The sequence below is a fragment of the Jeotgalibaca dankookensis genome, assembly GCF_002005405.1.
Lineage (GTDB): Bacteria > Bacillota > Bacilli > Lactobacillales > Aerococcaceae > Jeotgalibaca > Jeotgalibaca dankookensis.
In genome coordinates, this window is sequence record NZ_CP019728.1 from 1,614,798 (window position 1) to 1,672,468 (window position 57,671).

Below are 57,671 nucleotides of genomic sequence, written 5' to 3' on the forward strand. Positions count from 1 at the left end.
CGCGCTGTTCATTGCTGCTACTATTTATTTTTTCACATATATGTATTCCAATACGATCATCCAAATCTTTAATAGCGAGAATAACCTTGCTGTTAGCGCTATTGCATCTATCGGACTTGAAATTTATTTTCTAGGCTTCTTTTTTTCAGGCCTTAATATTATCGCTACAATGGTTTTAAGTGCAACAGCAAGTATTAAACACGCATTGTTACTTTCTATTTCACGAGGATTTCTAATTACGATTCCTACGATTTTTATTTTCAGTTATTTTTGGGATATGAAGGGTGTCTGGTGGGCATTTGTTATAACGGAACTTCTCACAACACTATTAGCCATCCAATTAGAAAAGACCAAAATTATAAAAGAGCAGTAATCGCAGGATTTCCTGTAATTACTGCTCTTTATTTTATAACTTAATTTCTGTACCTACCCCAAGTGCTTTTGCTTTAGAGAGGATTTTTTCAGCTGTTACGACATCTAAAACAGCTGTTCCAACCGTTTTAAAAACAGTAATTTCTTCTTCAGTTTCCCGACCTTTAACTTTACCTAAAAGAACCTCCCCAAGATCCCCTTGATAATGACTTCTTTCAACTAAGCCTTCTTCTAGTGGGGTGATAATATCCCCCGCTTCGGCAAGAACCCCTTCAGTTGTGTCAAAAATAACTTTACTTGCTCGAATAATAACTTCGCTAGGAAGTTCATGCATTTCAGGTGTATAGGCACCCACACCATTAATATGTGCACCTGCCTTAACAGATTCTCCGGGGAAAGTTGGACGTTTAGACGTCGTAACAGAAGTAATGATATCAGCGTCTTTAATAGCCTCTTCTGCCGTTTCGACTGCAATTAATTTTGTATCAAACTGTTTAAACTTTTCAGTCATTTCTGCTACAAATTGTTCACAACGTGTTTTATCAATATCCATGACTCTCACTTCGTCTAACGAACGGACAGTAAGCATAGCCTCTAACTGGGAAACTGCTTGTCCACCGGTTCCGAATAGTGCTGCAATTTTAGCGTCTTGACGCGCTAAGACATCTGTCCCCGCTCCTTGAACTGCACCGGTACGAAGTTGTGTTAAATAAGTACCATCTAAAATTGCCTCTACAATACCCGTTTCAGCATTCAACATAACCATGGTTGCCGGAATACTTGGTAGTCCCTTTTCAATATTTCCCGGATAACTCGATACAATTTTAACACCTAAAGCGGATGTTTCCCCTGCAACATAAGCTGGCATATACAAACTCTGCCCATTGTATTCTGGAACGGGAATATTTGTGCGTAGTGGTACAGTTGATTTTCCCTGTGAAAACAAACGTAGCGCTTCTTTATCTGCTTCAATTGCTTCTTTCATTGAAAAAACAGCTTCCATATCTTCTTTTGTTAATACAATCATCTCTTTATCTCTCCTCAACTTAATTAGTAGCTCCTAGACATTTTCGACTGCTTGTTTTGATTTACGTAACTCCATAAACATACTAATTGCGGTATAGAATAGTACAACAATAACAAGCCATTGTAGCATTCCTGTATTTAATGATTTAACGAAGTAGACAGCGGTCAATACTCCTAAAACACCAAATGTAGCAGCAGATAAAGTTATTTTACGGCTGTATTCACCGAATTTAACAAATTGCATACTTCCAATAGGAACAGAGAATGTACAAGCTCCCATCATAATTGGAAAAGCTGCTGCCGGGTTCATACCGAGTGCATAAACTGTTGCCATCGTTAATGCGTATGATCCAATACCAATGTTGTTTAAAGCACCATAAGCAAAGAGTAAAACAGCGGCTGTTACTAATTTAATACCATAAAGTTCTGTTGCAGTTCCATTTGAGGGAATCAAGTCAAATTTACCTGCTAAGATTAATAGTGCCGCGATTGTTAAACCAATCGAAACAAATTGTTTAATTGTTTTTTCTGGTAATTTAACAACAAAGCGTGGCCCTATGTAAGCTCCGATAACTTGACTGACAATACATACTGCTAACGTCTTTACACCTACTTCTATAGAAGTGATATAAGAAAGTGCCATAACGGCTACAGGAATAACACATTGGGCATTCAAGGTTCCTGGTAATTTCTTTAAGGATACCCAATTTAGTTTGCGGTATAAAACAGTTCCAATAGCAAAATCAGAAATACCGAAAGTTGATAGTAAAAATGTAAAGAATGAAGCAAAGGGTAAGGCTATGTTATTGGCGGGTTCATTCATTACTTCACCTTTATGGTTAATTAAATCTTTCACAAACGCAAATACAAAAAATAGGTTTACAATTACAATTAGTACTAATAATATCGATGTCATTCTTTTTTCCTCCACTAAATCTTTTAGTTTTTATAAATATTTCGTACATCCATTAAATCTTTACCAAAAATCTTTTTAGCTGGGTCTTCCAATTGTTTAATCATTCTTAAGTTATAAGCATCATGGATAATATATTCCTTGGCTAACTTAACCATAGAATGATTTCGTGTCCAAATAACATCCACTTCCTGACTTGGTAAAGTTCCATATACCATCTCTTGTGAGTCAACGACTAAATTAATCCAGCGACTTCCATAATCTTCTAGTTTATTTTCTTCAAATCCATGCTTGTAAAAGCGATCAAATGGTAGCTCATAGCGGTGCTTATTACTAAAGAGAATAACAATAAATTTTTCTAAGCGTTTTTCCGCTTTTGTTAACAAGTGAATGAGCTCTTCTGTTAAATCGTCTTCCCATATTTGTAAGTAAAGGTCTTCTTGACATGATGCAATGAGTGCTTGGACTTTATCAGTTACAAGCGTATACTCCGAAAAACGCCACAAGGTTTCTGTTTCTTCTGATGTTTCAACGCTGCTTAAACTTGTTTCAATTTCGTTAAAATCAACTTCTGTTTTTTCTTTTAATAGCTCCAGTAATTTTTCTACTGGTTGAGCCATATATAAAACAGGATCTGTACTACTAGAAATTATTAATTCCTTTTTTAATAACGTATTTAACGTCGTGTACACTTTTGATCGTGGCACACCTGAATTTTTACTCACCTCATAACCTGTCTGGTTAGCTTTCTTTAGTAATTCTATATAAACCAGTGTCTCATATTCTGAAAATTGATAATCCTTCATAATCGAAATGACTTGGTTCACTAAACCCCTCCTGTTTCGTGATTAGAATCGCTAGGTAATTCGTAGTAGCTACCTTCAGTAACTACTATAAACACCTCACAAATAAATGTCAACACTTTTGTGAAAAAATTATCATATTTTTTTATTGCTTATAAAACAAATAATTACGTAAACGTTACCATCATATGCTATAGTTAATTCAGGTTGCTTTTTGCTTATTAGCAAAAAAATAACTATCCTGTTTTAAAAGGATAAAATCTATTTCGGGAGGTTTTTTTATGAATCGTTTATCAGAAAAAGTTGCCATTATTACAGGTGCTGCTCAAGGGATGGGTGAAACGCATGCACGTCTATTTCTTGAAGAAGGTGCAAAGGTTGTCTTGACAGACTTAAATGAAGAAAAAGGCCAAGCACTTGTAGATGAACTAGGTGAAAATGCTATCTTCGTCAAACAAAATGTTGCTTCTGAAGAAGATTGGTCTAATGTTATTGAAAAAGCTGAAGAAGCCTTTGGCCCAGTTAATGTATTAGTTAATAATGCCGGTATCACTATGGCTAAAAATATGATGGATATCACACTTGAAGACTACCGTCGTATCGTTGATATCAATCAAGTCTCTGTGTTTCTAGGTATGAAAGCAGTTGTTCCTTCTATGAAGAAAGCAGGCGGCGGTTCTATCGTCAACATTTCATCAATGAATGGTTTAGTCGCTGGTGCTGTTGCTTATACCGACACTAAGTTTGCTGTTCGAGGGATGACGAAAGCAGCTGCTATTAACTTAGCGCCAATGGGCATTCGTGTGAATTCTGTTCATCCAGGGGTAATTGCAACCCCAATGGTCGTCCAAGAAGATACTAAAGCAGCAGTAGAAGCATTTTCGAAGCAAATTCCTTTAAAACGTGTTGCAGAACCAAAAGAAGTATCCAATATGGTGCTATTTTTAGCTTCTGACGAATCTAGTTATTCAACTGGTTCAGAATTTGTTATTGATGGTGGTATAACAGCGCAATAGTATAAACTCAAAAAAGATAAGCCGGAAAAATCTGGCTTCTCTTTTTTAGGCGCAATTATTATCGCATTACTTTTTTTATCCATTTAAGCTTATTTTTGAATGGTGGGTACCTTAAATTAATATCCACTAGATTTGATTTGTGAACAACACTTTTTTTATGTGAAAAAGTATCAAAGCTTGCTTTCCCATGGTAACTTCCCATACCACTTTCACCGACCCCACCAAAAGGCATGTAGGAGCTTCCAACTTGCATAATGGTATCGTTGACACAACCACCCCCGAAAGAAATTTCTTCAATAATTTTATTTTGGCGTTTTTTATTGGTTGAAAAATAATACAGTGCTAAGGGTTTTGGGCGATTATTGACGCTCCTGATAACCTCATCGATTGTATCAAACGTTATAATTGGTAAAATGGGTCCAAATATCTCTTCTTGCATAACGGGACTATCCCAACTGACAGCTCCCAATAGAGTTGGCTCTATTTGCTGGGAATTTAGGTCATAATTTCCACCAGCTATAATTTTTTGATCCTTTAGCAAATTTAACAACCTCTGAAAATGATTCATGCTTATAATTTTAGGGTAATCGTCATTTCGATGTGGTTCTTTGCCGTAAAACTGTTCAATGTAGGTTTCAATTTTACTAACAAGCGCTTTTTCTATAGTCGACTGTACTAACAAGTAGTCAGGGGCAATGCAGGTTTGCCCAGCATTTAAAAATTTCCCCCAAACAATCCTCTTGGCCGCTAAATCCAAATCTGCCGTTTCATCTATAATACAAGGGCTTTTACCACCTAGTTCCAACGTTACGGGTGTCAAGTGCTTAGAAGCAGCTTTCATGATTATCTTTCCAACCTCTACGCTACCAGTAAAAAAGATGTAATCAAATTTTTCTTCTAAGAGTTGCTGGCTCACATCCTTATCACCTTTTACCACTGAAATAAAGCCAGGTTCAAAATAGCGTGCTATTAAATCTTCTAAAAGCTCACTCGTATATACGGAATACTCAGAGGGCTTAATAAGCGTACAGTTACCTGCGGCTATAGAACCAATTAAAGGTGAGATTGTTAATTGAAAAGGATAATTCCAAGGCGATATAACAAGGGCAACACCATAGGGTTCTGAATAGACATGACTACTTGACAAAAAATTTATCAAAGGTGTGCAAACTTTTTTTCTTTTATCCCATCTTGGAAGGTTTTTTATGACGTAGTTAATTTCCTCGAGTAAAATACCGATTTCTGTTTCATAGGATTCAAAAGGAGCTTTATTTAAATCTTTTTTTAGAGCTGCCATGATAGCTTCATCATTTTCGGCAATCATCTTCTTAAGTACCGTTAATTTATTTAAACGAAACGTTAAGTCTTTGGTTTGCCCTTTTTCAAAATAATTATTTTGGTTATTTATTATTTCTTTAATATTAAACAATATCCTACCTCCATTCTAATGCTCTTTTATCCATACCGTCTAAATGTTTCTTGTTCTTTTATCCACTATTGACATATCAAAACAATTGAAAACGCTTTATACTTTATAAGTATAACAATATATGAAAGGAGTTAAGTTTTATTATACAGCTATTATATTTGTTTAAGGAGTGTCATTATGAAAAGTTTAAAGAAAATAAGTATGACCAATCAAATTATGATTGCGATGGTTTTAGGGATTGTAGCCGGATTGGTTTTTGGTCCTGCCATTGCACCTATTAATGTTATTGGACAAATTTTCCTGCGATTAATTCAGATGTCTGTTGTCGTTATGATTATGGGAGCAGTTATTGAGGCAGTTGGAACTTTAGATCCACAAATGCTCGGTAAATTAGGTGGGAAAATGGCTGCTTGGTTCCTAGGCGGGACTGCTTTGGCTGCTACATTAGGTCTGATTTTAGGTTACCTTATTCAACTAGGTGCGGGTGTAGATATGCAAATCGACACAACTACCCCAGTTGCTACTGCTACCGGTAGTGTAACAGATGTCCTTTTAGAATTCTTCCCGTCAAATGTTATCCAGTCGATGAGTACAGGAAATATGATTCAAGTTATCATTTTCTCTTTATTATTTGGTTTATCCATTAGTTTATTAAGCTCACGACGGGATTTAGGCGCTCTCAAGGCAGGTCTTGAACAATTCAACGCCGTTATCTTACAACTTGTAACGACCGTTATGAAGCTTGCACCCTTGGGTATTTTGCACTACTAGCAAATGTTACAGGCGTCATAGGCCTAGCAGTTATCCTCCCTCTTGCAAAGTTCTTACTAGCAATGGCAATTGGGACAGTTATTTTCCTAGTATTATGGATTATTCTAACCGGTGCCATTGTTAAAGTAAACCCGATGCACATTGTTAAAGGTTTATCACGTATGACCGTTATGGCTCTAACAACAACTTCATCGGCAATTACCCTTCCTGTTAAAATGGAAGACCAAGAAGATAAATTGGGAGTGAGTCGTCGCATCTCACAACTAGTTGGTCCACTCGGTATGGCTATGAACAGTAACGGATTATCACTCTTTCTAGCGATCGCAGCGATTACGCTTGCACAATTTTATGGGTTAGAGTTCACCCTAACAAATGCCATTCAGACGGTTACCTTATCGACACTTGCTACCCTTGATACCGTAGCGGTTCCAGGTGGCGGGTTAGTTGCATTAACGATTGTAATTCCAGCACTTGGACTTCCACCTGAAAGTATTGCACTTTTAACTGGTATTGATTGGTTCTCAGGTATGTTCCGTACAGTCCAAAACGTTGATGCAGATGCAACTATTGCCATGATCTTAGCATATGGTGAAGGCGAATTAAACCATGAACGTATTAAAGAATTAAATGCTTAATTAAAAGGAAGGTCCTGAAAAAATCAGGACCTTCCTTTTATTAGTCACTAAAACGCTAGCCGCTACGTGCATAATAAATAAATAAGAAAATGCTTTTAAACCAATCTTTTGAGCGTTACAACTGCGTTTTAAGGTCCAGTTATCTGCCACAAGTTCCATGGGTAACTTTGAGGTGGAAGCGAATATACTTCGACGGGTTCTTTTTTAACAGGATGCTCAAATGATAAGGGATAAGCCCATAAGGCGATTTGCTGACCCACTTTTGAGGTTTTTTGCGCATACTTCTGGTCACCAAATAGTGGATGACCTATTTCAGCTAGTTGTACACGAATTTGGTGCGGTCTTCCAGTTTGTAATGTAACAGATAAAAGACTAAGATCATTGCTTGTTGCAACGACTTCATAATTTAAGATTGCTTTTTTCGCTTCTGGGTGCTTGGCATCTACTACAAAAACTTGATTTTCAGCTCTATCCTTATATTGATAATGCTCTAATTTCCCTCTATTTTTAAAAGGCTTACCTTGAACAACAGCTAAGTAGTTCCTGTCAATGACTTGCCGGCGCATCATATCAGATAAACGTGAAGCAGACTTAGAAGTTTTAGCAAAAACCATAGCGCCACCAACTGGTCTATCTAAACGATGAACTAAACCTAGATAGACGTTACCTGGTTTTTGATAACGAATTTTTAAGTCTTCTTTTAACAAATTAAGTAGGTCTGGATCTTTACTGTTATCTTCTTGAACGGGTATATTAACTGGCTTTTCTACTAATAAAAGATGATTATCCTCATAAAGGATAGTAATTTTTACCAATGATATTCTCCTTTAATTATCTTTGTAATCTTTAGCAAAGTATTCCATCTACTATACCATAATAAACTTATTATAAATAAAAAAGCGGTAAATTGAGAGAAAAGCTCAATTTACTCGCTTTATTTTTACCCTTTTGCTGATGCGCCGGAAACGGCATGAACTTCTTCGCCTTTATCTTTGACAGAAGCACTTGATACCGCGTTAACATCACCTTCTAATTTCATTCCGGTTTGGGCTAAGTACCAATCAATAATTGGTTTAAAGTCTAAAATATATTCATTGATACCTGCATAATTACCTTCTGAATCATGGATTGCTTGATAGTTATGGACAACGAATTTATCTGGACCATGGGTTGGCACATTCACACGTACGGCATCAGTAGCGCCAGAACGTAATTCTTGAATGACCCATTCGACTCCCTTCAATGCTTTTTCAGGGTGACAAGCTGCTAATGGGTTACCCACTTGTTCTGGTTGACGTCCTGCCAACATTTCTTCCATTGGTTTCGTGTGGTTGTAGTACAGGAACTGATTATTAGCATCTGCGTAAGTCAATTCCATTGGCATGGATGCAAAGAAATAGTTCAATTGGTCAACGGTCAAAAGACCGCGATCTAGCTTAACGTACGTATTACCTTCAACTGCTCCAACAGCTTCAGCTGCTTGTTCCAACCAATCATCGGCTAACATATCAATACCTTCTACGGTCGTTGAAACTGTGCCGGTTGCGTGCAAGTCCTCTGGTTGTGGTGCTGGTTTTTCTGTTTCTTCTAAAGCAGCAACCATCTTAACAAACTTCGTAAATTTCTCTAGACATGTTGCTAGGAACGCAATAGTCGTTTTATCTTTTAAATTATGATTTTCATCAAACGCTTTTTTTACTTCGCCTAATAAAAATTCATTACCAGGCATGACCACCGCGTTTACACCTGGGGCATTTAGAATTTGGCGCAAATGAATTTGTGCACGAGAAGAACCTTGGTCATAATAAGAAGCTCCTACAATCATAACGGGTTTTCCTTCGAGTGGATGAATTTTAAATGATAACCATTCCAAAGCACTCTTTAATCCAGCTGGGACCGAGTGGTTGTGTTCTGGTGTAGCAATTATAACGCCATCTGCTGCAATAATTTTTTGATTGATACTTTGAATTGCTTCACTGTCTGTTTGGTCTTTGCTTTGATTAAATAGAGGCAAATCTTTAATTTCAATCAATTCTAAATCAAAGAGTGATCCAAATTGTTTTTTTATGTACTCTAGCAACAAACGGTTATATGACAAGTCAGCATTAGATCCTACAATTCCTACTATTTTCATTATATACAGCTCCTATTCTATATTTCTTCCCAAGAGAAATTCTCAGCTTCTCTTTTATTAAGGTTATGCGAATGGTTGAGTTGCTTGCTAATATCAATAAAGGTTAAGAAATCTTCAAGTAATTCTTCAAGTCTTTCGACTTGCTCTGGATCCTTTAAATTCAGATCTTCATCAAAGGCTTGAAGGGAATGGCTTAATAAAAATTCAGAACTTGGCATAATACGTGCTTGTAATTCTGGTGCATCTAGGACTTGACGTAAATGCATTTGAGCGCGTGAAGATCCCAACGTTCCATAAGAAGCGCCTGTTATCATAACTGGTTTATCCACAAATGGATAAATACCATACGACAACCAACTTAAAGCGCTGCTTAATGCAGCTGTAATAGATTGATCATACTCAGGTGTACTAATAATCACACCATCTGCGTCTACGATTTTATCAGCAATTTCTTGTGCTTCTTCAGGGATTTTTCTGTCTGCTGGTTTATTAAAGAGTGGTAAATTATTAATTTCAACTAGTTCCATATCTATTTTATCTTGGAAATGTTTCTCCATAAATTGTAATAGTTGACGATTGGTAGAAAAATCAGAGTTTGTTCCTACGAGACCAATAATTTTTTTCATCGTTGTTACTTCCTTTCAATTCTTTCATTTATCTTTTTTTAATCCATGAGAATATGTAATATGACCATCTTTTGTAATAACGAGACCTTCTATACCAGCTTCTTGGTCTATACATGACACTATATCATCTGATTGCTTACCATACAGACGTGTCGTCCATATTTCACCATCGACCGAATTGTTTGACTGAATGGTTAAACTCGCCACATCCGTGGTAATTGGATAGCCAGTTTCTGGGTCAAGAATATGGTGATAGCTTTTCCCATCTTTTTCTAGGTGACGTTCATAGATTCCTGATGTAACAACCGATTGGTTGCTTATTTTTAAAACCGTCACATAATGGTCACGGGGAAGGACCGGATTTTGGATTCCAATTTTCCAGTAATCTTCTTTAAAATGAGCGGTATTTAGACCGATAATATTCCCACCCAGATTAACCAAAGCACGCTTAACGCCTTTACTTTTTAAATACTTAATGATTAAATCTGCTATATATCCTTTAGCAAGTGATCCTAAATCGATTAACATTCCTTTTTGTTTTAAAAAGACAGTTTGGTTTTCTTCATCCAAAATAATGTCTTGCGGATCTGTTAAACGAAGCAACTGTTTAATTTCATCGTCCGAAGGTACCCTCGCATCACTGAAGCCAATACGCCAGGTTTGAACGAGTGGTCCGATAGCGATATTTAAATGACTACCAGAAGCGCAGCTGTGTGCTTTGCCCATACGAATGAGTTCAAATAATTCAGGGTGAACACGAACAGCCTTTATACCAGCTTGTTTATTGATTGCCATCAGCTCGGAATTAGCACTATTAGCACTGAAACGATGCTCATAAATTTTTAGCTGCTTGACTACTTCGTCCATCCGCTCTTCCGCACCGTCATCTTCAATTAGTAAATCAATAACAGTTCCCATTAAACGGACTGTTATTTTCTCTTGCTTCACTTATTCATCACTTCTTTTTCTAAAATAGCTAATTCTTTGAGTGCGATTTGATTTCGATTCAATTTTGAATAGGCTCTAGCGTCGTAAATTAGTTCTAAAACAACATTTTTAGGTTGTTTTTGTAATATTGCATTCTTCGCTAATTGGATAGCAGCACGAGCTACATAGTAGGTAACGTGATTGTCTGAGCATATAGAGATAGCATAACGAGCCAAAGCATTGCTTATTTCTATCTCATGAATGTTGGAATAAAAAACACTGGATTGAAAAACAATATTTAAAACACGCCACGTATCTTCCATCACTTTCGTTGGGTAATTATAAATTTTTTCTAGTACTTTATGAAAGTAAAATTCGGCTTTTTCTTGATCGTCTTCACGCGAGTAAATCATCCCGATACCTGTATACGCCAGCAAATAAAAAATTTCTGATTCACTCGTTTGATCTGCTAATAAAATTTGGTCAAACATAAACAAAGTATCAATGACAGAAGCCCGTTGAAAAATCATAATGTAACCTTTCAAGTAGTGGTAACGCATCGCTAAAAGTGGACTCTCAATATCATTCATAGTGATAGCTTCCAACAATTCGGCTGCTTGTTCATATTCACTTGTGATTAAGAAAAATTCAGCTCGATTCATTTTTTCGATGGTATCGGTATGTCGAACACCAACTTTTGGAAAAAGTTCCCCCAACGGAAGGTTTAAACGATTGCATAACTTAATAAGGAGCTTTAGATTGGGTACTTGTCCATTATTCTCAAACCGACTTAGAGTCGCTTGCGTACAAATACCTTCAGCTAGTTCAATTTGGGAAAACCCCATTGCTTTACGCTCTTGAATAAATCGTTCAATATTAATGACTACTCCCCCTAACAAACACGTTTCCTAATCTTTGTGTATCCATTCACATTGTTAAGACGCTTATGAGTATACTCTTTAGGAATATATCCGTCAACACATTATATAGTTTTTTATATAAAAAATATTTATTATTAATATAAAAAATCACTTATATTAATTAACCAAAATAGCTACTGACATTAAAATAATTAGAGTATTATCTACATCACTTCTTAAGAGCAAAAAAGCCCACCAGCTTAGACGCTAGTGGACTTTAATGATTTTACTTTCATTAACGTTTAGAAATAATTTTTAAGTAACGGTAGACACTTGATTCTGATACGTTCAAGACAGAAGCTACTTGGGAAATCGAGCCTTTAATCTGGAAAACGCCTTTCTTATCTAACAACTCTACCAGTTCAATCTTTCGTTCTTGGCTAATAGTATATCCTTCGTCAAATAAGGTTGGATCAACCACTTCCTCGATGATATCAGAAACATTATCGGATAAAACTTCTACTACTTCTTCTGGAACATAGTTATCTAATGCAACTACCTTATTAGAAGTTACATGGGCAGGACTTACATTCCTATTATCAAGCGAATCCGAATTGATGTTAGCTAATTCTAAAATACTATGAGCAAGCTCGATGTGTTTAGAGAAGTCCGTATTAATACAGAGCATGCCTTCTAAATTCCCAAGCGAATCTTTTAAAAAGAAGGTTGATCCTTGAACAGTGGCACCAGTTTTAATTTTTGCTTTGTAATTAGAAACAAAATCTCGTTTTTTATACTCTTCACTCTTTATTAAACCTAAGGCAAAACTAGTTAACGGTGAATCTGTCGTCCGTCCACTCACTTGGTTATTTACAATAGAAGCAATATAAGAATTTTTATCTTCTAATATGTGTAGAACAATTTCATAACGCGGGCCCAAAGCCGCTCCTAAAAAATGCGTCATAGATATATAAAAATCTAATTTCCCAGCTTCCATACACACCATCCTATTACTATTTCTTTATATTTTTCCAATTATAGCAAGTTCGCGATAATTTATCAATTATAAATAGTAAATTTTTACTACGATAAAACGAAATCATTAGATTTCAGTTGCATTTAGATATGAATTCACTCATTTAAAATTCTCATTATTATTTCAGATTTCTTTTTTAACTATGTTAGGTTACACGCAATATATAGTATAATAAACTATTTACAGATGAGAAATAAGAGAAAAAAACTTTTCTTTAAGGCTCTTATGTAATAATTAATTATTATGATAATAAATTCTTATTGACATTGTAAACGTTTTATTTTAAAGTTACCTTAGCTAAAGAAAGAGGAGGAAATAATTTGAAAAATGAAATGAAGAGTGTGGGTCCCTATTCTATATCACGTTGGGCTGGTGATTTATTATTTATCTCTGGTCAATTACCTATAAATCAAGAAACAGGTGAGCTAGAAAAAGATTTTGTTGCACAATGCGAACGTTCACTTGCTAATATTGAATTGGTTTTAGAAAATGAAGGCTTAACATTAGATGATGTGGTTAAATTAACTGTTTTAATGAATGACTTAGAAGATTTCGATGAAATAAACAAATTATTTGAAAAACGTTTTAACCAACCATACCCAAGTCGTTCTACATTTGAAGTTTCCAGACTACCTAAAGACGCGCTAGTAGAAATAGAAGCTATTGCTTTTAAAAAATAAAAACAAACGAGGAGAAATTATATGGACATTATACTCGGAACGATCTTATTAATTTTGGTCTTATCACTTTTTACTTTGTTTAACTACAAAGCACCTCATGGCGCAAAAGCCATGGGAGCTTTAGCTGGAGCTGCGTGTGCTAGTTTTCTAGTTGAAGCATTCCACTTAGCCTTTTTTGGAAACGTTTTAGGTTTAGAATTCCTTGCTGGTGTCGGTGGTGCAAATGGGAGTCTCGGTGGTGTAGCTGCTGCTATCCTCGTTCCACTAGCGCTCGGAGTTTCACCCGTATATGCTGTTTTAGTTGGTCTTTCTGTTTCCGGTATGGGAATTTTACCTGGATTTATTGCTGGCTATCTCATTTCATTTGTTGTTAAATGGTTAGAAGAAAAAGTTCCCGGTGGTCTTGACCTAATCGTTATTATTATCGTTGCTGCACCACTATCTCGCTTAATCGCTGTTGCTAGTTCACCCCTAGTGGATGCAACACTCCTTCAAATTGGTGAAATCCTTATCTCCACTGCTGATTCTAGTCCAATTATTATGGGAATTGTTTTAGGTGGTATTCTAACTGTTGTTGCGACTGCACCACTAAGTTCAATGGCGCTAACCGCTATGTTAGGTTTAACTGGTATTCCCATGGCAATTGGCGCGCTAGCCGTTTTCGGTTCTTCCTTTATGAACTACGTATTATTTAGTAAAATGAAGTTTGGAGATAAAAAAGATACCATTGCAGTTGCGATTGAACCTTTAACACAAGCAGACATTATTTCTGCCAACCCAATCCCTGTCTATGCAACGAATTTTATTGGTGGCGCAGCAAGTGGTGTGATTGTCTCCTTAATGGGACTTATTAATAATACTCCTGGTACAGCTACACCAATTGCAGGTTTTGCGGTTATGTTCGCTTATAATCCTGCAAATAAAGTTCTCATTGCAGCAGCTGGATGCATTATCGTCAGTGTTCTAGCTGGATTCTTAGGCGCTCACCTTTTCAAAAATTTCAAAATTATTACCGCTGCCGAACTACGTCAAGATACCTTAGGAACAACCAGCCCAGTAATAGCTGAACCATTGGAGGGATAACACTTGTTAGATATTAAAAAAATTAGAAATAATGAGGAACACTATATTGAACGCTTAAAAGCGCGCGGTGTAGAAAAAGAAACACTCAACAAGCTAATTGAATATGATCAAATAAGAAGAACCTCTTTAAAAGAATTAGAAGATTTAAGAAATAAAAGAAATTCACAGAGTGCTTCGGTTCAAGATTTAAAAAAACAAGCGGCACATGAAGAAGCAGAGAAAATGATTGCAGAAACAAAAAAAAGTAAAGATCGGATTTCACAATTAGAAAAAGAAATTCGCGAAGTTGAAGCAGATTTTTTCAACATCGCTGCTAATATTCCAAACGTTGCTCATGAGAGTGTTCCTATTGGGGAAAGTGAAGAAGATAATACTGTTTTACATCAAAAAGGGACACCAACTGAATTTAAATTTACGCCTCTCCCCCATTATGAAGTGGGTATTAATCTTGATATTTTAGATTTTGAAAGAGGAACAAAAGTCTCTGGTCCACGTTTCGTTTATAGTAAAGGACTTGGTGCTCGTTTAGAACGAGCTGTCTATAATTTTATGTTAGATATTAATACGAAGGAACATGGCTATACAGAAATCATACCGCCTTTTTTAGTTAATAAAAAAAGTATGTTTGGTACCGGACAGTTTCCGAAATTTAAAGAAGATGTCTTCGCAATTGAAGATGAAGACCTGGTGTTAATCCCGACTTCGGAAGTACCCTTGACTAATTATTATGCTGATGAGATTATTCCTTTAGAAAAAATCCCTACCTACTTCACCGCTCTCAGCCCTTGTTTCAGATCTGAAGCTGGGAGTGCAGGAAGAGATACACGAGGACTCATCCGGATGCATCAGTTCCATAAAGTAGAAATGGTAAAATATGCCTTACCAGAAAATTCTTTTGATGAATTAGAAAAAATGCGAGAAAATGCCGAGCATCTGCTAGAATTACTAGAACTTCCTTTCCAAACTATCACCTTGAGTACTGGAGACATGGGGTTTTCAGCTAGCAAAACCTATGATTTAGAAGTATGGTTCCCTTCACAAAATACTTATCGCGAAATTTCATCTTGTTCAAACTGTTTAGACTTTCAAGCAAGAAGAGCAAATATCCGTTACCGTAACGACGCTGGCGAAGTTAATTACATCCACACCTTAAATGGTTCTGGACTAGCAATTGGTCGTACTGTAGCTGCAATTTTAGAAAACTACCAACAAGAAGACGGTAGCGTCAAAGTTCCAACCGTTTTAGTACCTTATATGGACAACTTAGAATTTATTAACTAACATTCAGGAGGAGATTTAATATGGCAATGACGATTACACAAACAAAACTTGAGGAAATTAAAGCTAAAAACCCAGTTATAAAAGATATTATGAATTTCAAAAATGTATTTTGGATAAATAAATCAAAACCTAAATTTGAAGATGCTAAAATAGATGCAAAATTCTCATACGCTGACATCAAAGATGCAGAAGATCGATTAGAACGATTCGCACCATTCATTGAAAAGAAATTCCCAGAAACAGCTAACACAAGAGGAATCATCGAATCAGGGATTTCGGAAATTTCAAAATTCAAAAAAGAACTAGAAGCAACCTATGATGTAACCATCGACGGTTCTCTCATGTTGAAACGTGATGATACACTCCCAATTGCTGGAACTATTAAGGCGAGAGGCGCAATTTATGAAGTGCTTAAGCATGCCGAAACATTGGCCCTAGAAGAAGGTTTACTAGAAAGCAAAGACGTCAACTACGAAATCTTTGCAAGTGAAGCATTCACTAAATTTTTCTCAGACTATAACATTACCGTTGGAACAACTGGAAACTTAGGAATTAGTGTAGGAATTATGGGAGCTGCTCTTGGCTTTGAAGTCATTGTACACATGTCTATTGAAGCAAAACAATGGAAAAAAGACCTATTAAGATCTCACGGTGTAAACGTCATTGAGCACAACACGAACTTTACAAAAGCAGTTGAAAATGGACGTAAGCAATCCAACGAAAACCCTAAATCCTATTTTGTTGATGACGAACATTCCGTTGATTTATTCCTAGGCTACACAGTTGCTGGAAATCGTCTAAAACAACAACTAGATGAAAAAGGTATTCTTGTAGATGCTGATCACCCTCTATTCGTCTACTTACCATGTGGAATTGGTGGTAGTCCAGGTGGTATTACATTTGGATTGAAACATGTTTATGGCGACAATGTTCACTGCTTCTTTGCTGAACCAGCCCATATGCCATCTATGCTATTAGGTCTTGAAACCAATGAGTTTGACCAAGTTTCTATTTACGACTTTGATATTGATGGTAAAACAGGCATGGACGGTTTAGCTGTTCCGCGTACATCTGGATTTGTTTCTCAATTGATGAGTCATTTCTTTGATGGTGGTTATACTCTTCAAGAAAAAGAAGCAAAAAGTCTTTTAACAAAATTAATCGATATTGAAAACATTCCACTAGAACCTGCTGCGCTTGCAGGTGTACCGGGAGCTGCACATTTATTTGGTACAACAGAAGGAAAATCTTATTTAGAAGAAAATGATTTAACAGATAAAATGAAAAATGCTACTCATATTGCCTGGGCAACTGGTGGTAGTATGGTTCCTAAAGATGATATGGAAGAATTTTATAATCAAGGGAAAAACCTTTAAAACAAAAAAAGAAGCAGCTGTGGCTGCTTCTTTTTTTGCTTTAGACAAGTCCCATAAAGTAAATAACGATAAATGCCACTATTACCACTAAACTTGAGATAATGAACCCATGTATCATAGGGTTAAAACCAGATTGCTTCATTTCACTAAAGTTAGTTTTCATCCCTATCGCTGCTAATGCAGCTACCATTAAAAACTTACTGATGTCCTTCAAGGTACTTGAAAGAGCTGCTGGGAAAAATCCAAAACTATTTAATAAGGACATCCCTACGAAAGCTAAAATAAACCAAGGAAAAAGTGTCGTAATTTTAACTTTTTTGCTTGCTTGTTCATTTAAGTTTTGTGAATTTACTTTAATCCGGGCGTTAATAAGTGAAAAAACTAAAACAGTTGGGATAATAACTAATGTCCGTGTTAACTTTACCATTGTTGCAAAGTCTCCTGCTGCTTCACTGAAAGCATAACCAGCAGCAACGACACTGGAAGTATCATTAATAGCTGTTCCTGCCCATAGTCCAAAAGCCATATCATTTAATCCGATCGCCCGTCCCATAATCGGGAACAATAAAATCATAACCATATCGAAAATAAAGGTTGCAGACATCGCATACGCAATATCTTTATCTTCCGCATCAATTACCGGTGCCACCGCTGCAATTGCTGATCCACCGCAAATACCAGTCCCAGCTGAAATTAAGTTTGATAATTTCCAGTTTAACCCTAGCCATTTTCCAACGAAATAGCCCCCTCCAAAACAAGTAAGCAATGTGAAAAACATAACTGCTAGAGAAATGCGTCCAACTTGGAGAATCGTTGTAATACTGAGTGAAGCTCCTAATAAAATAATCGAAAAGCGCAAGATTTTTTTAGACGTAAAATTTATTCCTTTGCCTATCAGCTTATTTTTCTTAATCAAGGGATTGAGTAGCATCCCGATAAACAATGCGATAACAGATGCACCAATAAGATGAATGGGCAGTAGCATTTCAATCCAAGTAGCTACCACTGCAATCATGAGGGCTAATATAAAGCCAGGTATATACGAGATTATTTTTTTCATAGAAACACCCTTTCATTTTTAAAAATTATACATGAGAATATTAGTTTATGATAGTCACTCATTCATTAAAGCGTTTCCTTGCTAATAAAGGGTTTACATGAGATTTTTATTAATGAATTCTTACTGTTATCACTCATACTTATCCTTTCTTTGTGATAAAATAGTCAAGTAAACAAAACTATTGAGAAACATGTCACTAGACGATATATAGAAAAGGAGATTTTTTTATGGCAGAAGTAGAACATTACACGTTTAAGGACTATTTGAACAAAGTCCTAGCTGGTACGGCTAGCGGAATTGTTATTGGTTTAATCGCTAATGCGATTTTAGGAGGCATTTTTAAAGCGCTCATCCCCTATGGCACAATTTTTGCAACGCTCGCAATGGTCGTTTCAACTATGCAATTTTTAACACCCGCATTAGTCGGCGTTTTAGTAGGGATGCAGTTTAAGTTAAAACCAATGGAAAGTGTTATTATTGGTGCGGCAACCTTTTTAGGCTCTGGTGCTTACGTTGCAACAGATGCTGGCATTATGTTAGTTGGAATTGGGGATTTAGTCAATGTCATGCTGATGGCGGGACTAGCTGTTTTTGTTACCCGTCTTTTAGATGGAAAACTTGGTTCCTTGACACTTATTCTCCTTCCTATATTAGTAGGAGCAGGAGTTGGTACTATTGGATTACTAACCTTACCTTATGTTAGTCTTGTAACATCAACAATCGGAAATATTATTAATAGCTTTACACAATTACAACCACTTGTAATGGCAGTACTTATTTCCGTTGCTTTTTCTATTTTAATTATTTCACCAATTTCTACAGTCGCAATTGGGATTGCAATTGGGATTTCAGGACTTGGAGCCGGTGCTGCTGCTATTGGCGTTACTGCTTGTACTGCTGTTTTAGTCATCGGATCTAGAAAAGTAAATCAAAGTGGGACAACATTAGCAATTTTACTAGGCGCCATGAAAATGATGATGCCAAACTTAGTTAAATACCCACGTATTCTTGTCCCAATTATTACGAATGCTATTCTTTCAGGTATTGGCGCTTATTTAATTAATATTCAAGGTCTGCCGCAAACAGCAGGATTTGGGATTGTAGGTCTTGTTGGACCAATCCAAGCCGTTGAAATGGGAACAAGTGTCTTAATGGTAATTGTTGCTTACTTTGTGATACCATTTGTGGGAGCCCTATTAATAGATTTACTATTTAATAAAGTATTAAAAATTTACGAGCACGAAATCTTCAAATTTGTACCCGTAAAAAATTAATTTATATGAAGGAGATTAGATTCATGAAAATAGCAATTGCAGGATCAGGCGCACTCGGATGCGGGTTTGGTTACCTCTTACAAAAAAAAGGTGGACAAGATGTCACTTTATTAGACAACTGGGATGCACATATTCAAGCTGTCAACGAAAATGGTTTGAAAATTACTGTTAACGGTGTTGAAGATATCGAAGAAATGAAAATGTGTAAACCGCATGAACTAAACGAAATAATGGATGCCATTTTTGTATTTACAAAATCTATGGGTCTAAAAGCAATGATGAAGAGTATTGACCATATTATTGGTGAAGATACTAAAGTTATTTGTCTATTAAATGGTTTAGGCCACTTACAAACACTTCAACAATTCGTCGATAAAAAGAACATCATTATGGGAACAACTGTCTGGACTGCTGGTATTGATGCGCCAGGCGTCACTCACTTTAATGGTCAAGGGCCTGTCGAATTACAAAATAGTGATCCAGAAGAAAAAGAAGGCGCACTTGAAATTGTGGACATTCTTACAAAAAGTGGTTTAAATGGTGTTTACAGCGACAATGTTAACTTTACAACTTGGCGTAAAGCATGTGTAAACGGGACAATGAATGCGTTATGTGCACTTCTTGATTCAAATATCGAAGAAGTTTTTGCTTCATCAACCATAGACTCCATGCTATCAGGTATCATTACAGAATTTGCAGCAGTTGCTAAATTACAAGATGGTATTGAACTTGATGTTGATGAGACAATTACCTATCTTAAAGGTTTAGCTGACAGCGTAGGTGCCCACTATCCATCTATGCATCAAGATTTAGCTAACAAACGTCCTACTGAAATTGATTTTTTAAATGGTGCGGTTGTGGAAATTTCAAAACAATTTAACTTAGAAGCATCTTATTGTAAAGCTATTACTGACTTGATTCATGCGAAAGAAGATACATTAGGAATTAAAAAATAAAAGATAAACACGTTTCTGTCAGTAAGTGATAGAAACGTGTTTATTTTTATAAAGGAAGGAGCAACTATCATTACAGTTGAGAAGTTATTTGAAACTATTAGTTTGAAATTAGGCGTTAAAATAAAAAAAATCATGTGACACCACAACTTATTACCTTATACAAAAGATGGGCACAAGGTGGAATTGGATTATCCCTAACTGGAAACGTTATGGTTGATAGTAGATATTTGGGCGAACCTGGCAATATCGTTGTCGAAAACGAAGATGATTTAAATGCCCTAAGTCAATGGGCCTCAGCAGGAAGTTTGAATGGCAGCCATATTTGGATGCAAATTAATCACCCGGGTAAACAAAGCCCACGTACTATTTCTAAGCATCCCATTGCGCCGAGCGCGGTTCCTTTGAGTGGATCCATGAGTAAGGCATTCAATTCACCAAGAGAAATGACCCTTTCAGAAGTTCAAGATACCATTCAACGCTTTATTAATACTGCACTCATAGCCAAAAAAGCTGGTTTTACCGGAGTACAAATACATGGCGCACATGGTTATTTAGTAAACCAGTTTTTATCTACCCATGACAACCGTCGTTCAGACCAATACGGTGGTTCATTAGAAAATCGGATGCGATTTTTAGTCGAAATATACCAAGGGATGCGCCAAAATTTGGGGCAAGACTACCCGATTGGTTTAAAAATCAATTCCACCGATTTTAAAACAGACGGCTTTAGTGAAGCAGATTCACTTGCGGTTATTAAGAAAATGGATTCTTTGGGAATTGACTTAGTTGAAATCTCTGGTGGTAACTATGAAAATCCAAAAATGATGGGAGACGGTGATGTTTATTTTCTTGATTATGCAAGTAAAATAAGTCAGCTTGTATCTGTTCCGATTGCGGTTATTGGCGGATTCTGTAAAGTAGAGAGTATGATTGAAGCAGTTAGTACTGCCGATGTTTCAATGATTGGCGTTGCTCGTCCACTGGTTATTGAACCAGATTTACCCAATCAGATTCATACAGGAACCTATCAAGCAGCAAGCCTGCCCGATTAACAACAGGTGTTGGTTTCTTAGACAAAAAGGTCGGCTCCTTGGCTGCCATGAGTTATTATAGTCAACAGATGAAACGAATGGGAGAAGGATTGGCGCCACGCGTGCACCGGAATGCTTGGTCTCCTCTTCTTCAATCTGCTTTTTCCCATGGCCCAGCAGCTTTATCACCTAAGAGAAGCTAATTAAAAAGATTGCTCTTTCTCTTTTGAGAAAAAAGCAATCTTTTAATATTTTTAGCGCTTAAACTGTTCCTGATCAAAGGTTCCTTCCCAACGGTCAACAATAATAGCACTAACCATTGAACCGGTCACATTAATCATCGTCCGTCCCATATCAATGATTGGGTCAATCCCAAAAATAGCACCAATACGTGACATATAGGCTCCTAAGCCTAAACTATTAAGCGTTACTGTCGCTGCTACTGTAGCAGTACCGGGCACGCCCGCAATTCCAATTGAACCAACTGTTACGACAATAATCAGTAGCACATAAAAAGCAATATTCATCTCAACACCAGTCGCTTGTGCCAATAAGATTCCCAACATGGCTGGGAAAATCCCTGCACAGCCATTCATTCCAATAGATGTCCCAAGTGTTGCTACAAAGTTTCCACTTTGTTGAGACACTCCTAAATCTTCCAACGTATTTAATGTATAAGGAAGTGTTCCGACACTAGATCGGCTCGAAAATGCAAATAACATCGTTGTCAGAGATTTTTTATAAAACTGGACAGGGTGTTTACTCCTACCAGTAATAGAAGTCCCATATAAACAATTAGCATTGCTAAGACACCTAAATAAAGCACTAAAATAAAGCCAATGACACTCATAATAACGGTAATACCATTGGATATGATTGTTGTTGCCACCAAAGCAGTAACACCATATGGCATCACTTTAATAACGTTGGTTAAAACACTATTAACAACTACCTTACTGGAACTTAATAATTCCAAAAACGGTGCAACTTTCTCAGGTTTTTTCCCCTTCAAGAAGCGAATAGCACCCCCAAACAAGCCCGCTGTTATCACCACAGAAACGATGGCACTGTTATTAGAAAAAACTGAAAATATATTACTTGGTACTAAGTTTAAGAAAAACTCGGGAAAACTTTGTGTTGAAATCGTCCCAATCTGTTCCATTTTGCCTGCTTCAATATCACCGGTAAAACTCGTAGCATCCAGTGGAAATAGTTTCAACAAAAAGATCATGACTAAAACTGATATAGCTGTTGTACCTAGTAAAATAACGAAGGTTTTTCCGGTTAAGGCCTTTATATCGGTTCCTTCAACTTTCGTAATAACTTCAATAATAGACAAAAAGACAATAGGAACGGCGAGTAGTTGAACCAAACGAATGAAACCTGATCCAAATATACTAAACCACGTCGTAATTTCCATTTGGGCGTATTCCGTATACAAAAGACCGATGTTTGAACCAAATAAATCAATTGCAATCCCTATTCCTAATCCTAAAGCAAGAGCTGTCATCATACGTACTTGGAAGGATGCTTTACGCTTTTTTAAACTATTTAACAAAATATAAGCACCTATCAGCGCTAGAAAAGCAATAAAGGTAATATAATTACTCATCTTTAGAAACCCTGTGAATAACGGAATATCAATCATTTTTTCCCTCCTTATTTTGCTGTGTTAGCGGCAATATTGATAGCCTCCCATGTTGTTGAAAAAGGTGGTGCGTAGGCATAATCGATAAAACCTATTTCATCCGTTGTTAAGCCAGCATGAATAGCGGTTGTCAATGCCGTCATTCGCAATACTGCATCTTTTTTCCCGAATACTTGTGCTCCGAGTAACCGTTTGCTCCCTACTTCATAAATAAGTTTTATATCAATGTCAGAGTAGTCTGGCCAATATTCTGTATGGTTCAGCGTTGAAATAAGGGTGGTTTTATAAGCGAGACCTAATTCTTGAGCCTGTACTTCGTTAAGCCCTGTTCGACCCGCTTCGTATCGTCCTACTTTAACAGCACCAGTACCCAAGCTCCCCACATATTCGAGCGATTTTTTATTATCAGAAACGACATTTACGCCGATAATCCGCCCCATTTTACTTGCTACTGTAGCTAATGGAAGGTAAATATCTCCTAGTTGTCGGTGCAAAGAAGAAGCACAGTCGCCAGCAGCAAATACGTCGCTAATAGATGTTTCTCCAGATGGATCAATCACTATTGCGCCATTTCCTAACATTTCTAACTGTTCATTTTTGGCAAAGGCAGTATGAGGACGATAACCAATCGCTAGAATGACTAGATCCGTATCAATCGTATGATCAGCTGTTTTCACTTGGGTTACTTTCCCATCTTCGACAACTAATTCTTTAACAAATTGGTTGACTAATACCTCTACACCCTCTTCTAGAACGGCTCCTTTAATTTTTTCTGAAAACTCCGGATCAAATTGTCCAGCCATTAAGCGATCTAAACCCTCTACTAAAGTAACTTTTTTCCCTAACAAAGCAAGTTGATCCGACACTTCAACACCGATAAAACCGCCACCTATAATCGTAACAGTCTGATAATCATCAAGTTGGTTTTTTATTTCTTGCACAGCTTTTAAACGGGTAAACGGGTAAACATTTGATGCTTCTACACCTGGAATATTAGGAACAACCGCATTTGCACCTGAAGCAATGACTAAACGATCATAAGAGGTTAAATCCTCCTTTTTTGTTTTTAGATTACGGTAATAAACAGTTTTTTGGTCGTAATCAATCTGTTGCTTCGTGGCCAATCTTAATGTCAATGCCTGTTTTTTCCATTTGCGCAACTGTCCGTGCAAACATGACTGCTTCGTCATCAAATTGATTCCCTAGATAATAAGAAAGTCCACACGCCCCAAAAGAAATATAATCTTCTTTTTCAATAACGGTAATTTTTGCTTGTGGATTTTCTCGTGCAGCTTTAGCAGCAACACCCATTCCTGCAGCAATTCCTCCAATAATAACAACTTCCATAATAAAGCTCCTTTTAAATATTTATTTCGTCCGTAACGGTCTCATTTAAGCATTCCGCTATGCGCTTAAAAGCTTGTTGAACTAACTCCAACGATGTTCCTAAATTGATACGAATATAATCTTCGCCTCCGGGACCAAACGATAGCCCTTCTTGCACTAAAACGCCTTTTGTCTGTGCTAGTTTAGTAGTAAAGATTTCACCACTCATCCCAGTATCAGAGACATCTATCCATAAAACATAAGAGGCATCCATGGGCATTAATTCCAACTGTGGTATCTCTTTTTCTACAAATTTGACTACCCATTGGTAATTATTAACAATGTAGCTAAAACATTCTTGTACCCATTCTAAGCCTTCTGGTGTATAACTTGCGACAAGCGCTGCCGCACCAAGGGTATTGGGTTGTTCAATGTGGCATTTTACGAGTGTTTCTCGATATTGTTCACATAATTTATTATTAGGAATAATGACATAACTTGTCTTTAAACCAGCAATATTAAAGGCTTTGTTAGGGGAGTTAACATATATTAAATTTTGGCGATACTTTTCTTCCAAATCAAGTGCACTTGTAAAAGTACCATTTTGGATGTGGTCAGAATGAGCTTCATCTGAAACTAAAATGACATTATACTTTAGGCACAATTCAGCAAGTCGCGTTAAATCTTGTCGTGACCAAACGGTGCCACCTGGATTATGGGGGTTACATAAAATGAATAATTTTGGTTTTGACTCTTGCATTTGGTTTTCTAACTCTTCAAAATCAATCATAAACCGTTTTTCTTCATTTACCAGGAGTTTGTTTTCTATTAGGATTCCTTGGTTGTTTTCAGTTGCTTCTCGAAAAGGATTGTACACGGGTGTATGCATTAACACGCGGTCTCCTGGTTGGATAAAGGTTTGGACCACGTGATATAAGGAACTGACAATACCATAATCTAGGCAAATTTCTTCTAGAGGAACTTGATTATCTGTTTTTAGAGTCATCCAATATTGAATGGCTCTAAAAAAGTTTTCATAGGGATAAATATAGGCGAAAGTCTTTTTCTCCATAAGATTTTCTAGATGATTACAAACGGGCGGTGCGAGTTCAAAGTCCATATCAGCAATCCACATCGAAATGTAGTCATCGGGTATAGGACCAAAGCGATCCTCATTGATACTTTTTGTCCATTTAATTGAATCATCTTTATCGCGATCTGCTAGCCGATCAAAATTATATTTTAACATGCTATCCCACCTTTTTTGATGTCTTATTGTTAGTTTAACATAAGGTTATAAGAAAAGACTCCTAACTAGGAGTCTTTTTAGAACCAATTTGTTTATAATAGGATGCAACAGCACCAATTAAGTTTGCTTGATTTTGAAACTGGCAGGGAACGATAATGGCATCTACCTCTTGTGCACGAGTACAAACCAATAATTCTTTAACTCGCTTTTCAACCGATTGAATAAATGCTGTTTGTGCTGACATTCCGCCACCTATAACAACCATATCTGGATTGTAAGCGACTAAAAGGTTTTGGATACCTCTAGCAAGATTATTACGCAAGTCATTCACGTACCGACTTGCTACTGCATCCCCTTCAAGCGCTAATTGAAATATTTTTTCTCCGCTTATTTGCTCCAATAATTTATTTTCTTCTTGATATTTTTTTGCCATTGCAACCGGACTGGCTAAGTCACTAAAATTTTGCGTATCCGTAAGTAGCATATACCCAAATTCACCGCCGAATAAGTTCCGTCCCTTAATAAGCTCTCCGTTTAAAATAATTGCACCTCCAATACCGGTTCCAATTACAATAAAAACAACGTTGTCCACACCTTTAGCTACTCCTTGCCATGTTTCTGCAAGGGCAGCACAATTGGCATCATTTTCAAGGGTGACTGGTACACCTAATAAAGTTTCTAATTCATCACGGATTGGAAAATGATGTAAATAAGAAACAGCGCTGAATCCTCGAACAACACCTTCTTCGGAATAAACAGATCCTGGGCTACTAAAAGCGGCCCCTTCAAGCTTTCCACCGGTAACTTTTTCAATTTGATCAAAAGTATTTTTTAATTGCATTTTTAATTCTGCCCAACTGAGCGGTGTTTGAAAACTATTAACTGGATAGAGTTGATTATTTTCCCACCTACCACATTTAACAGAAGTTCCACCAATATCAAATACAGCTAACGCCATAATCATCACCTCCTCTTAACTCGCTATAAATTAAAGATCGAGTTTACTTTCCTCGATAATTCCATGCAACCAAAACGAACTTTTTTTAGGAATTCGATTGCCCGTTTCTAAGTCCAATCTGTAAAAGCCATAACGGTTTTTATAGGCATTTAGCCAAGACCAACAATCCACAAAGGTCCACAGATGGTAGCCATAACAACTTGACTCAGCTTCTATGGCTTTGAGAATCTGTTCTAAATGGTCACGAATAAATTCAATTCGGTAATCATCCTGGATAATCCCTTCAGCATCCATGAAACGCTCTTCATCAGCTACTCCCATTCCATTTTCTGATATATACCAAGGAATATTATGATAGTCATTTTTAATCATCATGGCAATATCATATATCCCTTCAGGGTATATCTCCCAACCACGGTAGGGATTCATTTTTTTGTCTGGCCAATCGTAGGCTTTTGAAAAATCTGCCGGGCTCTTAGCAGGAATATTCACTTTCTCTTTATCAACTGCCTGCACACGCAATGGTTGATAATAATTGACACCTAAGAAATCTACTTTCCCTTGTAATAATAAAGCAGCATCTTCTGGTTCAATTTTTGGTAACAAGTTATTTTCTTTGAGTGTTTCAATTAAAAACGGTGAATAGTGACCATTTACTGCTGGCTCCAAAAAGCTCTTAATATGCCACTCTTCTGCATAACGTTTCGCTTTTTGATCATCAGATTGATCAGACTTTGCATAGACGGGTGATAGGTTCAAGATAATACCTATTTCTTTGCCGGAATCCTCCATAACAGAACGAAACTCTCGAACAGCAGCTGCATGTGCCAACATGGTGTGATAACCTACTGTAATAGCACGTTTAAAGTCATATACTTGAGGCCAGTGATCATTTCCTAAATACCCACATTGGACGTGTACAATGGGCTCGTTAAACGTGGTCCAAGTATCAACCAAGTCACCAAACTGCTCAAAAGCAGTTCGAGCATAAAAAGCAAATGCTTCAATAGATGTACGATTCTCCCAACCACCTTTTTCCATCAACCACCAAGGCATATCGAAATGAAAGAGATTGATAATGGGTTGAACGCCATTCTTTTTAATTTGGATAAAATAGTCACGATAAAAAGCAACCGCTTCTTGATTGAGTGTCTGTCCGTCTGGCAGCAATCGATTCCAAGATATAGACGTCCGGAAAGAGTTCAACCCCATATCGGCCATTAACTGTGCATCTTCTGGGTAACGCTCGTATACATAGGAAGTGTGTTGTGGTCCAACCTGGTTATAAAACCGTTCTGGTTCTTTTTCATACCAGACATCCCACGTACTAGCAGTTCTTCCATCTGCATACTGCGCGCCTTCTGATTGCGGGGCAGAAGTCGCCGCTCCCCATAAAAAACCTTCTGGGAATATATTTGTATTTGTCATAATAGCTCCTTTCAACTTCCTGATTTATTTAGAATAGCTCGTACTGTTTTCACTAAGAAAACGCGTACGAGCTATCATAATATTTTATAACCCTTCTACAATTAGGTTATTATTCAGCTGATTCTAACCATCTGTCATAAGCACTTTGGTATACTTCTACATAATCTTCCACACCGATTTTTTCGATAGTAGAAACATATTCTTCCCAGTTTTCATCATTGAGCTCTAGTTGTCCAGTAATAAATTGGGCTTCTGAGTTACGGACATACGTTTGAAGGTCAACTTCTACACCACTAACAACTTCTTGTTCTTCAGGTGTTAAATAAACAAGTGGGTAAGCAACTTCACCGTATTTATTAACTTTTGCATCAGACTCTTCTTGTAGGAAGATTTCAAAATCAGAGATACCTTCATCCCCGATTGGATCGAGTTCGTGATCAGTATTAACTGGGGTTACAATACCATAGTCAGGAGTAATTTGACCACGATACTCTTCTCGGTTTGTAGCTTCCAAATCTTCTCTAAATTGACGTTCTCCGCCTTCTTCATCGACCCATTCCCATAGATAACCAGCAGGTCCTCTGTTTAGGTAGTCATGTCCTTCTTTAGAGTAGAAATAGTCGACCCACCTCATTGCAGCAGCAGGGTTCGGATTTTCTTTCGTAATCGCAAAAGCTCCTCTTTGAATACCAGTACTCATTGGGAAGATTGCTTCTTCTGAATATTCACTGGTCATAGGTCCCATCATTGGATTGATAATCGCTTCCTCTTCCGTTTGTCCGGTAGTGAAGAAAGAGAACCAGTCTGGGAACATACCAAGTTTGTCGTTTTCACCTTTTGCTTTTTTCTGTTCATCTGCTTGTGAGAATACCTCTTTGTCTAGAAGGCCTTCTTCATATAATTTATGCATAAATTCTAGATAACCACGGTAGTTTTCGGTCATTGGTGCATAACGTACTTCACCATCGTGTTCTTCAATACCCCACTCTTTTATTCCAAAAGCAGATAGTAACCATGGACGTGTACTATCCATTTTAACGTCTGTTAAAGGAATCTCATCTGCTTGGCCGTTCCCATTTGGATCTTCATTTTTGAAGCGTACAAGCATATCGTAAAGTTCATCGGTTGTTTTTGGAACGTCTTCAATTCCAAGTGCTTCCATCCATTCACCATTTATCCAAACTGGTCCACGAATCCATGTTGATGTCGCACCCCCATTAATTCTTGGTAAAGTATAGATATTACCATCTGTAGAAGTAATAGATTGTCTAATTTCTGGTTTTTCTTCTAATACTTTGCTGATATTTGGTCCGTATTCTTCAATCAAGTCATTCAATGGTACCAATAGTCCTTGACTACCATAATCAACTTCTAGAGCAGGTGTTAACACATCTGATCCTGGTGCATAGATGACATCTGGTAGCTCCCCACTAGCAAACGTTAAGTTGAAGCGTGTACTAAAGTCACTTAGCGGCGGTGTTGTATATTCAAAATTAATATTTGTTTTCTTTGCATATTCAGTTAAAGTTGGCATATCTTCCCATTCAGCCATTCCAGTACCAGGCGCAATCATAGTCATTTCAATTGGCTCATCTACAATAGGGAACCCTTCTTTATTTACTTCAGCATTTCCAGCTGCTGTATTACCACCAGAAGTTGCAACGCTAGATGTTTCAGCGCCATCTCCCCCACAAGCTGCTAATAAAAAGGCACTAGAAAAAATCATCCCTGCCATTACATAACCTTTTCGATTTTTCATTACTCTTCCACTCCTTATTTTTTATATTTTATTACCCTTTAATTGACCCTACCATAACGCCTTTTACAAAATATTTTTGTAAGAAAGGATAAACCAAAATGATAGGTAGCGTTGCAACAATCATAACGCCATATTTGATAATGGCACTTAAGTTTTGTTGCTGATTTAAAAACAGTGCTGTTTCTTCAGACATCATGGTTGTAGGGTTTGAAGATAAATCTTGCAAGACAAGAATTTCCCGTAAAACCATTTGCAGGGGATACTTAGAACGGTCATCAATATAAAGTAAGGCTTGGAAATATTGATTCCAATGACCGACCCCATAAAACAGTGTCATAACAGCAATGATCGGTTTAGCTAAAGGAAGGACAATTAAGAAAAAGATATTAAAGTCCGTAGCGCCATCCACAACGGCTGCTTCCGTTAATTCATCGGGAATTGATGTTTGGAAAAAAGTCCGTGTAACGACGATATTGTAAACAGACGCCGCTCCTGGTAGTATCAAGGCCCACATTGTATTAGTTAGTCCCATACTATTTACGAGGATATAAGATGGGATTAGCCCACCCGATACAAACATCGTAATAACCATCATCTTAGTGAAAAAGTTTTTAAAAGGAAAGTCTTTTCGCGATAGGACGTAACCAGCAGGAATCGTCACTAGTAAGTTAACCGTCGTACCGACAACGGTGTAAATAATTGTATTGGTATAACCACGCCAAATGGTTTGGTTACTCAAAATTTTTCTATATCCTTCAAAGGTTACTTCCTTTGGAAAGAGCCACATCTCACCCGAATTGACGACACTTGGATCACTCAAGGAAGCGCTTAAAATATAGATTAAAGGATAAGCTACGATTAGAAAAATCACAATCAACATCACGTAGATAATCGCTAAGAATACACGATCTGATGGTGATTCTTTTATAGCAGATTTTTTTATAACGGCTGAGTTTCTCATAGTAACTCCCATTCTCCTTTCTTTCTTACCATAGTGACACATCATTCAATTTAGATGATATTTTGTTTACGGTAATTAATAAGATTGAATTAATAACTGAGTTAAATAAACCAATTGCTGCAGCATAACTATATTGAGCATCGAGCAAACCTTGTTGATAAGTAAAGGTCGAAATAACGTTAGAAGTCGGCATGTTTAAAGGATTTTGCATTAAAAGAATTTTTTCGTGTCCTAACGACATAATGCCACCAAAGTTCATGATTAACAAAATGACCATGGTTGGTACTAATACGGGTAAATTAATATACCAAAGTCTCTGTATCCTAGATGCGCCATCAATTGTAGCCGCTTCATGTAGTTGGGAATCTACTCCGGATAGAGCTGCCATATAGATAACTGAGTTCCAACCTGTACTTTGCCAAACACCTGACAATACATAAATTGTTCTAAACCATCGTGGATCCTCCATAAAAGCTTTCCCTTCGAAGCCCAGTGCTTCTAGACCATGGTTGATAATCCCTGAAGTAGGAGAAAGAAAAGCAATAATCATCCCAACAATAACAACTGTTGATATAAAGTGCGGTGCATACGTAACCGTTTGGATTGTCTTTTTAAAACTCCCGTCTTTTATTTCGTTCAAGGCAAGAGCTAAAAGAATAGGAATTGGAAAACCGAATACCAATGAATAAATACTAATCCCTAGAGTATTTTTTAGTAGATCCCAGAAATAATAAGATTCAAAGAACTTTGTAAAGTGCTTAAACCCTACCCAAGGACTCCCCCAAATTCCTAATGAAGGCATATAATTTTTAAAAGCTATTTGTACGCCATACATCGGCCCATAATGAAAGACGAGAAAAAAAGCAAAAGCTGGTAAAATTAAAAGATAAAGCTGCCAACTATTTAAAATATTTTTTCTTCTACTTTTCTTCTTTTTTGTCGCAGTTAGTGTAGTTGTTTGTTTTTCCATCACCGTGTCCCTTCCTTTCTTTTCTTTCTTAATAAATCATCCTATATGTACAGATGTTTATTTAAATGCGGTTCTTGTAAGCACTTCCATTGTATCTTGTAACCCCTTTCTTTTCAATGTGTGAGTTTTGTCACACACAAAAAATAACCCTTGCTATTACAAGGGTTATTAGCGTTTTCCGATATAAGATACGGACACACATAGTCCAAACAGTCGCTTTATTTATCACTGTCTTGATATTTAAAACGATACTGACTAGGCGTTAGACCATTTTCTAAGCGGAATTTTCTAGTGAAATTCGATGCATCATAGTAACCAACTTCAGTAATCAATTCTTTAATTGGCCTTTTCGTTTCTACTAATAATGTTTTAAATTGTTCCATTCGCAATGACTGAATGAGATGAGAAAAAGATTCTCCCGTTTCTTCCTTCACGAGTCGACTTGCATAAGAAACTGAAATATTTTGTTCAGCTGCAATCTCTCCTAGAGATATAGCCGGCGAATCATAATGAGAGTAAATGTAGTCAACGACTGTTCTTTTCATCTCTGTATTTTGTGTATCTTTTTCATGATCCAAGTTGTCGCAGATAGACGAAATAATATCTTCTAAAACCGGTTGTGCTAGATTGATGTCCTTAAAATCAGTTAATTGATAAATTTTTTCATATTGATAATACATATTAAATTCATTTGCTATTTTTAAGACACGATTAAACATATCTGCAATCACTGCTTGTTTAGCGATAGAATGATGAATATCGTTTTTAATTTTTTGTTTGAGCTGTAAGACAATCTCAAAGGCAGCTTCTTTATTGCCTTGTTTCACACTTTGAACGAGTAGCATAATTTCTTCACGTGGATATTGGAAGGGAGCATCCTCTTGAACAATTTCAGCACGTTGCGTTAATTCTGTAAAAAATAAAACTGGACTTGATGTGTAGGTGTCCGACTTCATTTTTTCTAGAGCAGAACTTGCTTCAATATAAGAGTTTTTAATTTTATCGATCTTATCATAAGCCGTTCCAATAGCGATTTTCCAAGCTAATGCTTGGTCGAAATCTTCCCTTTTAATAATCGTTTGAATATACTTTAAAGTTTTTTGCCAATTACACTTCGATTCTTTATCCATATTAATAACGACAATGATTTGATTATTAACTAGATAAGGAACCGTTGCTTCTATCCAAATTCCTTTTAGTTCAGGATGACTTTTGGTAATTTCTTGAACGATTGCTTCTACTTTGATAATTTTTTCAGGAACGTTGGTTTCTTTTTCAAATTCTACTATCATAACAGCATAGATAGCGTACGGAAAATTCAAGCCGACGTCTTCTAAATGTTGGAAGAACTCGGCATTATTTAAATACTTTCCTTCAACTAAATTTAAGAGCGCAGAATTTCGTACAATAGGTGCGTGCTCATTCATTAGCTGATTTAACTTAATATATTCTGCTTTTGTTTTATTAATATTTGTTTTTAGAAAAGCGAGTTCATCACCAATTTTATCGCCTTCTAATCGAAAAACACTTGCCAAGTTTTTTATAGGCCGATAATGTTTGTTAGCAAAATAAACGGAGACACCAATTCCGATACTTCCCAAAATAATAACCCATAAAAGAAAGGTCGCTAATAATCTTAATAAAGGAAAATAAAAACGAGTGGTTTCAATTAAAGACACAAAGGTCCACCCCGTTAGCGGGTTAACTTTACTACTCGCTACATAGGCTTGGTTATTTATTTTTGCTTTCCCATTTTTTATCATACTCTCTTGAATCTTTTCCAAATCAGACTCTGAAAAATCTTGGGATAATCCTTTTGATGCAACCAATCTGCCTTTCTCATCCACTAAAAAAGACAATTCTTTTTCTGTTTCTCTCATCGTTTCTAAGTTAGTTTGAATTTGATTGGTATTTAAAACAAAAACAAGCATCCCATTGTTAACATTGGACTGTCGCAGTGGAATCATATAATAAATATTTTTTTTCCTCACTTGATTTTCTTTATAGAAACGATCTAGCGTATGGATAGCCAGTTTCTCCTCAGAACTACTCAATGCATCAATTAATTGTTCTTTTTCTTCAACATTGAAATCTGTTGATTTATTTAATAACGCTTCGGTGGACATTATGCCATCTGAAGATAAAACGGTATTGCGATCTGTCAATAAAATGTACAGACTTTTTGTTGAACGCATGGAGTATTCATAACTTTTTAGGACTTCTGTTAGCTTATCTGAATTTGCTTCGACATTTAATAAATACCTCGATAGTTCATCTGAATATTTAATCTGATTCGCAACCGTATTCATTTCTAAAATTTGTTCATCCAATTGGAAACTTGCTTGTTCTAAAAAATTAGCATTTGTCGTTTGGAGCTCTTCTTCTAAACTACGGACGTAAAAGCTATTCACCAATAATAAAAAAATAAACAAGGGAATAGAAAAAACAATTAAGTATGAAAAAACATATTTTTTATAGAGACTAGATTTCAGAATCTTCATAACGCTCTACAGACTCCTTACTATTTAAAACAAAGGCGACTTTCAAATCTCTTCATCCCTTTTCTCTTCTGCTTTTAATACGCCTGTATAGGTAAACCAAACAACTGGTAAAAGCAATAAAGATATTCCAAAAAAGAAAGCTAGAAAAATATAGTTTCTCATAAGAGAAACGACTAATAGTAAACCTACGCTGGTTGCAATTGAATAGATGGGAACTGACAGAGTAACAAAAAAAGCTTGTTTAAAAATATTTTTTAATGAAAAATCATAGCGCACCATCACTGTAAAGAGGAACAAACTAAAGGATAGAACAAAAAAGGTAATAAAAAGTAGGAGGGTATGGAAGAAAATAGATTGTATGAAAACATTTGAAACCCTTAAATCTACATACAACATACCAAATATAATGAAGACAATATAGCCAATTTGATTCGCTTGCTTAAAATGTTCCTTATAAGCCGTGTTAAATTCTTCTCTTATTTTGAAATTGTCGTCCTTATTATTAAACCATTTATACATTACGTGAGTAACTGCTGCGGTACTGGGTAAGAGACCTGCAATAATCAATCCGCGTAACGAGTATAGAATCCATAGTAGATGTAAGAAGAAAAAATTAGCAATCCAGTTTCCAATCGTCGTTACCGCTGATATAAATTTATTTTCTTTATTTTTCTCTTTCATCTTGACCTCCATATAATTCCGTTCACAATATACATAAACCTTACTAGAAAACAACATATAAACCCTATTCTAACGCAAAAAGCCTAAATTTTCAAACGCTATCATTTTGACTTATACCAAATAAATAAGAGTAACAAGCGCTGCTTGTTACTCTACTGCTTTACTTTAAGAAAATTTCAACTACCGGAACGAGGACGTCAGGTTTTTCTACTGGAAGCTCTAGGAGTACATTTTCAATGTCAATAATGGTTTCGGTACTTGTGATGACTTCTTCGGGATCAAATTCTCTAAAATATATTTCAGAATGATCATGTAAAAACTGAACATAGTCAACTTTCCCTGCTAATCCTTTTAGATGAATATGTCGTAAGGGCCAAGAATAGATATGTAAATAAATTCTGTTTTGACCTACTTGTGTATACCGACAATCTTTAGGAGCAAGATAAGAACTTTGCCCAGCCCCATAAATTGATTTTCCATTTAATCGCATCCACTCGCCGATATCTGCCAATCGATCACTTTCTCTTCTATCCAATTCACCTTTTCCATTGGGTCCGACGTTCAATAAGAAGTTTCCATTATTTGATACGGTATCAATCAGCATTTTCAATAAAACGTCACTGCTTCGCCATTCATTGCTATCGCGATCGTAACCCCATGTTGGCTTCATCGCATGACAGGCTTCCCAAATAACTGGTAAGCCCTCTTTTTCTAGAGGTGCATCTGGTTGGTACTGTTCAGGTGTAATAACCCCCTTGTTTAAATCCAAGCGATCATTGATAAGGATTTCTGGCTGTAGTTCGACTGCTAAATCAAACAATGCTTCCGAATCCCAATCTTGATGTCCTTTCCCTTTGGACCAGCCCCAGTCGCGATGAGGATAAGAAAAATCAAACCATAAATAGTCTATTTTCCCATATTCCGTCAATAACTCGGTCACTTGTTTTTTCAAGTAATCCGTGTAGCGACTCATATCGCGTTGGGCATTTTTACTTCTTGCCTCTTTATCGTCTCTTTGAGGATGGAGTCCATCGATGACAAAATCCGGATGATGCCAGTCAATAACTGAGTGATAAAAACCAATTTTGATTCCTTCATTACGAAATGCTTGGACATATTCTTTTACTAAGTCTCTTTTAAAAGGTGTATTTGTAATCTTATAATCCGATTGTTTCGTATCCCATAAAGCAAATCCTTCATGATGCTTCGTTGTTAAAACTGCATATTTGGTTCCTGCATCCTTTGCGGTACGCGCCATTTTTTTCATATCCATTAATTCTGGATTAAAATGCTCAAAATACCGCTTGTAGTCTTCTGGAGAAATTTGTTCAGTTGTCATCAACCATTCGTGACGCGCTGCTAAACTGTATAACCCAAAGTGCATAAATAGTCCAAAACGGTCATGAAGGAACCACGCTGGATTTCCTAAATTCTCTTGCCAATTTGCATATGCCACACTATACCTCCTAGTTTATAAACGTTGTATCTGTCATAATTGTTTCTTTTATTTTCCAATCGCCATTTTCTTTAACGAGCTCATGATTCGCTTCGGCAATATGACTGCGATAAGGCTCTGCTCCTTCAACAGCATCCAACATAACCGTTTGTTGTTCAGTACGGATTAAGAGCCGATTCTCTTCTTGTTCAAGAACCTCAGCGCTCAAAACAGTATGTTCTAAATCATACGTTTCAAATATGGGAGCTAATTCATTTTGCGTTTCTTCGCGTCCACTTGCTACAATTGTTGACAAATATCCTTCCATATCTTCTTTCGTTGCATAGTTTAAATTATCTTCAATAACGTGTATGGCTGCTTCTACTTCTGATTGATTCTCAATTTCTCCTTCAATCGAATAAGCTACCTCGGCAGGATTCTGATAAGTAGGAATACTATTACAAGCGGTTAGAAAGAGTACCAATATGCTTAGCAAATAAATCTTTTTCATGATTACTTTCTCCTCCTGCAATCTTGTGTAACACTCATACGTTTATACCCCTGAGAGCTTTCCTGCTGTTACCATATCTTGATAGAGTCCTCGCCCATGTGTGCCTTCGCCAAGGTGATAAGGGTTCGAAAATGGTAATTTAGTTTCTTCTAATTCTGCTAGTTTCGTTAATTCACCATCTAAATAGGCTTCTACTCGGTAAACAGTAGTGTCCATGCGTGCTATTGCGCCACCATAACGGATTTCGACGACTTCCCAACCGAATGGCTTATTATATGCCATCCAGACAGCACGGTGAGCTTTCCTTAACTCATTTAATAATGTTTTTAATTTTTTGGCATCTGCTAGTTTGTCTCTTAGTAAGTTTTGATCATTTTTATCATAAGCTTCTTTTAGCTGGATTCCAATTTCTGCCTTTAAACTGAGAACTTCTGCTACTTGTTGATAAAAATCAAATATCAGAGTTAAGTCTGAATTACTTCCTGTTATTACTTTCAACTTTTTAGCCAGCTTTTGATAATGATTTTCCACACCGTGTCCAGCAATGGTTTGGTCAAAGAGCCCTAATAAAGGGTCTTGCCAAAGAAGTATTTTAGAAGTTGCTGACACATTAATATTGTTTGCCATAACACCTGGTGTTTCATCTAGATCATTCAAAAGTAAAAATTCTTTAAAAGGATAACCGGTATTATGCTCAAATTCCTGAGCCATAACCGCTTCATCGACTTCTTTTCGGTAAGATAAATCCGCAAATAATTGCAATCCTGGTAGCGCGGATAAAACCGGTGTTTCTCCCCCGTCATCTCCCCATAGAGTTGCAAAAACTTCCTTCACCCCATTACGTTTGCAGCTAGCGAGTCCTGCTTTTGTTGTCTCAAAAGATTTACCATAGTTTGGAGCAATACCATTCCAAGTCCAAACACCTCCAGCAAAGATGACTTTTTTATTCATCGCTTGATGTTTAGCTAGATAAATATCATACATCGCTTCATCTTCATGATAATAATCCCAAAACACCATATCGACTTCAGGGATATTATCAATAACTTCTTGAGGCACCTTACTTTCTAAATCATAATAGTCGCCTGTTTTTGAACCGAAGCGGTAATACATATCGCTCCACATCATCGGTTCGAGGCCGTATTTATCTGTTATTTTAACGATTTCTGCTAAATGCTCATTCATAATCTCAAAACGATTACGAATGCCATTTTTTATCTGATACATACCTGTTCCCAAACCAAATGCTTCATCCATTCCGATATGAATACGGTTGGAACGAAAAGGTTGAGATGCTGAGCGAATGAGATTATCTAAAAATTCATAAGTTTCTGCTTGTCCCACTAGAACGATATCAGACGTATCTTTAATGTGACTTGCATATTGGTATTTCAAAGCAAGCTGTAAGTGCCCAAGTGTTTGGATGCAAGGAACCATCTCAATTCCCAAGGCAAAGGCATAGTCATCCATTTCTCTTAATTCTTCTTCTGTATAACGACCTCGTAAGTAACCAAAATAAGGATATTCTTTTACTTCATAAGTATCTTCTGTATAAAGCATCACTTGGTTTAGGCCGAGCTTCGCCATATAATTTATGAGTGTTTTCATTCCATCAGTATTTAAGACAGCATTTCTTGAAGAATCAACCATAACACCTGTCTTTTCGAATTGTTCTTCTTCCTCTAATGAAAAAGAGCCAGATTGCTGATACTGGTAAATCCATAAATTTAACAGACGGAAAAAAGAGCTTTTTGAATGGAATTCAATCAGCCCTTTTTCTCCATCAAATTGGTAACGTAACGTATGACCATCTACCCGATTCACTTCTAATGGTATCCCATTAGGATCTTGTTTGACACCTAGAAAGGCTGCTATGGTGTTTAAACCGTCTTTAACTTCTGACACATCATTTGTCAAATTAAGTGCTAACATTTTGGTTGTCCCCCTACACTATTATATTGATTCATCAATTAATTCTATCTTAGGGGATTTTGTAAGCCTTTACAACAACTAAGTCATAAATACATAGCTTGCATTTTTTACACATTTAGTTTTATAACGGCAACTTTATTCGATTGTTTCAATGACTTCATACAAACGTCCTAATTCGCTATTCTTATCAATAGAAGACATTTCTTTCATGTGAATAAACTCTTGAAAAACCTCATGGTTCCAGCCATTCCATGAGGTAATCAACTTACCAAAAAAGAGCTCGGGTTGATTTAACTCTTCAGCAGCAGCTTTTGCTTCAGCGAATAGTTGTTTGGCTACATTCAGTTTAAACCAGCATGCTGGCATAACTGAAAATCCCGCTTCCATAAAGAAATAAGGAGTCGGATAACCGTTCTCACGTTCATCATAATGCCAGTCCAACAAGACGATGTCTCTTGGTATCTTGTCGAGTGCTTCATAGGTACCAAAGGTGTCGCCTTCCCAATTATCATAGCCGAATTTCTTAGCATCAATTAACCGGTCAGCCCACATCATCATAGTTAAGCCACGTTGTTCCGTTATATGGGCATACATATCATTCACCGCTTTGGCAAATAGTTCAGCACGGTTACCGCCTCGACAACGCTCACATTGATCGCTAGCAATTTCATACACTTCATCCATACCGATATGGAAGTAGGTAGGTGAAAAAGCAGCGATTAACTCATCAAGCAGTTCATAGACAATCTTATTAACATCAGGATGTTGTGGACACCAACTCCGACAAAAAATTTCTGGCCATTCTGCATTTAAGGGTGTCTCTGGTGTTTCGTCAAATTCCGGGTAAGCTGTTAATAGAGCACTTCTACTCCCACCCCAACCTTGGTGTCCCAAACATTGAAAGAGCGGAACAATCTCCATTCCTTTTTCTTTAGTAAATTGTGATAGGTCTTTGGCGTCATCAGCTGTCAAAGCGTGGGGACCACCATCAATCTCAGGATGTTTCTCAAAAACGAAGGCTTTATCAATCTCCAAAATAATCATATTAATGCCATTAGGTAAAAGAACCTTTGTGATTAATTCTTTTAAATCTGGGATTAATCGTCTGTCTCCAAAACGTAAATGAAACGCCTTTTTATAATCACAGTTTTCCATATAAACACATCCTATTCTATTTTTCCTAAAGCAATACTGTTTCCATAATTCGGTTAATGGACGCAACAGGTTTGCATCCATTAACCGAATTTATGATAACTTTTTGAATCTATTTATAATGATAAGTCGCATAGGTTTCACGTCCCGGTTGAAAATAAAATGCTTTCCCATTTCCTCTTTTATAAGTCACCCCACTCCTTTATTTGTTTTTCATGTCTAAAGGCTTCCCATGTAATTACTTTCATATATAAACCCCCTTGAAAAACTAAGTTATTTTATCTTAACGTGAGATGTACTTAGCTAATAAACCCCAGTCACTTGTCAGCTCGAAGAGTTGTAAGAGACTGGAGTTTATTAATCAAAATGGAGAAGCAGTTCTTTTTTTATACTTAATTACTTACTAACTAATTGTTTGAGCTAATAGTAGGCTGCCTATTATCCCACTCTTATTTGGTAGTCCCCAACGGACGATATATTCCTCAACGTCAGGTGTCTCTACATAGCCAGCCATTTGCGTAGTAAACTCTTGGCGAATCTTGCGAAGTAAATGATCCTGGTTCATAACGCCTCCACCTAACACAATCACTTCCGGAGACAAGGTTAACGTATAAGTCATCAGAGCTTGAGCAATGTAATAGGCTTGTATGTCCCAAACTGGATGGTCTATTGGAAGATCTTGCCCTTTTATTCCAGCTCGTGCTTCTAATGAGGGTCCAGCAGCTAACCCTTCTAAACAATCATGATGATAAGGGCAAATACCTTCATACTCATCTTGAGGATGGCGTTTTACATAAATATGTCCCATTTCTGGACTAGCGATTCCTTGAAAGATTTGCCCATCCATAATGACGCCTCCACCAATGCCTGTCCCAACTGTTAAGTAAAGACAACTCGTTTTTCCCTGAGCTGCTCCCATTAACAATTCACCGTAGGCGGCTGCATTAACATCGGTTGTCCAAACGACAGGAATATCGTACCTTTTTTTCAAGGTACCTAAAAAATCAAAGTTGGTCCACCCTTTTTTAGGCGTTGCCAAAATATATCCGTAATTATCTTGATTTGGGTTGGTTCCAATGGGTCCAAATGAACCAATCCCTATTGCTTTTAAGTCATACGCGTTAAAAAAAGAGAAAATTTGCTTAAACGTTTCTTGGGGACTGGTAGTAGGAATTTGAACCTTTTTAATGATTTTTAAATTTTCATCTGCTACCGCGCATACAAACTTTGTTCCACCGGCTTCAATGGCACCATAACACATATTACTCCTCCTCACTAATTCCAACTGTCCGAATTTCATATGGTTTTAATGTATCTTCTACTTGACCTACTTCTTCTTCAAGTAGATTTAGAAGTGATAATTTTTCTTGATTATTTTTCTTAATGACAAGATCTGTTTCTTGATCTGCTAAATTATAACCCCTCAAGACGAGTTTATTATCATGACGACGTCGTTTTAATGCCGTTACAGCAAAATGTTTGCCATCTATAGTTATATACTGTTTATTAGCGGGTAATGTTCCAGTATGTAGAGCAGTCTGCTGAGCGACGAAAGGCACTTGCCAAGCATGGGCATTTTGGTAAGTTTTGTAGCGGGTAGCGGGTTGTCCATGAATTTCTAGAGCATAATGAAAAATCTGATGCCCTTTACATTGCGCTTCTGGTGTTGCGAAATATCCCCAATCTCCTAACTCTCCTACTGACCGTAACAGCGTTATAGCGATGGTTTGGTTAAATATTTCATATTCATTTAATCCAAAATTAGCGAGCGTTAGCCCATACTCTTGCGAATGCAAGTTGACAAAGGCATGTTGGTGTTGAGGATTGGCTGGATTGAGCCAGTGTCTTGAAACCTTATTGCGGCGTTTTACCACTTCGTATATACTATCTGCTTCATGTTCTTCGGCATCAATGTCAGTAGGAAATAATACTCGTAACCGATGATCTTCAGCTTGATTATCTATATGCGTTTCAAATTCAACATGTCCACTAACCGCATCCAGACTAATAATCGTTTTTATTGTAAATGGAATCAGTTCTTCAGCTCGTTGTGCTTCTCGATAACGAAAATCAACGACTGCTTGTTGCTCCTTAGCCAAACGATTATCGGCTGATTTTGGAACTTTCATGAAATGGGTTAACTGGACTTTTCCTAATAGTTCAGAATTCTCAATTACTTCTACTTTAAATGGAAAATGTGTTGAAAGAAGTGCTTGGTCCCCTTTAGGCTGTTTAAAAATATACTCATTTCCTATATCGCCTACATCTTCAAAAACGAGAAGATTCGCTACTTTTTTATTACTTGCTTTAGAAGTAACTGTAAGTGTCCCATTTTCAGCAATTTCTAACTTGACATGCTTATTTTCCAATAGATTTCCTTGGTTACTCACAATCGGAGCTTCTTTACGCCCAACTTTTGCTTTACCCTTGATAAGTGCGTAGGTTTCCCAAGAAAAGGCGGCCATATTTTCAACCTCTAGCGTAACACTGACATAGCGTTGCATATAAGGAATTCGAAACCGTTCTTTAGGAAGGTCATAACCAAACCGTACATTTTCTTCAGTTACAGTTGCTGGATGCTCTTTTCCATTAGCATCTATCACTTTATAATCAAATGCGGGTTTTTCTTCTAGTTCTTGGTAAAGTTTAGCTGGGTAGCCTTCTGCAAAGGTTTTCCTTTCTAACTCGATATCCAATGTGATTGTTCCTGACTTATGCGTTCCTGTTGTATTGAAAACGACAAATGGTTTAGCCTGTTCTGGAAACTCACTCGTATCAATGTTGTCAGTAATAGTCATAAGTGCGTCGTCTGCTAAATACTTGCCAACCTCGTGAGCTTTTTCGAAACGCGGAATCATTTCTCGGTGGACTTCATCAATAGAACACCCACAAATACTGTCATGAGGATGGTTCTGCATCAAGGTTTTCCATGCATAGTCTAATTGGTCGTGTGGATATTCTCCCGTCAGCTCTTGGGCTATAGCCGCAAGTGGTTCTGTTATATTTTCCAGTTGACGAGAAACACGGGTATTCCATTGTTTTAAGTAAACGCGCGTTGAAGCGGTATTTGCTAGAGTAAACCAACCATCTGTTTCTTGACTTTTTAGTTCCCCGTAAACCGTCCCTAAACTTTCCGGTAATTCCTTCTGAACGGAATCTAAATAATCTGTAAAGTTCGAATGGATAAATTCGTATTCTGGAAAAAGTTCATTCGCTAAACGAATCCCTTTACTGATATCTTTTTGAACGGGTTGGTGATCAACTCCATTCATCATTAAATAATGATCCGTAGCGGCAAACTTTTCTACATCCAAAAGTTTCTGTGTCCAAAATTCTTTAGCCGCTTCTACTTGAGTTGGAATCTCATTCCCATTGCTATACCAATTAGCAAAAAGCAATCCAAAAATTTTACTCTTATCAGGACCTTCCCAAAACATTTCTGAATAATGGGAACTATAATGGTTATCTTCAAGAACTTCGTTGTCAAATCCTACTGGTTTAACTCCTCGACCAAAAGCTGCAGTGTCAAGGTTTGATTGTAGCATCATTTGCGGAGTCTGTCCCATATTGCCAAATGTATCCGGGAAGTAGCCCAGCATAACGGGATCTCCCCACTTCTTGCTTTCTGCCATTCCAATTAGAATATTACGCGTATTGGACTCAGAACTAACTAAAAAGGCATCTTGGAGGATGTAGAAAGGACCAATTCTTAATTTTCCATTTGCAATCGCCTCTTTAACAGCTTCTCTTCGCTCTGGTCGCACTTCTAGATAGTCATCTAAAATAATCGTTTGCCCATCTAAATGGAAACTATTAAATTCTGGATCTTTCTCTATTAATTCTAAGAGATCATCCATTAATAAGATCAAACGCATATGATGCTGTTCGTATGCCATGTACCATTCCCTGTCCCAGTGACTATGGGAAATGATGTGTACTTTTTTCTTCAAACTGTTTTCCCCCTCTTTATTTTTCTACACGAACATCGAAATAGTCCATAACTAATTCACAAAACATCATATTTGCCCAAGAAAACCATTCGCGTGTATAGTTGTTGGGATTATCCACATCAAAACCTTCATGCATCAAGTGTGTTCCCGCATCATTTTCAACTAGCAAGTTAAGAATGCGCTCTTTTTCAGATTTTTTATCCGTTGTCATTCCTTCCATTGCAAGTGCAATAGGCCACACATAATTCTCTGGTGTATGTGAAGAACCAATTCCTTTAGCGTATTTGCCTTCGTAATAGTAAGGATTTTCTTTGCTTAATAAGGTGTTTCTAGTTCTTAAATAGCGTTCATCATGAATGGTTCCATAACCTAAATACGGCGCAGAAATTAAATTAGGAACATTGCTGTCATCCATTAAAGAAGCATTACCTCTTCCATCTACTTCATAAGCATAAACATCTTCGCCAGCTTCGTTTGTCGTACGTCCATATTTTTCAATTCCCGCTTCGATCTCATTTTTTAGTTTTCTGGCATCTGCTACAATTATTTGCTCATCAAACACCTTACTAAAAATTTCTTCTATATAACCAAGTATAACTACTGCAAACATATTAGATGGAACAAGGTAGCCATACTTACAGGCATCATCGCTGGGACGAAAACCTGACCAAGTCATACCAGTAGGAACTACTTCTGCTCCTCTTCCTTCATTAATCAATGTATCTTCAGGTCGATTAGTATCTCTCATAAAGGTATAAGGCGATTGGTTATGATCTTGTTCAACTTGGAATACGTCCAGTATTTTTTTTACGCCCGCGATAAAATCTTGGTTGAAGTGATCACGCCGTCCCGTATTCTTGTATAAGAGGTAAGCGAGTTGGACAGGGTAGCATAAGGAGTCAATTTCATATTTACGTTCCCAAATCCAATCATTCATTTTTGTATCATCAGTTTGGTGGCCTGCTCCATTCGGCGTTTCGTTAAAAGCGTTGGCATACGGATCAATATTGATATAAAAGAACTGTTTCTTTACCAGTCCCGCAATCATATCTGCTAAATCTTCGTCTTCTTTCGCAATAACTAAGTAAGGCCGCACTTGCGCAGTGGAATCTCGTAACCACATAGCTGGGATATCTCCTGTCAACATAAATGTTGTCCCATCTTCTCGCCGTTTGACAGTCGTTAAAAGTGTATTCGCAAAAGCGGCATTAAAATTCTCTGCCCATCCTTTATGCGTTTCGCCACATTTTTGCGTTATTTTTTCCATAAACTTGCTTACTGAATTTGGTATGTTTTTATAAGCCATTTCGGTCACCTCATAATATTTAATATATCCTATGGGTTATTATAGCGATTATGAGTCTGTTTGTCCACGCTTACATTTATAAAAAAGATATTTATTTTAAGGTAATTATGGTAAAATGGCTCTAATGATATACCAACAAGGAGGTGTTAAAATGACTCTACCACTTTATCGTAAAATTTATCAAGATCTAGAGCGCGCTATTCAATCGGGTTCCTTTTCTTCCGGCAGCCAACTCCCCACAGAAAAGGAATTAGCCGATACTTATCAAGTCAGTCGTATTACATCAAAACGAGCTTTAAATGAACTGGAAACTTCTGGTTATATTTATCGTGTTCGCGGAAAAGGAAGTTTTGTGAAAGATGATTTACCAAGTCCAATGCATCAAACAAATCGTATCTTATTCCTGCTGCCATTTATGAAGGACTTATCCCTGGGTAATTTTACGGAAGGGTTGTCCCCTATCATGCAAGCGAATAACTTAGACGTCTTAATGACTACAATGGCATACTTAAACCATAAAAATGCCGAAGAAATTATTCAAGAATTTGACGGGCTTATTTATTACGTTCAATATCCCGAAAGTCATTTGGATCTTTTCGCAGCGTTAGCTTTTAAAAAATTTCCCGTTATTTTATTAGATAAAAAAATTTATGATCTACCCTTCCCGACTATTATGTCTGAAAACACGGGTGGCGGTTTTTCAGCTACCAACTATCTAATCCAAGACGGTCATCATCGTATTGCTTATTTGTTTGGACAGGAATCACTTCCACAATCCGTAAGGCAACGTTACCTAGGCTACATTCAAGCGATTAAAGAGGCGGGGCTGGATTTTCTGACAACTATTGAGGATAAAAAAAATATCCAAACGCACCTGATTGATTATGTAAAGGAAAATAGTATTACGGCACTTGTTTGTGAAAATGATTTAACAGCAATTCATGCCATGAAACTCTTAAAAGAAGCGGGCTTTCTCATTCCAGAAGATATTTCAATTGTTGGTTTTGATAACATTCAAGCTGCTAGTCTTGTTGAACCACCTTTAACAACAGTGGCACAAAACTTTAAACGTTTAGGTCAAATAGCTGGTCAGTATTTGGTTGACTCGATGAGGGATAACCAACTGTTAGACGATAAAAAAATTCCAGTAGCACTTATTAAGCGACAATCAACGAAGGAGTTAAAGTAATGGAAATTCAAGAAATAGATACTAGGCATGCAACGGCTAACCAATATAGTTTTTCAAATGGAAATTGTCTCCCTTATACAGGTGTCCCTTTTGGGATGAATTACTTTGCCGTGCAAACGACTAATCAAAAAGGAAATTGGTGGTTCCACCCTGAAGATCATACTTTTCAGGGATACCGACTCACCCATCAACCAAGTCCCTGGATGGGTGATTTTAGCCATTTGCTCCTAACACCGGTCAGCGGCGACCTAGAGAATCTGAGCCTTTTCCATATTCAGAGTTTTTATCAACCGGAAGCAAGTATATTTTCACCTATTCGAATGAAAATTGAACAATTACGCTATCAAATCGTTTCCACACTTATTCCTAGTATGTATGGGGGCATTTTAACGATTAACTATCAACAAGAAAAAAATGGATTCGTTCTAACGTTACCGGGTTCTTATTCAATTAAACAAATCGACCGTCATTCACTCGCTTGCCAAGTCGTTAACTTCTCAGGGTGCGAAGACGATAATTTTACTTTTTATTTTGTTATGCACTTTGAAGAAGAAATGTTATCCACTATTGAACCCCATAGTGGTAGAGATGGTACCTTGTTTTTATCTTTTGGCAAAATAAAAAAACAAACCATTCGCTTTGGAACTTCTTTTATTAGCGAAGAACAAGCCTTTTTAAATTTAAATCGCGAAATAGAATTGAGTGCTCATATGTATTTAGAAAAAAGTAGACAAGAATGGCAGGAATACTTTGACCTTATACAAGTCACACACTCTGATTTCAAGCATACGCAAACCTTTTATCACAATTTGTACCGGCTCTTCCTTTTTCCACAAACTTTTTATGAAATAAATAGAGAAGGTCAAAAAATTCATTACGATACTTCCAGTAAAAAAGTTAAATTGGGCAGTCTTTATACAAACAATGGCTTTTGGGATACTTACAAGACCGTTTACCCCCTCTTTTCATTGATTGCGCAGGAAAAATATGTTGACATGCTCGAAGGCTTTTTGAATAGTTATGAAAATTCAGGTTTTTTACCGAAATGGCTATCACCTGATGAACGCGGGTTAATGCCAGGCACACTGATTGATGCAGTGATTGCTGATGCAGCAGTAAAAGGAATTGGCAGTGACTTGATGGAACGTTTCCTCATAGCAATGAAAAAAGCCGCTACTGTTCAGAGCGACAAATCTCACTATGGCCGACAAGGAACCCTCGATTACTTAGAGCATGGCTATGTGCCTTCCGAGCGCCATGAATCGGTTAATCATACTCTAGACTATGCTTACAGTGATTTTTGTATTAGTCGCGTTGCAGAAACACTAAATAAAGAAGCGGATAAGCTTTTTTACCAAAAGCAAGCACTCAATTATAAAAATATTTTTGATTCGGAAACTGGTTTTATGCGGGCTAAAGATAAAGATGGCAACTTTCGCGGTAACTTCTTAAATACCCGCTGGGGGCAGGACTATGCAGAAGGCAGCTCTTGGCAAAGTAGCTTTGCTGTTTACCAAGATTTTGCTGGTCTCATTAACGAATATGATTCTCAAGATTGCTTTCAAGAGAAGCTGATTGAATTATGTAACCAAAAACCTGCCTTTAATGTAGATGGTTATGGATTTGAGATACATGAAATGAGCGAAATGGCCGCCATTGAGTTTGGTCAGCTCGCTATATCGAATCAACCAAGTTTTCACTACCCATTCTTATTTAGCTATATCGGAAAGCCTGAAATGGGGCAGCCTCTATTAAAACAGCTAATGACTCAAACCTTTGATGCTTCTTCAAAAGGTTATCCTGGTGACGAGGATAACGGTAGTATGGCTGGCTGGTATATTTTTAATAGTTTAGGCTTTTATCCGGTTACACCAGGCTCAGGAGAATATGTCATTGGTATGCCTTTAGTTAGAAGTGCAGTACTCAAGTTATCTAGCAGGAAAGAATTACGGATATCCACAACTCCTAATCTTCCTCAGCAACAATTTATTCACCACATACAATATAATGCAAAGCCGCATGAAGCACTTTATTTTAAACACGAGGATTTAATGCAAGGTGGTGAAATTTTTTATCATTTAGGAGTTGTCTCTAACCCCAAAAAAATAAAGCCAGAACATCTTCCTTTTTCTTTATCAAACAGCTTTAACGCTTCTTAAGACTATCAAATAAAAGCTATCCTGATTAAAATAATCAGGATAGCTTTTTATTTTGCGAATATTGATAAGCCCAGGAAACAAAAAAACCACATGAAAGACCTAATAAGATCCCCCCCAAAATATCTGTTGGATAGTGCATAAATAAATAAAGTCGTGAAAAGGTTACTAAGATAGCTAACGGCCATATAAAGACTCGTAGTCGTGGTAAAAAACGGGAAACAACATAGGCAACGGCAAAAGAGCTACTCGTATGCCCCGATGGAAAGGAATAAGGCGTTGACTGATCGACTAATAGATGGATTGAAGGGAAATGAGCATAAGGTCTAGGTCGTTGAAAAATGTTTTTTAAAATAACTTCTCCTAGTATAGCGGTCAAAATCATCGCTCCAAAAATTAAAAAGCCAACTTTTCGTGTTTGTGGTCTAATTAAAAAGAGTAAACCGATTATAATCCATATAAAGCCGGCATCTCCTAATTTAGTAAATAAAATCATCAAATCAGAAAGCCAACGACTCATCCCATGTTCTTGAATAAAAAATAAAACATTTTGATCAAATTGTAAAATTGCCTCAAGCATAGCCTCATCCTTTTTTATTATAATTTACTTATAATCTCTGGCATATCCCAGGGCGTAATAATGCCGATAATATCTGCCTTTTTTGATATATTCCCCGCTGGTGTTATTAATACCACTACTTTTGAGTTACCCGTCCGATTAATTTTTGCCATCATTTGCTGTTCTACTTCGTAAAGAGGCATGTTACTTGAAACGATTATATAAGACGCCAACTCTTCATCTTTTTGAATAATATCTTTCACTCTTACATCTGTCAACTGAATGACTTTATCGCCTAGAACGCGAGCTAACCAGTGAGTGATTCCATTATCTGATAGCATCCCTTCAAAATGTTTATTATTAAAAACTGGAAACTGGGTGATATTATGTTTTTCCACTAAATCTAATACCTTTGTTAGCGAGTCGGTCACATCTAAGGTAATAACTTCTTTTTTGAACATACTCACTTTTTCAGGGTTTTCGAGCTTCATTCGGACTAATTTAAGCTCTTGAATTAGTTCGGGAGAAGGTTGCGCAATTGCGTATGAATCTGCTTTACTTTCATGGACCAAAAGATTTCGCAATCGCCTTGCTAAATCAATGTGACTTTCATATTTTTTAACAACTGGATGCGTATTTTTTAGTTCATGCAAAAGAGAGTAGAACTCTCTACCTTTACCGGCCGCTTCTTGCATGGCATCGTGTAAGGAATTGAACTCTTTAATAAACAAATCAGAATTATTCATATCTCCACTCCCTTCATTACTTATCTCTTAGAATTCTTTTCCTAGCTCTTTCTAATTGGTTTTTTAACTCCATGATAAGAACATCTTGACTTGGATCGTTTTCCTTTGTTAGCATTTCAATTCCTTTTTTTAAGGTAGCGACTTCACTGAGTGTATCTTTTCGCTTCCGATAAATTATTGCTAAACATTCGATTCCTTCATATGTATAATAATAGTTTTGCATGGCTCTTAGTAAGTTGACTTCAGCTTCTTCAAAGTCACCTTGTTTGTACTGTAAGATTCCTTCGACTTCATATAAGTAGCCCAGACGTTGTTACAAAGTCTCATTGGGTTTTATTCGCAATGCTGTATCCTTTTTTTCTTTTGCAAGTGTAGCCGCTTGGTTAGACCCCTTTTTGTTTATGAGTCTTTTAAAAAAATTTAGTTTTCTCATAAAAAGAGCCTCCTCTAACTATTTTCTTATATCTATTCTAACCCAATATTGACCATAAACGAAATAATAACCTATTTCTTTTATAATACAAAAAACATAGCAAAAGGCTTCCCTTTCGCTATGTTAAAAACCCGTAATTTTTAAAATTTTAGGGCTGATATATTCAATGTGTCCACATACTAAACATGAAAGAATGATAACTGGCGCGACTTTTTGATCTTCAGATATATTTTCTCCTTGGTACTCCCTAATTTCACTTAGAAAATCATCCACATGAACCCATGCTTTTCCGCACTTTGGGCAGTTGGTGCTGGACCAGGTAGCGTTTAGTTTTTTGTGAATTTCTTGCTTTTGCTCGCTTGTTAACTCCATGACAGCACTTCCTTCACTCTATTTTTATCATAATATTGTTCATTACATTGGTTACTTTTTGTAATTAACCAATATTATACTCAAAACATCAAGGAAAAGATAGTTAGAAATTTCACAGAAAGAAGGCTGGATTATGAAGTCATCCTCAATAGGAATCCTATAGGTACAAAAAAGCCCAGAAATAAATTTTATTCTGGGCTTGACTGTTATTTTTTAAAATAGCATTTTATCGCTACCGTAAGGGTTGTCCAATGCATCTAGTGCAAGAACATTTAGGTAGTTCCAAGGACGGTTATATTCAGGTTGGAAGAAGAAGTCTGCACGAGACAGTTTTTCCAGCGTCCATCCTGCTTCTATCACAACGGCCAACGTATTGATGGAAGCTACGATGTTTTGTTTAGACATCAGTTGTGCACCTTTAATAATATGAGAATCTTTTCCATAGTAAACTTTCATCATGATGGTATTTTCTTGATCATGCATAAAGTCTGGACGGATTTTTTCTTCTACATAGTGGCTAAGCAGTTCTTCTTCACATTGGTCCGCATCAATCGCTTTGACGCCCGTTCCGGCAAAGTAATAATCAAAAAGTGCTAATCCAGATGTTCCTTGAACGCTATTCATTTTCATGCTTGGTTTTTCAGAGGCGATATTCTTCGCTGCCACAATCCCTTGGCGACGAGCATTGGTAGCTAAAGCAATATGTGCTTTTGCTTGAGTTGGTGTGTATGGAATCTTTGTTGCATCGCCCGCTGCGTAAATATCAGCTTGCGAGGTTTGCATGTACTCATCAACTTCAATCATCCCTTTTTCGTCTAGGTTAACAATACCTTTTAGCCATTCAGTAGCTGGACGAATACCCGCTGCAACGACAACTGTATCTGCTTCATATTCACCTTTATCAGTGATAACTTTGGTTACAGCACCATCTTTACCAACAATCTCTTTAACCATCTCACCGGTACGAACGCCTACTCCACGTTTCTCAAGGTCTTCTTTTAAAACGTTGGTGAATTCTTCGTCTAAGTAAGTTGGTAAAATACGATCTAACGTATCCACAACCGTTGTTTCAATACCTGCTTTTACAAAAGCTTCCATTACTTCAATACCAATATAACCTGCACCAACGACAACTGCTTTTTTAGCAGAAGCCATGCGTGTTTTCGCTTGATCCGCCCATTCGCGACCTCTTAAATAGTACACATGTTCCAAGTCAGTTCCGTCTACCGGTAAGGCGAAGGGTTTAGCACCTGGTGTTAGAACTAAACGGTCATAGCTGGTTTCTGTTTCTCCATCAGCTGTCTTTACTGTAATTGTTTTTGCTTCTGGATCCACGCTTGTTACTTCACTATTTGTATGAACCTTTACACCTTGCTCTTCATAAGAAGATTCAGTAGCATAATGTAGTTCGTCTAAACTATTTGAGATATCCTTTAGGTAGGATTGAATTCCGCAAGATAAGAACGAAACAGTGGGACCTTTTTCGTATAAATGAATCTCAGCCTCCGGTAAATCCTTCAATAAAGTTTGAACGGCCTCATAGCCGGCATGAGATGAACCCACAACAATGACTTTCATTAAAACATTCCTCCATCAGATCAATTTTTATAATAAGGCAAAACTAGTTTGTAATAAATATAAACTAGCAAGCATACTACTAGTATAGGGATAATCGGTTTGTTTCACAATAGATATGGTCAATTTCTTCAAAAAAAAGGCACAGCCTTGTAGTTAAGCAATTCTTAACCTACACAGCCGTCCTTTTTAATTGTTAATTATTGTAATACGTCTCCAGTCAACGCATCCACTTTTTGGTCACTGCCATCTTCAATGTCGATGTCATAAATTGTTTGATCATTTTCAACTTCTAATTCCCACTCTTTAACGTAACCTTCACCACTTGCTGTAAGGGCTGCATCCATAGCTTCTTTTGGACTAACAATACCTTCTACAGTCAACATGTCATCCGCATCAATATCTTCTTCTTGTTCTTGAGCAAGAATATCACCTGTTTCGGCATCAATGTCTAATTCATAATCATTGGCATCGTCCCAACCATCAATGGAGTAGACGTAACGATTATCATCCATCTCAAACTGAATGGAATCAATATTGATATTATCACCTGTAAAAGTATCTCTAAAGGTCGTAATTGCATCGTCTAGTGATACCATAAATTCCATGTTTTCAATACCTTTACCTGTTGTCATTGAGTCTGATGTCATATCTGGCGTATCGGATGAAATTTCTGTTCCCATGCTTTCGCTAGATTCTAAGATTTCTTCAGCAGTATCTGCTATTGTATCATCATCTGTTGTCGTGTTGTCGTTCGTACATGCTGCAAGTACAAAAAATGATGACAGTGATAGAATACCTAGTTTCATACCTTTTACTTTACTCATTTCATGTCCTCCTGTATAAACTATATTTGGTTATCACTAACCTACTATAATGGTAACAGCAATGAGAATAAAAATCATGTCATACGGTTCCTTACGGCTCGTATACCAATCTGATAAACAGCTATACCACCTAAAACTGACAAATAAACAGTTAAGTTATTCCAGGTCATTTCACCAAATAGCAACAGCAAGAGAACCGCTAGACTATACATAGTTTGACAGGTTAAAATTCTAGCGGGAGCAACAACGTTTCCTTTGTCATCTGTAACGCGAACTTTGGCTAGAAGCCAATATAATAAAAAAGAAAAGATAAGCGCTAACACTATTAATACGTAAATCCAGTTTAATTGATTTGGTAAATGACCAAACAAATACCCCAAGAAGAAACTCTCAACGAGAAAGAAACCCAAACTAATGATACCTGCTAATATGAGATCGGCCTTTTTTTTTCGATTTTTACGGTTAGCAACCAACGCTAAGAAGTATATAATGAAATAGCTACTATTTTGCATACTAATAGAGAGATAAATCGTGAGAGCTAGTAGTCCTAAAATGTCAAAGGTCGTTGGTATTTCTCCTGATAGTCGGTTTACCAGGCGCATAAAGAGGAGAATCCATGCAATATCCAACAATTGGAAGGATTCGTACTGAAATACATTAGAAAGAGAAAAAACAGCCGCTATCAGAGCAGAATAGTCATGTTTAGGATCAACTTCCCGTGTTAGAGCCCAAGTAAGGAAAACACTTACGCCTATATAAGCACCCGATAAAAGACTTCCCGTTACGCCCCAACCAAGCAAAACCGTTAAAGAAGAGAATAGGATAATCAGTTTGTTTGGTTTATAATTAAAATCAATCATTCTTCCTAAGGTAAACATAGACACACATCCTTTTTCCAAAATAGTTACGTTTATGGTAACATTCTTTTCACATAAAGGAGAATTATAAATGACACAAACAGCAAAATTAAAAGGACTATCTGGTAGTAGTTTAAAGTGGCTAGCGATTGGAACCATGTTAATCGATCATATCGGTGCCTTTATCTTAGAACCATTAATAGGGGCTGATGCTGATACAGCCTTAATTACCTTGGCACTTATAACCAGACTAATTGGTAGAATTGCCTTTCCCATTTTTACTTTTTTACTTGTGGAAGGATTTATACATACTACCCATTTAAAAAGATATATCTTACAACTGGGACTTTTTGCAATCCTATCTGAAATCCCTTTTGACCTCGCTCATTCTGGCGTCATGTTCGATTTCAGTTATCAAAACGTCTTCTTCACGCTCTTGATAGGTTTAGTGGTTATAACTGCATTTGATCATTTTAAAAATCATGTCTATATAAGGTGGCTAGCCCCTATATTCGGAATGATGCTTGCAACCTTCCTTCGAACTGACTATGCTGCCATAGGTATCTTGATTATTTTTGTCTTTTACTATTACCGTGATCAAACATTAGAAAGAAACATTCTCAATGGAATTCTTTTTCTCCTACAAGCCACTGCCGTTCTCGCCTTAATTCCTATTCAACTTTACAACGGTCAAAGAGGTAAACAAAATAAGTACTTTTTCTACTTTTTTTATCCCGTCCATCTTTTATTACTCTCCTTTATTCGTTGGTTTTTCTTTCAATAAAAAGGGGCTGGGAAAAAACTGAGTCTCTGAATAAAGAAAATTCCCCACTCTTTCATTTTGAAAGAGTGGGGAATTTTTATCGTTTTAAAAGACACAGTGAGTCGAATACCTTATAATTTAAGTACGACCAAAAACCAAAGGAGTGACTCACCGTGTATCAAAATTATAACACAATGGAAACAGCCTTCACACTACAATTGGATTTTACAATCCCGAATGATCATGAAGCCCGCCTCATTAGCCGTTTTGTCGATTCGATTCCTTCGGAATTTCTTCTGGAAGAAACGTCTCATACAGGTCGTCCTGCTTTTCATCCCGCCATGCTTTTAAAAATGTGTTTGTTTGCCTATAGTCGCACAACCTTTTCTGGACGCAAAATAGAACGGATGAATGAAGAATCCATTCCTATGAAGTGGTTAACGGGCGATACTCCTATTAGCTACAAGACTATCAATAATTTCCGGTCAAGTGAGCACGCATCAAAACTCATCAAGTATGCCTTTATTCTTTTCACAACACTCTTGAGTGACAACGGCTTGATTCATGAAGATGCGCTCTATATCGATGGTACAAAGATACAAGCCGATGCCAATATTTATAGTTTCACTTGGAAGAAAGCAATTGCACACTATGAAGCGAAACTCAATGACAACGTTTCACAATTGTATGAGGAGCTCATCCAAGCAAAAGTAAACCTCGCTCTATCGGAAGAGACCTTACAAACATCCGAAGGCATTGAAGAAATAATCGGTTCCCTAGACAAAGAACTTGTGGCCGTTGAAGCGGCGATTACAGAAGAAAAAGTGATTCCCAAAGGGGGTTCAAAACTGAAGCGACGTCGTCGCATCCTCAAGAAACATCGGAATAAATGTAAAAAAGATTTCTTGCCGCGTAAGCAACGCTATAAAGAAGCAAACGCCATATTTGATGGCCGCAACAGTTTCTCAAAAACAGATACAGACGCAACGTTCATGTGCATGAAAGAAGACCCGATGAAGAACCGTGAGTTAAAACCAGGTTATAATCTTCAAGTCGCATCGAGCAATCAGTTTGTCATTGCGTATGATATTTTTTCAAATCCGACGGATACACGCACGTTTATCCCTTTTTTAGAATCTATTCAAACGTTAGATTTATTTAAATATATCGCCGCAGACGCTGGCTATGGCAGTGAAGAAAATTACGAGGCGGTTCTGGATACCTTTCAGAAAGTACCGCTCATTCCATACGGCATGTATCATAAAGAGAACAGTAAAACCTATCGTTCTAATCCTAAACACCGCGCTAACTGGGACTATGATGAGATTAAAGATGCTTATACAGATTTAGACGGCGTCCATTTTAGTTTCTCACATTACAGTACGCGAAATGATAAGAACGGTTACCAAAGACAATTTAAAGTATACAAGGCTGATGAGGAACAACCGGACGAAACACGCAAGCAATTAGCCAAGACACCGAAAGGTGCCCAGCGCCAGACAGCGGTCAACTATAACTGGGAATACTTTAAGCAGCATGCAAAAGAAAATCTTGAAAGCGATCGTGGCAAAGAAATCTACGCACAACGAAAAATTGACGTAGAAACTGTTTTTGGTCGTTTGAAAGGTGTATTTGGCATGCGCAGAACCCATGTCAGAGGTAAGCAAGCCGTTCATAATGACATCGGCATCATGCTTATGAGCATGAATCTTACAAAACTAGCCCTTGAGGCTAGAAGGAAAGTGGGTTCTTTTTACAAAAAAGCAGTAAAAAATAAAAATCGTAATGAAACAATCAGAATTTTGATTCTTTCATTACGATTTTTTTATTGGAGGCTAGTTTTTTCCCAGCCCCTTTTTATTGATTTTTTTTATACTGCTGTTTTTTGTTTATCTCGGATAGCTGAGAACATAAACAAGAGTGTTCCACTCACCAAGAGGATAACGGCAATGTAGAATCCAAGTACTTTAGAACCGGTTGCATCTGAAATTCTACCAGTTAGAGCCGGTGCAATAATTGATGACATTATACCGAAGAAGTTGAACACGCCTAGTGTTGTACCAATACCAACCTTAGGAGCGTTTTCTCCAAGCCAAGCAATCATAATTGGTTCTACTGCTAGTTTACCTAAGAATCCATAAAGAATTAAGGCTACTAACAACCAGCCAGAAGTTGTCGCTCTTACAGTAAGTAAAAGCATACCTGCAGCTAATATGTTTAAAACAACGATAAATTTAACTTTTTGGTTAAGGTATTTATCAGCTAACTTACTGAAAAATAGTGCCCCTGGAATTGATGCAAATGATACTAAAGAAGAAGATAGTCCAATTGCTGCTCCTTGGAAACCACGTTCTGTTCCTAAAAAGTTTGGTAACCAAGTAACGGTCATATAGTATGCATAACAAACTGCGAAATAGAGAATATAAGCAAATAGCATTTTAGGTAAAAACAATGTTTTTGCAGAAACTTTAACTTTTGGTGTTGTATCTGTTTTTGCGTCTGATACTGCTTTAGCATTAAAGAACGCTTTGTCTTCTTTCGAACCTTTAATAACAACCGCAAATGCAATCGTCACGATAACAATCAAAACAATTGAGATATACATCATAATTTGCCATGGCAAACCTTTTTGTGCAACTAAGTAACTTGATAAAATAAGACCAAAACCAGCTCCGACTGCGGAACCACTGTTAACGATTGCTGTAGAGAAACTTCTTTTTTCTAATGGAATGTTTTGAGAAGTCAAAGAGTATGCAGAACCATAATAAGATCCACAACCAAGATCTGCTAAAACACTACCAAAATAAATCATGTTGATACTTGATGCTTACGATATAATAAGAGCCGCAAGAGCAAACAAAATAAATCCGGGAATTAAGACTTTCTTTTTCCCAATTTTATCAACTAAATATCCTGCCGGAATTTGCATGGATACATAACCTAAGAAATAAAAACTTGATATAGAACCAAGAGCTGTGTCTGTAACACCGCCCCTAATGATTCTCTAATTTGCGGGTATACAGGTGACAAAGCAGCACGATAAATTCAAATGGCGATCCAACCTGAACTCAATAGAATAACTATTTTTTTCCAATATTCCATTGATTGCTTTTGTGGTACATTGCTTTCCATATTTTT

General features: G+C 37.0%; 49 protein-coding genes and 3 pseudogenes (1 of these 52 only partly in view). 14 read left to right on the forward strand and 38 right to left on the reverse strand.

Translation table 11 applies throughout. From position 1 onward, the window contains the following. A protein-coding gene (locus tag BW727_RS07950) for an MATE family efflux transporter (protein WP_077795821.1) crosses the window boundary here: on the forward strand, nt 1–373 show its 3' portion. The gene continues 578 nt to the left of window position 1, outside the view; 373 of the gene's 951 nt are visible here — the last part of the coding sequence; the start codon falls outside the window, past its left edge; its stop codon occupies nt 371–373. 33 nt (nt 374–406) lie between these two features. On the opposite strand, the gene BW727_RS07955 is transcribed toward BW727_RS07950, so the two are convergent. Genes BW727_RS07955 through BW727_RS07965 form a run of 3 tightly spaced genes read right to left on the reverse strand, consistent with a single transcriptional unit; the run spans nt 407 to nt 3,138 of the window. Continuing rightward, complete coding sequence (locus BW727_RS07955; RefSeq protein ID WP_062469574.1) at nt 407–1,399, reverse strand: ornithine cyclodeaminase family protein; 993 nt, start codon at nt 1,397–1,399, stop codon at nt 407–409. 33 nt (nt 1,400–1,432) lie between these two features. After that, nucleotides 1,433–2,314 carry a sulfite exporter TauE/SafE family protein gene (locus BW727_RS07960; protein WP_062469571.1) on the reverse strand — a complete coding sequence of 294 codons (882 nt, stop codon included), beginning with the start codon at nt 2,312–2,314 and terminating at the stop codon, nt 1,433–1,435. A gap of 23 nt (nt 2,315–2,337) precedes the next feature. Next, entirely contained in the window at nt 2,338–3,138 is an 801-nt protein-coding gene (locus tag BW727_RS07965; RefSeq protein ID WP_062469569.1) for a TrmB family transcriptional regulator, read from the reverse strand. Nucleotides 3,139–3,395: 257 nt separating this feature from the next. Between BW727_RS07965 and BW727_RS07970 the strand changes: the two genes are divergently transcribed. After that, nucleotides 3,396–4,130: a glucose 1-dehydrogenase gene (locus tag BW727_RS07970; protein WP_062469566.1), complete on the forward strand. Its 735-nt coding sequence runs from the start codon at nt 3,396–3,398 to the stop codon at nt 4,128–4,130. 58 nt (nt 4,131–4,188) lie between these two features. Here the strand turns inward: BW727_RS07970 and BW727_RS07975 are convergent, their stop codons facing one another. Continuing rightward, nucleotides 4,189–5,559, reverse strand: coding sequence for an aldehyde dehydrogenase (locus tag BW727_RS07975; RefSeq protein WP_062469563.1), 1,371 nt, complete (start codon nt 5,557–5,559; stop codon nt 4,189–4,191). 225 nt (nt 5,560–5,784) lie between these two features. On the opposite strand from BW727_RS07975, the pseudogene BW727_RS07980 reads away from it, so the two are divergent. Next, nucleotides 5,785–6,965 (forward strand): annotated as a pseudogene (locus tag BW727_RS07980) (dicarboxylate/amino acid:cation symporter). Between the two features lie 128 nt (nt 6,966–7,093). On the opposite strand, the gene BW727_RS07985 reads toward BW727_RS07980, so the two are convergent. The 6 genes from BW727_RS07985 to BW727_RS08010 all read right to left on the reverse strand — a co-directional run bounded on the left by BW727_RS07985 (nt 7,094) and on the right by BW727_RS08010 (nt 12,509). After that, nucleotides 7,094–7,780: an RluA family pseudouridine synthase gene (locus BW727_RS07985; RefSeq protein ID WP_062469559.1), complete on the reverse strand. Its 687-nt coding sequence runs from the start codon at nt 7,778–7,780 to the stop codon at nt 7,094–7,096. A 125-nt stretch (nt 7,781–7,905) separates the two neighbouring features. After that, a complete protein-coding gene (locus BW727_RS07990; protein ID WP_062469555.1) occupies nt 7,906–9,099 on the reverse strand; it encodes an NADPH-dependent oxidoreductase in 1,194 nt (397 codons plus the stop codon). Between the two features lie 17 nt (nt 9,100–9,116). Continuing rightward, nucleotides 9,117–9,725, reverse strand: a complete 609-nt coding sequence (locus tag BW727_RS07995) for an NADPH-dependent FMN reductase (RefSeq protein ID WP_062469552.1) — start codon at nt 9,723–9,725, stop codon at nt 9,117–9,119. A 24-nt stretch (nt 9,726–9,749) separates the two neighbouring features. Then, on the reverse strand, nt 9,750–10,643 hold the full coding sequence (locus BW727_RS08000) for an FAD:protein FMN transferase (protein ID WP_062469586.1): 894 nt from the start codon (nt 10,641–10,643) through the stop codon (nt 9,750–9,752). A 26-nt stretch (nt 10,644–10,669) separates the two neighbouring features. After that, a complete protein-coding gene (locus tag BW727_RS08005) occupies nt 10,670–11,551 on the reverse strand; it encodes a helix-turn-helix domain-containing protein (protein ID WP_418268837.1) in 882 nt (293 codons plus the stop codon). Between the two features lie 256 nt (nt 11,552–11,807). Continuing rightward, nucleotides 11,808–12,509, reverse strand: coding sequence for a helix-turn-helix transcriptional regulator (locus tag BW727_RS08010; protein ID WP_062469550.1), 702 nt, complete (start codon nt 12,507–12,509; stop codon nt 11,808–11,810). A gap of 359 nt (nt 12,510–12,868) precedes the next feature. On the opposite strand from BW727_RS08010, the gene BW727_RS08015 reads away from it, so the two are divergent. The 4 genes from BW727_RS08015 to BW727_RS08030 are packed head-to-tail and all read left to right on the forward strand — an operon-like array spanning nt 12,869 to nt 16,968. Then, nucleotides 12,869–13,228: a RidA family protein gene (locus BW727_RS08015; RefSeq protein ID WP_217994419.1), complete on the forward strand. Its 360-nt coding sequence runs from the start codon at nt 12,869–12,871 to the stop codon at nt 13,226–13,228. Nucleotides 13,229–13,249: 21 nt separating this feature from the next. Beyond that, complete coding sequence (locus BW727_RS08020) at nt 13,250–14,311, forward strand: PTS sugar transporter subunit IIC (protein ID WP_062469547.1); 1,062 nt, start codon at nt 13,250–13,252, stop codon at nt 14,309–14,311. A gap of 3 nt (nt 14,312–14,314) precedes the next feature. Continuing rightward, entirely contained in the window at nt 14,315–15,592 is a 1,278-nt protein-coding gene (gene serS, locus BW727_RS08025; RefSeq protein ID WP_062469544.1) for a serine--tRNA ligase, read from the forward strand. 20 nt (nt 15,593–15,612) lie between these two features. After that, complete coding sequence (locus BW727_RS08030) at nt 15,613–16,968, forward strand: D-serine ammonia-lyase (protein ID WP_077795822.1); 1,356 nt, start codon at nt 15,613–15,615, stop codon at nt 16,966–16,968. A 40-nt stretch (nt 16,969–17,008) separates the two neighbouring features. Here BW727_RS08030 and BW727_RS08035 read toward each other — a convergent pair whose 3' ends face one another. Beyond that, nucleotides 17,009–18,028, reverse strand: coding sequence for a YeiH family protein (locus BW727_RS08035; RefSeq protein ID WP_062469541.1), 1,020 nt, complete (start codon nt 18,026–18,028; stop codon nt 17,009–17,011). A 227-nt stretch (nt 18,029–18,255) separates the two neighbouring features. Between BW727_RS08035 and BW727_RS08040 the strand changes: the two genes are divergently transcribed. The 3 genes from BW727_RS08040 (at nt 18,256) to BW727_RS08050 (ending at nt 21,310) form a co-directional block, all read left to right on the forward strand. After that, nucleotides 18,256–19,302, forward strand: a complete 1,047-nt coding sequence (locus tag BW727_RS08040; protein WP_062469538.1) for a PTS sugar transporter subunit IIC — start codon at nt 18,256–18,258, stop codon at nt 19,300–19,302. A 23-nt stretch (nt 19,303–19,325) separates the two neighbouring features. Beyond that, a complete protein-coding gene (locus tag BW727_RS08045; protein WP_062469534.1) occupies nt 19,326–20,258 on the forward strand; it encodes a 2-dehydropantoate 2-reductase in 933 nt (310 codons plus the stop codon). A gap of 134 nt (nt 20,259–20,392) precedes the next feature. Next, entirely contained in the window at nt 20,393–21,310 is a 918-nt protein-coding gene (locus tag BW727_RS08050; RefSeq protein WP_062469532.1) for an NADH:flavin oxidoreductase/NADH oxidase family protein, read from the forward strand. 233 nt (nt 21,311–21,543) lie between these two features. On the opposite strand, the gene BW727_RS10805 is transcribed toward BW727_RS08050, so the two are convergent. From BW727_RS10805 to BW727_RS08135, 19 genes and pseudogenes are all read right to left on the reverse strand, one after another. After that, on the reverse strand, nt 21,544–22,011 hold the full coding sequence (locus tag BW727_RS10805) for a cation:dicarboxylate symporter family transporter (RefSeq protein WP_236953703.1): 468 nt from the start codon (nt 22,009–22,011) through the stop codon (nt 21,544–21,546). Nucleotides 22,012–22,016: 5 nt separating this feature from the next. Beyond that, nucleotides 22,017–22,937 carry a dicarboxylate/amino acid:cation symporter gene (locus BW727_RS10810; RefSeq protein WP_236953704.1) on the reverse strand — a complete coding sequence of 307 codons (921 nt, stop codon included), beginning with the start codon at nt 22,935–22,937 and terminating at the stop codon, nt 22,017–22,019. Nucleotides 22,938–22,948: 11 nt separating this feature from the next. Then, nucleotides 22,949–23,377, reverse strand: coding sequence for an NAD(P)/FAD-dependent oxidoreductase (locus BW727_RS10940; protein ID WP_227807265.1), 429 nt, complete (start codon nt 23,375–23,377; stop codon nt 22,949–22,951). A gap of 54 nt (nt 23,378–23,431) precedes the next feature. Next, nucleotides 23,432–24,284, reverse strand: a pseudogene (locus tag BW727_RS10945) (FAD-dependent oxidoreductase); the annotation flags it as partial. 13 nt (nt 24,285–24,297) lie between these two features. After that, the gene (locus BW727_RS08065; RefSeq protein WP_062469530.1) at nt 24,298–25,512 is read right to left on the reverse strand and encodes a MalY/PatB family protein; all 1,215 of its coding nucleotides are present in this window, start codon (nt 25,510–25,512) and stop codon (nt 24,298–24,300) included. Between the two features lie 61 nt (nt 25,513–25,573). After that, nucleotides 25,574–26,470 carry an ROK family protein gene (locus tag BW727_RS08070; protein WP_062469527.1) on the reverse strand — a complete coding sequence of 299 codons (897 nt, stop codon included), beginning with the start codon at nt 26,468–26,470 and terminating at the stop codon, nt 25,574–25,576. 30 nt (nt 26,471–26,500) lie between these two features. Further along, the gene (locus BW727_RS08075) at nt 26,501–27,898 is read right to left on the reverse strand and encodes a glycoside hydrolase family 1 protein (RefSeq protein ID WP_062469525.1); all 1,398 of its coding nucleotides are present in this window, start codon (nt 27,896–27,898) and stop codon (nt 26,501–26,503) included. A 109-nt stretch (nt 27,899–28,007) separates the two neighbouring features. After that, a complete protein-coding gene (locus BW727_RS08080; protein WP_062469523.1) occupies nt 28,008–29,657 on the reverse strand; it encodes an extracellular solute-binding protein in 1,650 nt (549 codons plus the stop codon). A gap of 31 nt (nt 29,658–29,688) precedes the next feature. Next, nucleotides 29,689–30,618 carry a carbohydrate ABC transporter permease gene (locus BW727_RS08085; RefSeq protein WP_062469521.1) on the reverse strand — a complete coding sequence of 310 codons (930 nt, stop codon included), beginning with the start codon at nt 30,616–30,618 and terminating at the stop codon, nt 29,689–29,691. A 25-nt stretch (nt 30,619–30,643) separates the two neighbouring features. Then, a complete protein-coding gene (locus BW727_RS08090; protein ID WP_062469578.1) occupies nt 30,644–31,588 on the reverse strand; it encodes an ABC transporter permease in 945 nt (314 codons plus the stop codon). 218 nt (nt 31,589–31,806) lie between these two features. Next, complete coding sequence (locus tag BW727_RS08095) at nt 31,807–34,089, reverse strand: helix-turn-helix domain-containing protein (protein ID WP_062469519.1); 2,283 nt, start codon at nt 34,087–34,089, stop codon at nt 31,807–31,809. Nucleotides 34,090–34,131: 42 nt separating this feature from the next. Further along, complete coding sequence (locus tag BW727_RS08100; RefSeq protein ID WP_062469516.1) at nt 34,132–34,770, reverse strand: YesL family protein; 639 nt, start codon at nt 34,768–34,770, stop codon at nt 34,132–34,134. Nucleotides 34,771–34,930: 160 nt separating this feature from the next. Continuing rightward, complete coding sequence (locus tag BW727_RS08105) at nt 34,931–36,226, reverse strand: alpha-L-fucosidase (protein ID WP_062469514.1); 1,296 nt, start codon at nt 36,224–36,226, stop codon at nt 34,931–34,933. Nucleotides 36,227–36,236: 10 nt separating this feature from the next. Further along, entirely contained in the window at nt 36,237–36,716 is a 480-nt protein-coding gene (locus BW727_RS08110; RefSeq protein WP_062469511.1) for a hypothetical protein, read from the reverse strand. A 42-nt stretch (nt 36,717–36,758) separates the two neighbouring features. Beyond that, complete coding sequence (locus BW727_RS08115; protein WP_062469507.1) at nt 36,759–38,648, reverse strand: beta-N-acetylhexosaminidase; 1,890 nt, start codon at nt 38,646–38,648, stop codon at nt 36,759–36,761. Nucleotides 38,649–38,783: 135 nt separating this feature from the next. Beyond that, the gene (locus BW727_RS08120; protein ID WP_062469504.1) at nt 38,784–39,803 is read right to left on the reverse strand and encodes a family 20 glycosylhydrolase; all 1,020 of its coding nucleotides are present in this window, start codon (nt 39,801–39,803) and stop codon (nt 38,784–38,786) included. 400 nt (nt 39,804–40,203) lie between these two features. Continuing rightward, the gene (locus BW727_RS08125) at nt 40,204–41,061 is read right to left on the reverse strand and encodes an ROK family protein (protein ID WP_062469501.1); all 858 of its coding nucleotides are present in this window, start codon (nt 41,059–41,061) and stop codon (nt 40,204–40,206) included. A gap of 1 nt (nt 41,062) precedes the next feature. Then, nucleotides 41,063–43,750, reverse strand: coding sequence for an alpha-mannosidase (locus tag BW727_RS08130; protein WP_062469498.1), 2,688 nt, complete (start codon nt 43,748–43,750; stop codon nt 41,063–41,065). A 16-nt stretch (nt 43,751–43,766) separates the two neighbouring features. Beyond that, complete coding sequence (locus BW727_RS08135) at nt 43,767–45,056, reverse strand: glycoside hydrolase family 125 protein (protein ID WP_062469495.1); 1,290 nt, start codon at nt 45,054–45,056, stop codon at nt 43,767–43,769. A gap of 151 nt (nt 45,057–45,207) precedes the next feature. Here BW727_RS08135 and BW727_RS08140 point away from each other — a divergent pair, with 151 nt between their 5' ends. Together BW727_RS08140 and BW727_RS08145 are read left to right on the forward strand one after the other, a co-directional pair. Further along, entirely contained in the window at nt 45,208–46,245 is a 1,038-nt protein-coding gene (locus BW727_RS08140) for a substrate-binding domain-containing protein (protein ID WP_062469491.1), read from the forward strand. Then, complete coding sequence (locus BW727_RS08145) at nt 46,245–48,404, forward strand: GH92 family glycosyl hydrolase (protein WP_062469488.1); 2,160 nt, start codon at nt 46,245–46,247, stop codon at nt 48,402–48,404. Before BW727_RS08140 ends, BW727_RS08145 begins: the two co-directional genes overlap by 1 nt. A gap of 34 nt (nt 48,405–48,438) precedes the next feature. On the opposite strand, the gene BW727_RS08150 is transcribed toward BW727_RS08145, so the two are convergent. The 7 genes from BW727_RS08150 to BW727_RS08180 all read right to left on the reverse strand — a co-directional run bounded on the left by BW727_RS08150 (nt 48,439) and on the right by BW727_RS08180 (nt 53,791). After that, on the reverse strand, nt 48,439–48,981 hold the full coding sequence (locus BW727_RS08150; RefSeq protein WP_062469484.1) for a phosphatase PAP2 family protein: 543 nt from the start codon (nt 48,979–48,981) through the stop codon (nt 48,439–48,441). 17 nt (nt 48,982–48,998) lie between these two features. Next, complete coding sequence (locus BW727_RS08155) at nt 48,999–49,706, reverse strand: CBS domain-containing protein (RefSeq protein WP_062469481.1); 708 nt, start codon at nt 49,704–49,706, stop codon at nt 48,999–49,001. A gap of 16 nt (nt 49,707–49,722) precedes the next feature. Beyond that, nucleotides 49,723–49,929 (reverse strand): hypothetical protein, encoded by a 207-nt coding sequence (locus BW727_RS08160; protein ID WP_062469477.1) that lies wholly within the window; start codon nt 49,927–49,929, stop codon nt 49,723–49,725. A 333-nt stretch (nt 49,930–50,262) separates the two neighbouring features. Next, nucleotides 50,263–50,511 carry a hypothetical protein gene (locus tag BW727_RS08165; RefSeq protein WP_062469474.1) on the reverse strand — a complete coding sequence of 83 codons (249 nt, stop codon included), beginning with the start codon at nt 50,509–50,511 and terminating at the stop codon, nt 50,263–50,265. A gap of 213 nt (nt 50,512–50,724) precedes the next feature. Further along, nucleotides 50,725–52,089, reverse strand: a complete 1,365-nt coding sequence (locus BW727_RS08170) for an NAD(P)/FAD-dependent oxidoreductase (RefSeq protein WP_062469471.1) — start codon at nt 52,087–52,089, stop codon at nt 50,725–50,727. A gap of 197 nt (nt 52,090–52,286) precedes the next feature. Further along, complete coding sequence (locus tag BW727_RS08175; RefSeq protein ID WP_062469469.1) at nt 52,287–52,913, reverse strand: PepSY domain-containing protein; 627 nt, start codon at nt 52,911–52,913, stop codon at nt 52,287–52,289. 74 nt (nt 52,914–52,987) lie between these two features. After that, the gene (locus BW727_RS08180) at nt 52,988–53,791 is read right to left on the reverse strand and encodes a hypothetical protein (RefSeq protein WP_062469464.1); all 804 of its coding nucleotides are present in this window, start codon (nt 53,789–53,791) and stop codon (nt 52,988–52,990) included. 70 nt (nt 53,792–53,861) lie between these two features. Here BW727_RS08180 and BW727_RS08185 point away from each other — a divergent pair, with 70 nt between their 5' ends. Then, nucleotides 53,862–54,554 carry a TraX family protein gene (locus BW727_RS08185; RefSeq protein ID WP_062469461.1) on the forward strand — a complete coding sequence of 231 codons (693 nt, stop codon included), beginning with the start codon at nt 53,862–53,864 and terminating at the stop codon, nt 54,552–54,554. Nucleotides 54,555–54,706: 152 nt separating this feature from the next. Beyond that, nucleotides 54,707–56,488 (forward strand): IS1182 family transposase, encoded by a 1,782-nt coding sequence (locus BW727_RS08190; RefSeq protein WP_472382582.1) that lies wholly within the window; start codon nt 54,707–54,709, stop codon nt 56,486–56,488. Here the strand turns inward: BW727_RS08190 and BW727_RS08195 are convergent. Next, nucleotides 56,404–57,578, reverse strand: a pseudogene (locus BW727_RS08195) (MFS transporter). The gene BW727_RS08190 and the pseudogene BW727_RS08195 overlap by 85 nt on opposite strands. Nucleotides 57,579–57,671 lie beyond the last annotated feature (93 nt).

What these genes read in the sequence shown, in the direction of transcription:
- BW727_RS07955 (WP_062469574.1), bottom strand. Translation starts at nt 1,399, where the DNA reads ATGATTGTATTAACAAAAGAAGATATGGAAGCTGTTTTTTCAATGAAA.
- BW727_RS07960 (WP_062469571.1), bottom strand. Translation starts at nt 2,314, where the DNA reads ATGACATCGATATTATTAGTACTAATTGTAATTGTAAACCTATTTTTT.
- BW727_RS07970 (WP_062469566.1), top strand. Translation starts at nt 3,396, where the DNA reads ATGAATCGTTTATCAGAAAAAGTTGCCATTATTACAGGTGCTGCTCAA.
- BW727_RS07990 (WP_062469555.1), bottom strand. Translation starts at nt 9,099, where the DNA reads ATGAAAATAGTAGGAATTGTAGGATCTAATGCTGACTTGTCATATAAC.
- BW727_RS07995 (WP_062469552.1), bottom strand. Translation starts at nt 9,725, where the DNA reads ATGAAAAAAATTATTGGTCTCGTAGGAACAAACTCTGATTTTTCTACC.
- BW727_RS08000 (WP_062469586.1), bottom strand. Translation starts at nt 10,643, where the DNA reads ATGGGAACTGTTATTGATTTACTAATTGAAGATGACGGTGCGGAAGAG.
- BW727_RS08010 (WP_062469550.1), bottom strand. Translation starts at nt 12,509, where the DNA reads ATGGAAGCTGGGAAATTAGATTTTTATATATCTATGACGCATTTTTTA.
- BW727_RS08020 (WP_062469547.1), top strand. Translation starts at nt 13,250, where the DNA reads ATGGACATTATACTCGGAACGATCTTATTAATTTTGGTCTTATCACTT.
- BW727_RS08030 (WP_077795822.1), top strand. Translation starts at nt 15,613, where the DNA reads ATGGCAATGACGATTACACAAACAAAACTTGAGGAAATTAAAGCTAAA.
- BW727_RS08035 (WP_062469541.1), bottom strand. Translation starts at nt 18,028, where the DNA reads ATGAAAAAAATAATCTCGTATATACCTGGCTTTATATTAGCCCTCATG.
- BW727_RS08040 (WP_062469538.1), top strand. Translation starts at nt 18,256, where the DNA reads ATGGCAGAAGTAGAACATTACACGTTTAAGGACTATTTGAACAAAGTC.
- BW727_RS08045 (WP_062469534.1), top strand. Translation starts at nt 19,326, where the DNA reads ATGAAAATAGCAATTGCAGGATCAGGCGCACTCGGATGCGGGTTTGGT.
- BW727_RS10805 (WP_236953703.1), bottom strand. Translation starts at nt 22,011, where the DNA reads ATGTTATTTGCATTTTCGAGCCGATCTAGTGTCGGAACACTTCCTTAT.
- BW727_RS10810 (WP_236953704.1), bottom strand. Translation starts at nt 22,937, where the DNA reads ATGATTGATATTCCGTTATTCACAGGGTTTCTAAAGATGAGTAATTAT.
- BW727_RS10940 (WP_227807265.1), bottom strand. Translation starts at nt 23,377, where the DNA reads ATGGGGCGGATTATCGGCGTAAATGTCGTTTCTGATAATAAAAAATCG.
- BW727_RS08065 (WP_062469530.1), bottom strand. Translation starts at nt 25,512, where the DNA reads ATGTTAAAATATAATTTTGATCGGCTAGCAGATCGCGATAAAGATGAT.
- BW727_RS08070 (WP_062469527.1), bottom strand. Translation starts at nt 26,470, where the DNA reads ATGGCGTTAGCTGTATTTGATATTGGTGGAACTTCTGTTAAATGTGGT.
- BW727_RS08075 (WP_062469525.1), bottom strand. Translation starts at nt 27,898, where the DNA reads ATGACAAATACAAATATATTCCCAGAAGGTTTTTTATGGGGAGCGGCG.
- BW727_RS08080 (WP_062469523.1), bottom strand. Translation starts at nt 29,657, where the DNA reads ATGAAAAATCGAAAAGGTTATGTAATGGCAGGGATGATTTTTTCTAGT.
- BW727_RS08085 (WP_062469521.1), bottom strand. Translation starts at nt 30,618, where the DNA reads ATGAGAAACTCAGCCGTTATAAAAAAATCTGCTATAAAAGAATCACCA.
- BW727_RS08090 (WP_062469578.1), bottom strand. Translation starts at nt 31,588, where the DNA reads ATGGAAAAACAAACAACTACACTAACTGCGACAAAAAAGAAGAAAAGT.
- BW727_RS08095 (WP_062469519.1), bottom strand. Translation starts at nt 34,089, where the DNA reads ATGAAGATTCTGAAATCTAGTCTCTATAAAAAATATGTTTTTTCATAC.
- BW727_RS08100 (WP_062469516.1), bottom strand. Translation starts at nt 34,770, where the DNA reads ATGAAAGAGAAAAATAAAGAAAATAAATTTATATCAGCGGTAACGACG.
- BW727_RS08110 (WP_062469511.1), bottom strand. Translation starts at nt 36,716, where the DNA reads ATGAAAAAGATTTATTTGCTAAGCATATTGGTACTCTTTCTAACCGCT.
- BW727_RS08115 (WP_062469507.1), bottom strand. Translation starts at nt 38,648, where the DNA reads ATGTTAGCACTTAATTTGACAAATGATGTGTCAGAAGTTAAAGACGGT.
- BW727_RS08120 (WP_062469504.1), bottom strand. Translation starts at nt 39,803, where the DNA reads ATGGAAAACTGTGATTATAAAAAGGCGTTTCATTTACGTTTTGGAGAC.
- BW727_RS08125 (WP_062469501.1), bottom strand. Translation starts at nt 41,061, where the DNA reads ATGTGTTATGGTGCCATTGAAGCCGGTGGAACAAAGTTTGTATGCGCG.
- BW727_RS08135 (WP_062469495.1), bottom strand. Translation starts at nt 45,056, where the DNA reads ATGGCTTATAAAAACATACCAAATTCAGTAAGCAAGTTTATGGAAAAA.
- BW727_RS08140 (WP_062469491.1), top strand. Translation starts at nt 45,208, where the DNA reads ATGACTCTACCACTTTATCGTAAAATTTATCAAGATCTAGAGCGCGCT.
- BW727_RS08145 (WP_062469488.1), top strand. Translation starts at nt 46,245, where the DNA reads ATGGAAATTCAAGAAATAGATACTAGGCATGCAACGGCTAACCAATAT.
- BW727_RS08150 (WP_062469484.1), bottom strand. Translation starts at nt 48,981, where the DNA reads ATGCTTGAGGCAATTTTACAATTTGATCAAAATGTTTTATTTTTTATT.
- BW727_RS08155 (WP_062469481.1), bottom strand. Translation starts at nt 49,706, where the DNA reads ATGAATAATTCTGATTTGTTTATTAAAGAGTTCAATTCCTTACACGAT.
- BW727_RS08160 (WP_062469477.1), bottom strand. Translation starts at nt 49,929, where the DNA reads ATGCAAAACTATTATTATACATATGAAGGAATCGAATGTTTAGCAATA.
- BW727_RS08165 (WP_062469474.1), bottom strand. Translation starts at nt 50,511, where the DNA reads ATGGAGTTAACAAGCGAGCAAAAGCAAGAAATTCACAAAAAACTAAAC.
- BW727_RS08170 (WP_062469471.1), bottom strand. Translation starts at nt 52,089, where the DNA reads ATGAAAGTCATTGTTGTGGGTTCATCTCATGCCGGCTATGAGGCCGTT.
- BW727_RS08175 (WP_062469469.1), bottom strand. Translation starts at nt 52,913, where the DNA reads ATGAGTAAAGTAAAAGGTATGAAACTAGGTATTCTATCACTGTCATCA.
- BW727_RS08180 (WP_062469464.1), bottom strand. Translation starts at nt 53,791, where the DNA reads ATGTTTACCTTAGGAAGAATGATTGATTTTAATTATAAACCAAACAAA.
- BW727_RS08185 (WP_062469461.1), top strand. Translation starts at nt 53,862, where the DNA reads ATGACACAAACAGCAAAATTAAAAGGACTATCTGGTAGTAGTTTAAAG.